The sequence below is a fragment of the Hahella ganghwensis DSM 17046 genome, assembly GCF_000376785.1.
Taxonomy (GTDB): Bacteria; Pseudomonadota; Gammaproteobacteria; order Pseudomonadales; family Oleiphilaceae; genus Hahella; species Hahella ganghwensis.
In genome coordinates this window covers 1-55,903 of sequence record NZ_AQXX01000142.1, presented here as the reverse complement: position 1 = coordinate 55,903, position 55,903 = coordinate 1, and the positions used below count along the sequence as shown (strand labels likewise).

59 protein-coding genes (1 of these 59 cut by a window edge) are annotated in these 55,903 nt (G+C 51.1%); 34 read left to right on the top strand and 25 right to left on the bottom strand.

Going from position 1 to position 55,903, the window contains the following annotated elements; translation table 11 throughout:
- The 16 genes from F566_RS0128365 to F566_RS0128290 all read left to right on the top strand — a co-directional run.
- Positions 1-1,503 carry the 3' portion of a monovalent cation/H+ antiporter subunit D gene (locus F566_RS0128365; RefSeq protein ID WP_033417022.1) on the top strand. It extends 9 nt beyond the left edge of the window, so 1,503 of the gene's 1,512 nt are visible here — the last part of the coding sequence; the start codon falls outside the window, past its left edge; the stop codon is at positions 1,501-1,503.
- A complete protein-coding gene (locus F566_RS0128360) occupies positions 1,500-2,000 on the top strand; it encodes a Na+/H+ antiporter subunit E (protein ID WP_020410435.1) in 501 nt (166 codons plus the stop codon). Before F566_RS0128365 ends, F566_RS0128360 begins: the two co-directional genes overlap by 4 nt.
- Positions 1,994-2,263 carry a K+/H+ antiporter subunit F gene (locus F566_RS0128355; protein WP_020410434.1) on the top strand — a complete coding sequence of 90 codons (270 nt, stop codon included), beginning with the start codon at positions 1,994-1,996 and terminating at the stop codon, positions 2,261-2,263. The genes F566_RS0128360 and F566_RS0128355 overlap by 7 nt, the downstream gene beginning before the upstream one ends.
- 65 nt (positions 2,264-2,328) lie before the next feature.
- Complete coding sequence (locus F566_RS0128350) at positions 2,329-2,697, top strand: Na+/H+ antiporter subunit G (protein ID WP_020410433.1); 369 nt, start codon at positions 2,329-2,331, stop codon at positions 2,695-2,697.
- Between the two features lie 358 nt (positions 2,698-3,055).
- Complete coding sequence (locus F566_RS0128345) at positions 3,056-3,865, top strand: hypothetical protein (protein ID WP_020410432.1); 810 nt, start codon at positions 3,056-3,058, stop codon at positions 3,863-3,865.
- A gap of 135 nt (positions 3,866-4,000) precedes the next feature.
- Positions 4,001-4,591: a nucleoside deaminase gene (locus F566_RS0128340; RefSeq protein WP_020410431.1), complete on the top strand. Its 591-nt coding sequence runs from the start codon at positions 4,001-4,003 to the stop codon at positions 4,589-4,591.
- Positions 4,592-4,645: 54 nt separating this feature from the next.
- The gene (locus tag F566_RS0128335; protein WP_020410430.1) at positions 4,646-5,206 is read left to right on the top strand and encodes an LOG family protein; all 561 of its coding nucleotides are present in this window, start codon (positions 4,646-4,648) and stop codon (positions 5,204-5,206) included.
- 337 nt (positions 5,207-5,543) lie between these two features.
- Positions 5,544-6,641, top strand: coding sequence for a BMP family ABC transporter substrate-binding protein (locus F566_RS0128330; protein WP_020410429.1), 1,098 nt, complete (start codon positions 5,544-5,546; stop codon positions 6,639-6,641).
- 121 nt (positions 6,642-6,762) lie between these two features.
- Positions 6,763-7,770: an adenosine deaminase gene (locus F566_RS0128325; RefSeq protein WP_026180386.1), complete on the top strand. Its 1,008-nt coding sequence runs from the start codon at positions 6,763-6,765 to the stop codon at positions 7,768-7,770.
- 233 nt (positions 7,771-8,003) lie between these two features.
- Positions 8,004-9,719, top strand: a complete 1,716-nt coding sequence (locus F566_RS0128320; RefSeq protein ID WP_033417021.1) for an ABC transporter substrate-binding protein — start codon at positions 8,004-8,006, stop codon at positions 9,717-9,719.
- A 202-nt stretch (positions 9,720-9,921) separates the two neighbouring features.
- Positions 9,922-10,455: a DinB family protein gene (locus F566_RS0128315; protein WP_020410426.1), complete on the top strand. Its 534-nt coding sequence runs from the start codon at positions 9,922-9,924 to the stop codon at positions 10,453-10,455.
- Between the two features lie 153 nt (positions 10,456-10,608).
- Positions 10,609-10,809, top strand: a complete 201-nt coding sequence (locus tag F566_RS0128310; RefSeq protein ID WP_020410425.1) for a DUF6316 family protein — start codon at positions 10,609-10,611, stop codon at positions 10,807-10,809.
- Positions 10,810-10,996: 187 nt separating this feature from the next.
- The gene (locus F566_RS0128305; RefSeq protein ID WP_020410424.1) at positions 10,997-11,848 is read left to right on the top strand and encodes an eIF2B alpha/beta/delta subunit family protein; all 852 of its coding nucleotides are present in this window, start codon (positions 10,997-10,999) and stop codon (positions 11,846-11,848) included.
- A gap of 92 nt (positions 11,849-11,940) precedes the next feature.
- Positions 11,941-13,092 carry a pyridoxal phosphate-dependent aminotransferase gene (locus tag F566_RS0128300; protein WP_020410423.1) on the top strand — a complete coding sequence of 384 codons (1,152 nt, stop codon included), beginning with the start codon at positions 11,941-11,943 and terminating at the stop codon, positions 13,090-13,092.
- 162 nt (positions 13,093-13,254) lie between these two features.
- On the top strand, positions 13,255-13,572 hold the full coding sequence (locus tag F566_RS0128295) for a hypothetical protein (protein ID WP_020410422.1): 318 nt from the start codon (positions 13,255-13,257) through the stop codon (positions 13,570-13,572).
- A 79-nt stretch (positions 13,573-13,651) separates the two neighbouring features.
- Positions 13,652-14,092 (top strand): hypothetical protein, encoded by a 441-nt coding sequence (locus F566_RS0128290; RefSeq protein WP_157497167.1) that lies wholly within the window; start codon positions 13,652-13,654, stop codon positions 14,090-14,092.
- Here the strand turns inward: F566_RS0128290 and F566_RS0128285 are convergent.
- Both F566_RS0128285 and F566_RS0128280 read right to left on the bottom strand, forming a co-directional pair.
- Positions 14,051-16,636 carry a DNA polymerase II gene (locus F566_RS0128285; protein ID WP_020410420.1) on the bottom strand — a complete coding sequence of 862 codons (2,586 nt, stop codon included), beginning with the start codon at positions 16,634-16,636 and terminating at the stop codon, positions 14,051-14,053. The genes F566_RS0128290 and F566_RS0128285 overlap by 42 nt on opposite strands.
- A gap of 69 nt (positions 16,637-16,705) precedes the next feature.
- Positions 16,706-17,020, bottom strand: coding sequence for a DUF4156 domain-containing protein (locus F566_RS0128280; RefSeq protein WP_020410419.1), 315 nt, complete (start codon positions 17,018-17,020; stop codon positions 16,706-16,708).
- 278 nt (positions 17,021-17,298) lie between these two features.
- Here F566_RS0128280 and F566_RS0128275 point away from each other — a divergent pair, with 278 nt between their 5' ends.
- Entirely contained in the window at positions 17,299-18,336 is a 1,038-nt protein-coding gene (locus F566_RS0128275; RefSeq protein ID WP_020410418.1) for a malate dehydrogenase, read from the top strand.
- Positions 18,337-18,508: 172 nt separating this feature from the next.
- Here F566_RS0128275 and F566_RS0128270 read toward each other — a convergent pair whose 3' ends face one another.
- The 7 genes from F566_RS0128270 to F566_RS0128235 all read right to left on the bottom strand — a co-directional run bounded on the left by F566_RS0128270 (position 18,509) and on the right by F566_RS0128235 (position 27,037).
- On the bottom strand, positions 18,509-19,996 hold the full coding sequence (locus F566_RS0128270; RefSeq protein WP_020410417.1) for an aldehyde dehydrogenase: 1,488 nt from the start codon (positions 19,994-19,996) through the stop codon (positions 18,509-18,511).
- Between the two features lie 12 nt (positions 19,997-20,008).
- The gene (dapA, locus tag F566_RS0128265; RefSeq protein ID WP_020410416.1) at positions 20,009-20,884 is read right to left on the bottom strand and encodes a 4-hydroxy-tetrahydrodipicolinate synthase; all 876 of its coding nucleotides are present in this window, start codon (positions 20,882-20,884) and stop codon (positions 20,009-20,011) included.
- Positions 20,885-21,136: 252 nt separating this feature from the next.
- Positions 21,137-21,985: an ABC transporter permease gene (locus F566_RS0128255; protein WP_020410414.1), complete on the bottom strand. Its 849-nt coding sequence runs from the start codon at positions 21,983-21,985 to the stop codon at positions 21,137-21,139.
- 6 nt (positions 21,986-21,991) lie between these two features.
- Positions 21,992-23,290 carry an ABC transporter permease gene (locus tag F566_RS0128250; protein ID WP_020410413.1) on the bottom strand — a complete coding sequence of 433 codons (1,299 nt, stop codon included), beginning with the start codon at positions 23,288-23,290 and terminating at the stop codon, positions 21,992-21,994.
- 16 nt (positions 23,291-23,306) lie between these two features.
- Positions 23,307-24,410 carry an ABC transporter ATP-binding protein gene (locus tag F566_RS0128245; protein ID WP_020410412.1) on the bottom strand — a complete coding sequence of 368 codons (1,104 nt, stop codon included), beginning with the start codon at positions 24,408-24,410 and terminating at the stop codon, positions 23,307-23,309.
- A gap of 156 nt (positions 24,411-24,566) precedes the next feature.
- A complete protein-coding gene (locus F566_RS0128240) occupies positions 24,567-25,637 on the bottom strand; it encodes an ABC transporter substrate-binding protein (protein ID WP_020410411.1) in 1,071 nt (356 codons plus the stop codon).
- A gap of 155 nt (positions 25,638-25,792) precedes the next feature.
- Positions 25,793-27,037, bottom strand: a complete 1,245-nt coding sequence (locus F566_RS0128235; RefSeq protein ID WP_245555323.1) for an NAD(P)/FAD-dependent oxidoreductase — start codon at positions 27,035-27,037, stop codon at positions 25,793-25,795.
- Positions 27,038-27,268: 231 nt separating this feature from the next.
- On the opposite strand from F566_RS0128235, the gene F566_RS0128230 reads away from it, so the two are divergent.
- Together F566_RS0128230 and F566_RS0128225 are read left to right on the top strand one after the other, a co-directional pair.
- Positions 27,269-28,270, top strand: coding sequence for a 4-hydroxyproline epimerase (locus F566_RS0128230; RefSeq protein WP_020410409.1), 1,002 nt, complete (start codon positions 27,269-27,271; stop codon positions 28,268-28,270).
- A 143-nt stretch (positions 28,271-28,413) separates the two neighbouring features.
- Positions 28,414-29,094: a GntR family transcriptional regulator gene (locus F566_RS0128225; protein ID WP_020410408.1), complete on the top strand. Its 681-nt coding sequence runs from the start codon at positions 28,414-28,416 to the stop codon at positions 29,092-29,094.
- Positions 29,095-29,273: 179 nt separating this feature from the next.
- On the opposite strand, the gene F566_RS0128220 is transcribed toward F566_RS0128225, so the two are convergent.
- The 4 genes from F566_RS0128220 to F566_RS0128205 form a co-directional block, all read right to left on the bottom strand.
- Positions 29,274-31,049: an ABC transporter transmembrane domain-containing protein gene (locus F566_RS0128220; protein ID WP_020410407.1), complete on the bottom strand. Its 1,776-nt coding sequence runs from the start codon at positions 31,047-31,049 to the stop codon at positions 29,274-29,276.
- A 142-nt stretch (positions 31,050-31,191) separates the two neighbouring features.
- Positions 31,192-31,473: a peptidylprolyl isomerase gene (locus F566_RS0128215; RefSeq protein WP_020410406.1), complete on the bottom strand. Its 282-nt coding sequence runs from the start codon at positions 31,471-31,473 to the stop codon at positions 31,192-31,194.
- A 137-nt stretch (positions 31,474-31,610) separates the two neighbouring features.
- Positions 31,611-32,243 carry a LysE family translocator gene (locus tag F566_RS0128210; protein WP_020410405.1) on the bottom strand — a complete coding sequence of 211 codons (633 nt, stop codon included), beginning with the start codon at positions 32,241-32,243 and terminating at the stop codon, positions 31,611-31,613.
- Positions 32,244-32,271: 28 nt separating this feature from the next.
- Complete coding sequence (locus tag F566_RS0128205; RefSeq protein WP_020410404.1) at positions 32,272-32,649, bottom strand: MmcQ/YjbR family DNA-binding protein; 378 nt, start codon at positions 32,647-32,649, stop codon at positions 32,272-32,274.
- Positions 32,650-32,981: 332 nt separating this feature from the next.
- On the opposite strand from F566_RS0128205, the gene F566_RS0128200 reads away from it, so the two are divergent.
- Entirely contained in the window at positions 32,982-33,302 is a 321-nt protein-coding gene (locus F566_RS0128200; RefSeq protein WP_020410403.1) for a hypothetical protein, read from the top strand.
- A 74-nt stretch (positions 33,303-33,376) separates the two neighbouring features.
- On the opposite strand, the gene F566_RS0128195 is transcribed toward F566_RS0128200, so the two are convergent.
- The 3 genes from F566_RS0128195 to F566_RS0128185 form a co-directional block, all read right to left on the bottom strand.
- Positions 33,377-33,985 (bottom strand): DUF3501 family protein, encoded by a 609-nt coding sequence (locus F566_RS0128195; RefSeq protein ID WP_020410402.1) that lies wholly within the window; start codon positions 33,983-33,985, stop codon positions 33,377-33,379.
- A 48-nt stretch (positions 33,986-34,033) separates the two neighbouring features.
- Positions 34,034-35,356, bottom strand: coding sequence for a heterodisulfide reductase-related iron-sulfur binding cluster (locus F566_RS0128190; RefSeq protein WP_020410401.1), 1,323 nt, complete (start codon positions 35,354-35,356; stop codon positions 34,034-34,036).
- A 163-nt stretch (positions 35,357-35,519) separates the two neighbouring features.
- Positions 35,520-35,939 (bottom strand): rubrerythrin family protein, encoded by a 420-nt coding sequence (locus F566_RS0128185; RefSeq protein ID WP_020410400.1) that lies wholly within the window; start codon positions 35,937-35,939, stop codon positions 35,520-35,522.
- Between the two features lie 286 nt (positions 35,940-36,225).
- Between F566_RS0128185 and F566_RS34390 the strand changes: the two genes are divergently transcribed.
- Positions 36,226-37,068 carry an endo alpha-1,4 polygalactosaminidase gene (locus F566_RS34390; protein WP_020410399.1) on the top strand — a complete coding sequence of 281 codons (843 nt, stop codon included), beginning with the start codon at positions 36,226-36,228 and terminating at the stop codon, positions 37,066-37,068.
- A 26-nt stretch (positions 37,069-37,094) separates the two neighbouring features.
- Here F566_RS34390 and F566_RS0128175 read toward each other — a convergent pair whose 3' ends face one another.
- Positions 37,095-37,976, bottom strand: coding sequence for a LysR family transcriptional regulator (locus tag F566_RS0128175; protein WP_020410398.1), 882 nt, complete (start codon positions 37,974-37,976; stop codon positions 37,095-37,097).
- 172 nt (positions 37,977-38,148) lie between these two features.
- Here F566_RS0128175 and F566_RS0128170 point away from each other — a divergent pair, with 172 nt between their 5' ends.
- Positions 38,149-38,925: a ferredoxin--NADP reductase gene (locus tag F566_RS0128170; protein WP_020410397.1), complete on the top strand. Its 777-nt coding sequence runs from the start codon at positions 38,149-38,151 to the stop codon at positions 38,923-38,925.
- Positions 38,926-39,075: 150 nt separating this feature from the next.
- On the opposite strand, the gene F566_RS0128165 is transcribed toward F566_RS0128170, so the two are convergent.
- From F566_RS0128165 to fliK, 4 genes are all read right to left on the bottom strand, one after another.
- Positions 39,076-39,294 (bottom strand): hypothetical protein, encoded by a 219-nt coding sequence (locus F566_RS0128165; RefSeq protein ID WP_020410396.1) that lies wholly within the window; start codon positions 39,292-39,294, stop codon positions 39,076-39,078.
- Between the two features lie 17 nt (positions 39,295-39,311).
- Complete coding sequence (locus tag F566_RS0128160; RefSeq protein WP_020410395.1) at positions 39,312-39,605, bottom strand: DUF1244 domain-containing protein; 294 nt, start codon at positions 39,603-39,605, stop codon at positions 39,312-39,314.
- A gap of 178 nt (positions 39,606-39,783) precedes the next feature.
- A complete protein-coding gene (locus F566_RS34385) occupies positions 39,784-40,119 on the bottom strand; it encodes an EscU/YscU/HrcU family type III secretion system export apparatus switch protein (protein WP_020410394.1) in 336 nt (111 codons plus the stop codon).
- On the bottom strand, positions 40,119-41,660 hold the full coding sequence (gene fliK / locus F566_RS0128150; protein WP_020410393.1) for a flagellar hook-length control protein FliK: 1,542 nt from the start codon (positions 41,658-41,660) through the stop codon (positions 40,119-40,121). The genes F566_RS34385 and fliK overlap by 1 nt, the downstream gene beginning before the upstream one ends.
- Positions 41,661-41,965: 305 nt before the next feature.
- Here fliK and ccmA point away from each other — a divergent pair, with 305 nt between their 5' ends.
- From ccmA to ccmI, 9 genes are all read left to right on the top strand, one after another.
- The gene (ccmA, locus tag F566_RS0128145) at positions 41,966-42,670 is read left to right on the top strand and encodes a cytochrome c biogenesis heme-transporting ATPase CcmA (protein ID WP_020410392.1); all 705 of its coding nucleotides are present in this window, start codon (positions 41,966-41,968) and stop codon (positions 42,668-42,670) included.
- Positions 42,667-43,359 (top strand): heme exporter protein CcmB, encoded by a 693-nt coding sequence (ccmB, locus tag F566_RS0128140; protein ID WP_020410391.1) that lies wholly within the window; start codon positions 42,667-42,669, stop codon positions 43,357-43,359. Before ccmA ends, ccmB begins: the two co-directional genes overlap by 4 nt.
- A gap of 55 nt (positions 43,360-43,414) precedes the next feature.
- Positions 43,415-44,173 (top strand): heme ABC transporter permease, encoded by a 759-nt coding sequence (locus F566_RS0128135; protein ID WP_020410390.1) that lies wholly within the window; start codon positions 43,415-43,417, stop codon positions 44,171-44,173.
- Positions 44,170-44,349 carry a heme exporter protein CcmD gene (ccmD, locus tag F566_RS0128130; protein WP_020410389.1) on the top strand — a complete coding sequence of 60 codons (180 nt, stop codon included), beginning with the start codon at positions 44,170-44,172 and terminating at the stop codon, positions 44,347-44,349. Before F566_RS0128135 ends, ccmD begins: the two co-directional genes overlap by 4 nt.
- On the top strand, positions 44,346-44,789 hold the full coding sequence (ccmE, locus tag F566_RS0128125; RefSeq protein ID WP_020410388.1) for a cytochrome c maturation protein CcmE: 444 nt from the start codon (positions 44,346-44,348) through the stop codon (positions 44,787-44,789). Before ccmD ends, ccmE begins: the two co-directional genes overlap by 4 nt.
- 14 nt (positions 44,790-44,803) lie before the next feature.
- Positions 44,804-46,819, top strand: coding sequence for a heme lyase CcmF/NrfE family subunit (locus tag F566_RS0128120; RefSeq protein WP_026180379.1), 2,016 nt, complete (start codon positions 44,804-44,806; stop codon positions 46,817-46,819).
- Positions 46,819-47,415, top strand: a complete 597-nt coding sequence (locus tag F566_RS0128115; RefSeq protein WP_020410386.1) for a DsbE family thiol:disulfide interchange protein — start codon at positions 46,819-46,821, stop codon at positions 47,413-47,415. The genes F566_RS0128120 and F566_RS0128115 overlap by 1 nt, the downstream gene beginning before the upstream one ends.
- A complete protein-coding gene (locus F566_RS0128110) occupies positions 47,412-47,906 on the top strand; it encodes a cytochrome c-type biogenesis protein (protein ID WP_020410385.1) in 495 nt (164 codons plus the stop codon). Before F566_RS0128115 ends, F566_RS0128110 begins: the two co-directional genes overlap by 4 nt.
- Positions 47,907-47,977: 71 nt before the next feature.
- Positions 47,978-49,234 carry a c-type cytochrome biogenesis protein CcmI gene (gene ccmI / locus F566_RS0128105; protein ID WP_020410384.1) on the top strand — a complete coding sequence of 419 codons (1,257 nt, stop codon included), beginning with the start codon at positions 47,978-47,980 and terminating at the stop codon, positions 49,232-49,234.
- Between the two features lie 118 nt (positions 49,235-49,352).
- Here the strand turns inward: ccmI and F566_RS0128100 are convergent, their stop codons facing one another.
- The 4 genes from F566_RS0128100 to F566_RS0128085 all read right to left on the bottom strand — a co-directional run bounded on the left by F566_RS0128100 (position 49,353) and on the right by F566_RS0128085 (position 53,053).
- Entirely contained in the window at positions 49,353-50,108 is a 756-nt protein-coding gene (locus tag F566_RS0128100; protein WP_020410383.1) for a YciK family oxidoreductase, read from the bottom strand.
- Positions 50,109-50,191: 83 nt separating this feature from the next.
- Complete coding sequence (locus tag F566_RS0128095; protein WP_020410382.1) at positions 50,192-50,863, bottom strand: HAD family hydrolase; 672 nt, start codon at positions 50,861-50,863, stop codon at positions 50,192-50,194.
- Positions 50,864-50,886: 23 nt separating this feature from the next.
- Positions 50,887-51,597: a bifunctional 2-polyprenyl-6-hydroxyphenol methylase/3-demethylubiquinol 3-O-methyltransferase UbiG gene (gene ubiG / locus F566_RS0128090; RefSeq protein WP_026180377.1), complete on the bottom strand. Its 711-nt coding sequence runs from the start codon at positions 51,595-51,597 to the stop codon at positions 50,887-50,889.
- A 130-nt stretch (positions 51,598-51,727) separates the two neighbouring features.
- A complete protein-coding gene (locus F566_RS0128085) occupies positions 51,728-53,053 on the bottom strand; it encodes a TRZ/ATZ family hydrolase (protein WP_020410380.1) in 1,326 nt (441 codons plus the stop codon).
- A 312-nt stretch (positions 53,054-53,365) separates the two neighbouring features.
- On the opposite strand from F566_RS0128085, the gene mtnA reads away from it, so the two are divergent.
- The 3 genes from mtnA to F566_RS0128070 all read left to right on the top strand — a co-directional run.
- Positions 53,366-54,400 carry an S-methyl-5-thioribose-1-phosphate isomerase gene (gene mtnA / locus F566_RS0128080; RefSeq protein WP_020410379.1) on the top strand — a complete coding sequence of 345 codons (1,035 nt, stop codon included), beginning with the start codon at positions 53,366-53,368 and terminating at the stop codon, positions 54,398-54,400.
- Between the two features lie 231 nt (positions 54,401-54,631).
- A complete protein-coding gene (locus tag F566_RS0128075; RefSeq protein WP_020410378.1) occupies positions 54,632-55,384 on the top strand; it encodes a substrate-binding periplasmic protein in 753 nt (250 codons plus the stop codon).
- 299 nt (positions 55,385-55,683) lie between these two features.
- Positions 55,684-55,903: IS5/IS1182 family transposase (locus F566_RS0128070; protein ID WP_020409876.1), on the top strand; the 220-nt coding region annotated here is incomplete at its 3' end.

Here is a 55,903-nt window from a genome sequence, read left to right as displayed (position 1 = left end):
CTGCCGATACTGCCTGTTTTCCTGCCGTTGCTGGCCGGGGTTTTCCTGTTGCTGCCGCCGATCCAGAATTCCATTCAGCGGCAGAGGCTGTTTGCTCTGGCATTGTGTGGGGCGATTGTCGTGGTTGCTGTTCTTCTGCTCCTGAAAAGCCAGGTGTCAGGTACAATGGTCTACGTTCTTGGCGACTGGCAGCCTCCGTTCGGCATCGTTCTGGTCGCTGACAGGCTGGCGACGTTGATGGTTCTTCTGACCGCTGTTCTTGCTTTCGGAGCGTTGCTGTATGCCTGTGCCGGAGATGATCTGGGCGGACGTTTTTTTCATCCCCTGTTTATGTTCCAGTTGATGGGAATCAACGGTGCTTTTCTGACGGGTGATATTTTTAACTTGTTTGTGTTCTTTGAGGTTTTGCTAATTGCTTCCTATGGATTGCTTATCCATGGCGGTGGTAAGCATAAAACTCGGGCAGGTCTGCATTATGTAACCCTGAATCTGATTGGTTCCACGCTATTTCTGTTTGCTTTAGGCATGCTTTATGGAACCACGGGAACTCTGAATATTGCTGACATGGCAGTAAAAGTGACGCGGCTTGATGAGGCGGAGCGTGCCCTGGCCAAAGCTGGTGGCATGTTGCTGTTGGTGGTGTTCGGGCTTAAAGCTGCAATGCTGCCGCTTCATTTCTGGTTGCCGAGAACCTATTCCGCTGCGGTGGCCCCGGTGGCAGCTTTGTTTGCGGTGATGACCAAAGTGGGGGTCTACAGCATACTTCGGATACATACGGTAATTTTCGGGGCCGGTGCTGGAGAGCTTGCCAACATTGCTATGCCCTGGTTGTGGCCTCTGGCGTTACTAACGATCGTGATCGGTGCAATAGGGGCGTTGGCCAGTCCGGGGTTGAGAGCGCTGACTGCCAATCTGGTCATCGTTTCAGTGGGGACGTTGTTGATTGCCGTGGCTCTGCAGTCACCAGAGGCGACTGCCGCCGCTATGTACTATATGGTGCATACCACATTGATCTCCGGTGCGCTGTTTCTGTTGGCTGATCTCATCTGGGAGCAGCGCGGCAAGGCTGAGGACCGATTTGTGATGGCTCGCAGGATGAGGCAGCCGGTAGCGGTGGGAATTGCCTTTTTCATTGCCGCAATGGCCGTTGTGGGATTACCGCCTCTATCCGGTTTTGTCGGCAAGCTGATGCTCCTGCAGTCGACGGTCGAGTGGCCCCAGGCCGGGTGGGTCTGGCCCTTGATATTGTTGAGCGGTTTGGCTGCTCTGATAGCCCTGTCACGGGCAGGGACGAGTCTGTTCTGGCGCTGCCATGGCGATCCGTTGCCCGGTGAGCCGATTGCGGGTATCAAGCTGACGGCGGTATACCTGTTATTGGCGGCTTCTCCGCTGTTGGTTGTGTTTGGCGGCCCGGTGGTTGATTATTCCCAGGCGGCGGCAGATCAGTTGCATGATCGTTCCCAATCAGTTTATTCGCTACTACCGGAGGACTATCAGCCATGAAGTCGCTGGCTTCCCGGTTATTGCCCATGCCCATGCACAGTGTGTTGTTACTGGTGTCATGGCTGATTCTGAATAACAGTGTGTCTCCCGGTCACATTGTGTTGGGTGCTTTTCTGGCCTTTACGATACCGTTGCTGGTATCCGGGCTGCATACACCACAACCTGGTATCCGCCGTTACGGATTGGCTGTTCGCTATGCACTGATGGTGATGTATGACATTGTGGTTGCCAATATTGAAGTGGCCCTTAAAATTGTCGGCCCCCTGAAGAATTTGCAGCCAGCCCTGATCGCGGTCCCAATGGATATTACCAACGATCTTCTTTTGACTGTTCTGGCCAGCACCATATCGCTGACACCGGGAACGGTTAGTGCCGAGTTGTCTGAGGACCGAAAGTGGCTGTATGTGCATGTGCTGAATCTTGAGGATGAAGAGGCGCTGATCAGGCAGATCAAGCAACGTTATGAGAAGAAGCTGAGGGAGATGTTCGAATGCTGACCTGGGCAATCACGATCGCGACCGGAATGGTGTGTATCGCATTACTTCTTAATCTCTGGCGATTGTATCTGGGGCCGGATGTGCCAGATCGAATCCTGACGCTTGATACGATGTACATCAACAGCATGGCGATGATTATCCTGTTTGGTATATTCCTCAAGTCGTCCCTGATGTTTGAGGCGGCGTTGTTGATTGCCATGTTGGGATTCGTTGGAACGGCTGCGTTATGCAAGTATCTGCTGCGTGGCGATATCATCGAGTAAACGGGAAGCTTGGTATGAGGCTTGATAGGCAGCCCAATAAGAGCCTTGAGTGAGGTGAGGTAATCATGAATTTTTATGTCGAGCTGTTTGTTTCCATTCTTCTGGTTACCGGGGCTGGTTTTGTGTTGATTGGTTCTGTCGGTTTAATCCGGTTGCCGGATTTCTATACCCGTTTACATGCTCCCACAAAAGCTACAACGCTGGGGATGGGGTGTTTGTTGATTGCATCAATGGTGCTGATCAGCTTCACTAAGGGTGCTCCTAGTGTTCATGAGCTGCTGATTACTCTGTTCTTGTTTATCACCGCACCAGTGACCGCTCATATGCTCGCAAAAACAGCTTTGCACTATGAACTTGGGTTTACTGAAAAGACCAAAGGGAAAGAGCTCGCCGAAAAGGCTCGTGAGAGAGTGTCTCCTGCAGACGACGCCTGAAATATTTTTGATACCTATCCGAACTTACATGATAAAGGAAGATCCATGCCCCCAAATATGTCGATAATTTTTACACCTGAAATCGGCCAGCACCTGCCAACCTTTTGATATCTAAGCCGAAATGTATTCTGGCGTTTATTTTGCCTCCCTGGCAAGTGGGCTAGAAAAAAGCACTAGGCTGATATTGATAACTAAAATAGACCCAATGCATGGGTTAACCCTAAAGCGTAGAATCCGATAAAATGCTGTAACAGCATTTAGTATCCGCCAGTCTGAATGACCACTGTGTCACTGAAATCTGGAATTCATTAGCCAGACTGATTGCGGATCGGACTTAACAGGACTGTCCGAAAAGAGAATGAAACGTACACATCGACATCATTTATTTGTATTGATACTTCTGTCCTTGGGTGGAGTGTCTCATGCCATTGAACTGGCTCCTCGACTGGAAAGCATGACTTCCGGGGCCAGCGCTGCCAGGGTGGGAGCAGGCGCGAGCTACTCGGAACCAGGCTACTCGGATAATGTTGAGTTTGTTGTGCCGGGTGAAGTATTTGAAGAGGCCTCCCTGTCAGAGCTGAATGCTCGCTTTGATGATTTCGAGGACGTTGAGTATCTGGATGATTCCTCATTTATCGATATTCGTACAGAGTCTGGAGTCTATGGTGGGGCAGGGTATGACAGCTATGGTTATATCGCCGGATCCGAGGATCCGGTGGATGTGTTGTCATACTCGGTCTGGGGGGCGTCTGAAAACCTGAGTGTCAGTGATGTCATGGATAGCGAGGCCATCGCTCAGGACTGGGGATTGCTGCAGGGCGGTGTGAGAGAGTTTGGCAAAAACATCAGAAACTCCGTGGGAGCCCAGCTCGATGAAATTCGTGGACTGGTTGGCGCTGATCTTTTTGTGCAGGACTACCAGCGTCGTTCGGTCAGTTTTTCGGATTCAGGAAGGAGTGGCGGCTCCGGGCGAAATGCCAGTCAAATGAATTCCTACGCTAGTGAAGATGCCGTCCCGTTTATATATAAGTGGTTGTACAAAGTGATTCGCTTCAAGAACGAAAATCCGGTTGCTTTCTACAGCATCCTGGTTTTTGTTATTTTTCTTCTGGTTATGCAGTCCATCATTGTCGGGGTGATGGGAAGCGGCAGACGACGCGCAATATGAGCTGAGGACGACTCAGGTCTTTGCTCTCACCTTTATTCGTTGTAATCTTCTCTCCCTGTTGTCGGGCCTGTATCTGCAGGCCCGGATGAATTATCGAAAAACGAAGACAATCACGCGGTTGTGATGGGAGAGATTATGAGCGCAGAGCTTACGGGCAGATTACTTGAAGTAATGGAGGGCGATATTCTTCCCCTGACCAGAGCTGGAACTGAAGCTGGAAATAAAGTTTTCGGCGCTGCCATTCTGAGGAAATCAGATCTTTCTCTGGTGCTGGCCGCTACGAATCAGGAAACCCAAAACCCCTTGTTTCATGGCGAAATCTCCTGTCTGAATCAGTTCTGGGGTCTTCCGGCAGATTCCCGGCCGGATCCGAAGGACTGTCTGTTTCTGTCAACCCATGAACCCTGCTCACTCTGCCTGTCGGCCATCACCTGGAGCGGCTTTGATAATTTCTACTATGTATTCAGCTATTTCGATTCTCGCGATAGTTTCAATATTCCCCATGATTTGAAAATTCTTGAAGAAGTCTTTGCCTGCAAAGACGGTCATTACTGCCGTGAGAACCAATATTGGACCGCACATTATCTGCTGGACATGGTTGATCAAGGCACTGTTGAACAGCAATCTGAATGGCGAGAGCGTCTGGAAAAACTGAAATCACATTACGGAGTGATGTCCGATAACTATCAAAAGCACAAGGATGCACAGGACATACCTCTGAATTGATGTGCAGGTGTGAACAGCTTCCAGGCAATCCATAAAACAACCTAAGGGGTTCTGATGAAAGTAGCGGTATTTTGTGGTTCAGGTCATGGCAGACTGCCAGTCTATGCCGAGCAGGCTGTGCGGCTTGGGACCTTGCTGGCTGAAAGTGGCGCTGAGCTGGTTTTCGGTGGTGGCCATGTGGGATTGATGGGAACTATCGCGGATGCAGTACTTAACGCTGGGGGTAAGGTTACTGGTGTGATTCCGACAGCGTTGCGTGATCGGGAGATCGCTCATCCGGGGCTGACTTCTTTGTTCGTCGTCAAGGATATGCATGAGCGAAAAGCAAAGATGTCTGCCATTGCCGATGCCTTTGTCGCAATGCCTGGTGGTGCCGGTACGATGGAAGAAATTTTTGAAGCCTGGACCTGGGCGATGCTGGGGTATCATCACAAACCCTGTGCTTTTTTGAACGTCAATGGCTACTACGACAAGCTGATAGATTTTATTGACCATATGGTCGGTGAGTCCTTTATGCGTGAACGTTATCGGGATATGTTGATTATTGAAAATGATCCGGAGCAGTTGCTTCAGTCCCTGCGGGCCTATCAGCCTCCAGCCTCAAAATGGGAATAAATGCGCTCCGCAGGTGAATGTTCAAGGTAGATAACGGAGTGTTCAAGATAATAACAGTCTCTCGTTTACTATTGTCCGATTGGTCAAACTTTGGTAAATCTGGCGCTTGTTTGGGGCAGGTTGCTGGAGCTCTGCACCAATTGAATTCAATTCGGATCTATTGAAACCAGTGTTGTAGAGCTCGAAGAGCGCTATGCAGGCAGATTGTCCAATGTGGTGAGAAATTTGCCTTATAGAAAACTTGTTTAAAATTGCGAATACCTGACCGTGTGGTCAAAACTAAGTGGCGAATTCGCCAAACCTCCAACAATCTCCAACTAAAAGGAGTGTATACATCATGTCAAAAGGCAGTGTCCGTCATTGGACCCGTAAATTGGCTATGAGCTTCGGCCTGGCTGTGTCTTTGTTCAGTGCAGGCACCATGGCCGCTGATGAACCTTTCAAAGTAGGGTTCGTTTATGTTGGCCCGATCGGGGACCATGGCTGGTCCTATCAACATGACCAGGGACGTTTGGCTGTCGAAAAACATTTTGGTGACAAGGTGAAAACCACCTATGTGGAAAATGTGCCGGAAGGTGCTGATGCGGAACGGGTGATTCGCAATCTGGCAAAATCCGGCCATGACCTGATATTCACGACTTCTTTTGGGTTTATGAACCCGACGGCAAAAGTGGCCCGACAGTTCCCTAAAGTGGTATTCGAGCATGCCACCGGATATAAGCGCAGCAAGAATATGGGGACCTATATTTCCAAGACCTATGAAGGTCGGTACGTGTCGGGGTATGTGGCTGCCCGTATGACTAAAACCGGGAAAATCGGCTACATCGCTTCCTTCCCGATTCCGGAAGTCATCCGCGATATTAACGCTGTACGTTTGGCAATGAATAAAGTGAATCCGGATTACGAGCTGAAAATTCTGTGGGTCAGCACCTGGTTTGATCCGGCCAAAGAAGCTGATGCTGCGAATGTGATGATTGACCAGGGGGTTGATGTCATCCTGCAGCACACTGATAGCCCGGCAGCCATGAAAATTGCTGAACAGCGTGGTGTTTATGCGGTGGGGCAGGCATCTGACATGTCTCGCTTTGGACCCAAGGCGCATTTGCTGTCGGTTGTGGATTCCTGGGCACCCCACTACATTGAAACCGTGCAACAGGTGATGGACGGTACCTGGAAACCCAAAGATTACTGGGGAGGGATGGCTGAAGAGGAAATTGTTATCGCCAGTATGAATTCTTCCATTCCCAAGGAAATCGCTGACGAGGCCAATGCTTTGATCGAGGGCATCAAGGCCGGCGAGATCCATCCGTTTGCTGGTCCTCTCAAGAACCAACAGGGAGAATTGAAAGTGAAGGAAGGGGAAGTTCTTCCTCATGGCGAAATGGCTGGCATGAATTGGTACGTTGAAGGGATTGAAGGCAATATTCCAAAATAATCTCTGATCACCTTTTCTAAAAAAGGCACCATCTTCTATAAACACCATCGCAGTCTCCAGCAGGGATTGCTATGGTGTTTTTATTCTTTTGACGCCCGAAGAGGAATAAGACATGGCTGATATGACAGCGTTTTTGGAGGGGATGCCCAAGGCAGAATTGCATCTTCATATCGAAGGTTCGCTGGAGCCTGAATTAATGTTCGAGATAGGTCAGCGTAATGGTATCAAGCTGCCGTTTGCCACTGTGGAGGATGTTCGTGCAGCCTACAAATTCCATAACCTGCAGGAGTTTCTGGATATATATTATCAGGGAGCCAATGTTCTGCTGTATGAGCGTGACTTTTATGACATGACCATGGCATATCTGCGCAGGTGCCGGGAACAGAATGTGATTCATGCTGAAATCTTCTTTGATCCCCAGACCCACACGGACCGCGGTATTGATATGGCAGTGGTTATCAATGGTATTTGTGGGGCTTTGAAGGATGCTGAGCAAGAGTGGGGGATGAGTACCCGTTTGATCCTGTGTTTCCTCAGGCATCTGAGTGCAGAAGCAGCAATGGAGACCTTGCAGCAGGCGTTACCCTTTAAGCAGCATATTGTGGCGGTTGGTCTGGATAGCTCTGAGGTTGGACACCCTCCTGAGAAATTCAGGGAAGTATTCGACCGGGCTCGCTCTGAGGGATTCTTGACTGTCGCACATGCTGGCGAAGAAGGGCCCGCCGATTATATCTGGCAGGCGCTTGATCTTTTGCGGGTGAAACGCATTGATCACGGAGTCAGATGTACTGAAGACGAAAGTTTGGTGAAAAGACTGATCGCAGAAAAAATACCGTTAACAGTGTGCCCTCTTTCCAATACCAAGTTGTGTGTCTTTGATGATATGCGGGAGCATAATATTCTGACCTTGCTTGAGCAAGGGGTCAGAGTCACGGTGAATTCGGATGACCCGGCCTATTTTGGTGGTTATATGAATGAGAATTTCCTGGCACTTCACGAGGCTTTTAATCTTAGTCGTGAGCAGGCAGTCGCGCTGGTAAAGAACAGTTTTGAAGCAAGTTTTGTCAGCGAGAAGGAACTCTTTGAAATGAATCGTAAGCTGGAGGCATATTCTCAGGTTGCCGGATAAGGCGAGTCTTCAGACAGGCGACAGTTGTCACCTGTCTGCTCTGTCGGACGTTGTATTTGGAGGCTTTGCCGCATTCTGTGAGGCAAAGATGTCTTTTCCCGAGGGATGTCTATACTTTACTCAGTACCACACACTATGGCTGAGCGTATCGGAATCTAGCGGATCTGTTAATAATGCAGCGCTTCAAAAACATTCTATCGAGCTGCGAAAATAATAACGATCAGACAGTGGCTATGAGCTTCTTGCCACACCAGTCTGTCTGGCTTTTTGTCATCGGCATTTTCGCCATTCTTTATTCGCCGGTGAGTCTATCCCGGGCGACCGATAAACAGATTTATCATCAGATCGACCAATTCTTTACACCATCCACGCTTTCCCGCCAACAGCAATTTAAAGAACTGAAGTGGTTCAGCGAAGCTGCCAGACCGTTCGAGGGTATGACGTTATATGTGGTGTCCGAGCGAATAGATACCCATGAGTATGAGGCCGTAACTCTTTCACGAGCCTTTTTTGAGCTCACCGGCATTAAAGTGATTCATGAGCTGACCGGCGAAGATGACTTGCTCAGAAAGCTGGTTGCTCAGTCTGAAACCGGTGTCAATATATACGATGCCTATATCAATGATTCCGATTTGATCGGTACACATTATCGAAGTGACGAGGTGGTTGTACTCTCGGACTTTATTGAAGGAGAGGGTCGTGAGGTTACCCTACCGACTCTTGATCTGGAGGATTTTATTGGTCTGAGCTTTACGACGGCACCTGACGGAAAGATTTACCAGCTTCCGGATCAACAATTCGCCAATCTGTATTGGTTCAGGTATGACTGGTTCTCCCGTAAAGATCTCCGGGAGCGTTTTAAGGCCATCTATGGGTATGAACTTGGAGTGCCCCTGAACTGGTCGGCCTACGAGGATATTGCTGAGTTTTTTACAGTTCATGTTCGGCAACTTGACGGCAAGCAGGTTTGGGGGCATATGGATTATGGCAAGAAAGACCCTTCCCTGGGGTGGCGTATTTCTGATGCGTGGCTGTCCATGGCGGGAATGGGCGATGCAGGATTACCCAATGGTTTGCCGGTGGATGATTGGGGAATTCGTGTCAATGGGTGCCGACCAGTAGGGGCGTCTGTGGCTCGTGGAGGAGCTCTGGACGGGCCGGCGGCAATCTACGCCATTAACAAGTTTGCGGATTGGTTCAAATTTGCGCCACCAGAAGCTCGTTACCTCAATTTCACTGATGCTGGACGGTGGGTCTCCTCAGGTCAGATCGCTCAACAGATATTCTGGTACACCGCGTTTGTCGCTCAGGCCAGCCAGCCGGGGCTGCCTGTAGTCAATGAGGATGGTACGCCTAAGTGGCGAGTGGCGCCGTCCCCGCTGGGAGTTTACTGGGAAGAGGGGATGAAATCGGGCTATCAGGATGCAGGGAGCTGGACGCTATTGAAGAGTACTCCCCTGGAGCGCCGGAAAGCGGCTTGGTTATACGCCCAGTTCACGGTTTCCAAAACCGTGTCGCTGAAGAAGACGATTGAAGGTCTCACACCTATTCGCAAGTCGGATCTGTTTTCTGAGGAAATGACTCGCCGGGCACCACAGTACGGTGGACTCGTTGAATTCTACCGCTCACGCGGGCGTGATGTCTGGACGCCAACAGGCACGAATGTTCCGGATTATCCGAGGCTTTCACCGCTCTGGTGGCAACATGTGTCAAAGGCGGTTACCGGGGAGTTGAAGGTTGACGTTGTAATGTCGAATCTGGCGGCGGCAATGGACAAGCAGCTGGAGGAAATTGGTTTATCTTCTGACTCCCCTTGTGCGCCAAAATTGAATCTGGAAATAGATCCTGATATCTGGATTAATAGGCCTGGGGCTCCTAAACCGGAGCGTAACGAACGGCCTCCAGGAAAAACGCTCAGCTATGAAGAGGCGATTAAAGCCTGGCACTGAGGAGCCTCTGAAAGCTATCTGCGTTTTAAACTATTAGCGTTGCCGTTGTTGTGTTAAAAACTGGAGACCCTAGTGTTTTACAGAAGCTCTCAGAGGCTTGTGTGCGCAGCTTTCTTCAGGCGAACTTTTATCAGGGCATCTTTGCTATTGCTGGGTAAAGGTATATGCTTTTGAAAAACAAAGAATATCAAGGAGGTTCGTGATGCTGGTGAATAATTTTCGGTTGATGGCCCAATACAATCAGTGGATGAATCGCAAGATTTATGATTGTGCGAGGACGTTGAGTCGGGATGTGCTCTGGATGGATCGAGGGGCATTTTTTAAGTCGATTCTTGGAACTCTGAATCATGTTATGGTCGGAGATATTCTCTGGTTGAATCGGTATCGGGATCACCCCCGCCACTACCCGGCTTTGAATCACCTGGAGAGCTTCCCCAAACCTCAGACCCTTGACCAGATTCTGGAAACTGATATTGCTGACCTCGGCGCACGCCGTAGCCGTCTGGATCAGGTGATTATCGACTGGTGTGGCGACATGCAGGAAGAAGATCTGGAGTTTGCTCTGCCGTATATGGACAGTACAGGCAAGGCGATGACCCGTAATTTCGGGATGTTGATTCAACACTTCTTCAACCATCAGACACATCACCGTGGTCAGATTACGACTCTACTGAGTCAGCATGGTGTGAATCCTGGGGACACTGATCTGGTGTTACTGATTCCTCAGGTCGAATAAAGCGAAGCCAGAACAAGGCAAAGTCGAAAAAGTAATGCCAGACAGTTTTCCGATGCCTTTTGCATTTTTCATTTGTTGACAATTGTACGCTTGGGGGTGGTTAAAAAGTGAACTAACCTCAGATTGTAAGCTGTACTTTCTGTGGAGGGTGTCATGGCTGTTAGATCTGGAGAAGCAGAACGTCCCTGGTTTCGTAGTGATCGTTTTATCCACACTGCTGACGGTTGGTACTTCGTCACCAGGGAAAATACCCAGGAAGGGCCATTTACGACAATGCGGGAAGCAGAAAACGAACTGAACCTTTATATTCGCTACGCCAACGATTCTTTTTACACTAAAGCAGCCACTGGCTGACGCGCTATCTTATCAGGCAGGCTTTAGTCGTTACCTGATAAAGCCTGCTCTGGTTGCTTCTTGTCTGAACTGATCCCGCCAAATGATCTTTTATTTTTCCGATCCGGTTGTTTTGTTGGCAATCCACCTTTAATCCGTGGGTTCATTTTCTATACTTCTAATACCACTCATTCATTAAGTACTGACAATGGACCCTAAAGCCAGGGCAATTATTGATTTTGTCGTTGCAGACCGGGATCACGGAGCCAACCAGCTCGCCCGGGAAATGCTTGGTCGGCTCGAAGAGTGGGTGCAGGAAAATGACTCAATCTTTCTCACCGAGATGGATGAAGTAGCCCAGGCGCTGATGACCTGCCGCCCAAGTATGGCCCCGATTGGTAATTGCGCTGCCCGCTGGCATCATCGTCTGCAATCTCTGTCACCGGCAGTCGATGTAAAGAGTGCGATTCTGCAGGAGCTGCACGGAGTCGTTGAAGATCTGCTTTCTGCCAATCAGAAAATTGCCCAGCATTGCCAGGCGATTCTTCCGGATAACCCCTGTCTTCTGACACATAGCTATAGCTCTGCTGTGGCGGCCTTTATGGAATACATGGTGCTGGAAGGGAGGCCGTTCAATGTCATGCTGACAACCAGCTATCCGGGAATGGAGGGGCTGCGTCTGGCGGAGCAGTTGGACAAACTGGAAGTGGAAACCACGATCATTCCCGACACACAAATAGGAATCTTGATCGATGATTGCGATTTGGTGGTTGTGGGGTGTGACTCGCTGGTTCCCCGGCAAGGGTTTGTCAATAAATGCGGAACTTATCTGTTGGCCTTGTCTGCCAGAGAAAAAGGAAAACCTTTCTGGGTGTTGGCGGATACCTTCAAGCACAGGGATTGCAAATTAAAAGACATTGTTCTTGAGGAGATGGATGCGTCCGACTTGCATGTGCCCATGGGAGATCACCTCCAGGCGCGCAACATATACTTTGAGCGTATACCGGAAAGCCTGATCAGTGGCTGGATTGATGAAAACGGTGTTCATCAATCCAGGTAATTGATCGATCCGGATTCTGCGTCCCGATTTAAAAAGCACGCTGTGGCTGCTAGTCTGTTGGGCAACTTATTCATAGCCAACAGGACGTATCTATGCCGAATCCAAGTCAGCGTATTGCTCAACTGGTACAATCTGATATCCGTGCCATGACTCAGGAATGCCATAAACAGGGCGGTATTAATCTGGGGCAGGGTGTCTGTGATACACCACCTCCCTCGGTGCTTCTGGACAGCCTGATACCGGCAGTCACTTCCGGATATAACAGCTACACAAGATTTGACGGCATACAGCTGTTGCGGGAGTCTCTGGCCGCAAAGGTCAAGCGTGACAGCGGTATGGCGCTCGATCCTGAAAATAATTTCGTGGTGACTGCCGGTACCACCGGCGCATTTACCTGTATTGTCAATGCGTTGTGTGATCCCGGAGATAAAATCCTGATGTTCGAGCCTTACTACGGTTATCACCTGAACGCCTCTATGCTAGCTGGACTTGAGCCGGTGTTTGTGCCGACCAACCCCGGGGACTTCTCTCTGGATTCTGCAAGTCTTGAGTCTCTGGCCAGGGACGCCAAAGCGATTGTTGTTAATACGCCCTCCAATCCGTCCGGACATGTCTTCAATCGGCAGGAACTGGAGACGATTGCCGATATCTGTGAGCGTTATGATCTTTTATGTATTACGGATGAGATCTATGAATACTTTCTCTATGACGGTCACCAGCATATCAGTATCGCGAGTCTGCCCGGGATGTGGGATCGGACCGTGACCCTGGCGGGTTTCTCCAAAACCTACAGTATCACCGGTTGGCGCATCGGATACGCTGCAGGGCCTGAATCATTGATGACAGCAGTTGGCGTTGCCAATGATCTGTATTACGCCTGTGCAGCAGCGCCACTTCAATATGCGGTGGCCAAGGGGTTGGATACTCTGGGGCCGGATTTTTATATCCAACTGGCTGAAGAGCATCAGAAAAAACGAGATTTGTTCTGTTCAGCTCTGGAGCAGGTCGGCCTCATTCCTCATGTTCCCCAGGGGGCGTATTACGTGTTGGCGGATGTCAGCAGGTTTGGTTATGAGTCATCAAAAGAGGCTGCCATGCATATTCTGGAAAAAGCCTCGATTGCCTGCGTGCCTGGCAGTGCCTTCTTTCAGGAAGGCAGGGGAGAGCACCTGGTGCGCTTCTGTTTTGGTAAGGATGATGAAACCCTGGTGCGGGCCTGTGAGTTGCTGGAGCGGCTGAAATAGGTCTGCTGTACGGGTGTTATCGCATAGCCGATATGCCCGGCAACGAGCCTGGTATGGACCGTATCTACTGCCTTAAAATTAATGTGGCCGATATCCTTACCCTTTCTGATTACCTGTCATGGGTGTTTTGCTATAATCCTGCGCCACAATGTAGGATCGATTATGACTGAGAAAGAACTGAAAAGCTGGGAGAAACGTCGCGTCTTAGGTAGAGATCAATACGTGTGGCGATATGGTGTCCTGGGTTTTGGGGTGCCGGCAGGCGGAGTGTATGCTCTTTACCTGTTCTTTGCGGATTCTTCCGTAGTTTGGTCCGCTCTATTGTTCAAGTCATTGCTTTTTTGTCTTGGTGGCGTCCTGTATGGCTACAGCACTTGGAGTAGAATGGAGGCAAAGTACAAAGAGGTGATGGCAGAAGCAATCCCCCAGAATCTGGTGCAGCCAATTCGTTCGGATTCCTCTGCTCAGGGGCGCAGGTAGTCACGTATGGATAAAAACATCAGGTGCCCCGATTGTCATCGGGCAGTAAAGTATCATTGGTTTTCCGGCAATATCAGCTGTGGACACTGTGATTCCTCCTATCGACCAACGTCCTATAGTGTGGTTGGGGGGGCAGATAAAGAAAAGATCCCCCGTATTATTTTTTCTGGCATATTTTGTGACAGATCGTATTACCAAAGAAGTTATCGCCCCTGAAACGCCTTTTGGGGGTGTGTTAATAACCTTCAGCGTGGCCTTGTTGTTTATTTGTCTCGTTATTCCCTTTTATTGCTGGGGCGTTAAGCACTTCGCTAAAGAGTATGTGCTGATGACGGATAACGAGAAAAGAATGAAAAAAAACCGACTGGATTGCGATGGGAGCGGGTGGCCTGTTGTTCTTTCTGGTGATGGCAATTCAGTTGCAGATAATTCTCCAGTATTAGGCCAGTTCCATCCGGAGACTGTCTTGGGCGGCTATTTAGAACAACCCAATCTGCGGACTCGCAATCTTATCAAATGACGTACCCAGAAAGTGGCAGATGCCGTCGACAATGGGGGCGACCTGGCGCTCAATGTAAAGATCGTAATCCAGTGAAGACTGCCGATAGGGCAGTGCTTCCGGACCATTGACGGTCATGACATATTCCACCCAGTCACCGCGGCGATAGAGCGGTGGCTGATGCTGCTCCTGGCGGTGCAGGTTGGCGCGTCTGGCTGCCTGAACGTGCGGAGGGATATTGCGTTGGTATTCGTCAATGCGGCGTCGCAGGCGTTTGCGATAGTAAAGCTGTTCATCCCGCTCGCCTGCGCGAATGGATTGGACGATGTCCTGAATATAGTGTTCGTAGGGTTCCTGGTAAAAAATCCGTCGATAGAGTTCTTTCTGGAACTCTCGGGCCAGGAGTGTCCAGTCGGTACGAACAGTTTCCAGGCCTTTGAATATCAGCTCTTCCTTGCCGTCTGGTTTGACCATCAAGCCGGCATAACGCTTTTTGCTGCCTTTTTCCGATCCGCGAATGGTGGGCATGACAAAGCGGGTGAAATGGGTTTCGAATTCGATTTCGAGGTAACTCTGAATCTGGTATTCGGTTTTCAGTTCCTTTTGCCACCATCGGTTGAGGTATCCCGCCAGTTGCTCCCCAATTGAAAATATCTGCTGGTTATCCAGATCTTTAACCTGTCGCAGATGCACAAAAACCGAATCAGTATCCCCATAAATCACCTCATGTCCCTCGGCTTCGATCAATGCCTTGGTCCGATTCAGGATCTGATGGCCACGGAGGGTAATGGAGCTTGGCAGGCGGTAATCGAAAAAGCGGCAACCCGGAGTCCCCAATACCCCGTAGAAGGAGTTCATCAATATCTTGATTGCCTGCGACATAGCCGCGTTGCCGTGCTTTTTGGCCAGGTCCCGAGCCTGCCAGAGTTCACCGATGAGATCGGGCAGGATAGGAGAGTCCTTGCTGAAAACGGCGCCGTTGAATCCTGGAACGAAGTCTGTTCTTGGTACTTCCGGTGTTTCTCTCTGGTCCCACTGGTCATCCCTGTCCTGGGCAGGCGAGGGTTCATCGAGGATGCCTTTGATCCTGGCCAGAGGATCAATCTTGAAGGTGCGGATAATGCTGGGGTACAGGCTTTTAAAGTCCAACACCAGGACATGCTCGTAAATGCCGGGTCTGGAATCCATCACATAGCCGCCGGGGCTGCCGACACCCACCGGGTCTTTAATCAGGCTGGGAGCCACATACCCCGCACGATGCAGTCTCGGCAGATAACGATGATCAAATGCGGCCACTGAGCCGCCGAAACGGTCCATGGCCAGGCCGGTCAGCTCAGCCCGCTCCACGGCGAAGGCGATCAGTTCCGTGTGTCTGAAGATGTCCCAGACCAACTGGCAGTCCTCCAGGTTGTAGGCGGCCAGTGAGGCTTTGTCTTCCAGGAATAGCCGGGTGATCTCTTCTCCACGGTTGTCCACGTCATGAATGAGTTTGCCGCGTTTAAGTACCACACTGGCCACGTTCTGCAGCGAAAAACTTTCAAAGATATAGGTGGCAGACTTCAGTGTTTCTATACCGTCCAGCACCAGTCGCCCGGGCATGCAAAGGGTAAAGTGTCCTTCGTCATTGCGGGATTGTCGCCAGTCCAATGCACTGTTGGCGCGCCCCAGATTCAGAGGGATGCCGAGAGAGTCGGCCTTTTTCTGCAAAAAACGCAGATCGAAGTTGATCACGCTCCAGCCGATGATAATGTCCGGATCATAAGCTTCAAACCAGGACAGAAAGCGCTGCATGAGGTCGCGTTCATCCCGACAGAACTCCAGATAATCTGGTGCAGCCTGGGTTTGATCTGGCTCTTCATCCAGAGTGGGGTGAGAGACAGGAGACTGAGAGGAATTTGAATCCGGGGAGGATCCAATCATGAAAACTTTGGCGATGACCCGACCATTCTCATCCCTGCGATGATCTTCTTCGGGTTTAATGGGCGCATTGCTGTTGGCAGTAATCAGTCCGATGGAATACAGGTGATCCCCGGTCATGGAGGTTTCAATATCCAGGGAAACGACTTTAAAGTCCGGGCGATAGTGTGTGGGCCTCAGGGTGGCTTCATGAAGCTCCTGATATCGCGGATGTTGTATCGGGTTGCCGCGATACTCGAAAGAGGCGGTGATAAACCTTTCCATTAGAAACCGATCGTGGGGCTGAATGTCGGCCTCAAGTGGTGTCAGGCCTGTGTTGGCCAACTGATCCCGTGCCCTGTATAACCCCCGTTGCTCCCGAAAATAGAACGCATGGACAGGCTGTCCGCTGAAGCTGCATAACTGAACCGGCCTGTCATACCAGACGGGATTGGCGCTCGTGGGTGGTCCATATTCACGTGTTAAGACGCTTCTTGCCTGATCAACGCAGTCTTGTTCAAGGAAACAGATGGCATTTTGCGATTGATAGCGCAGCCGAATCGGGCCATCAGGCCCAATTGCCCAAAGCGTCAGCTGCAGTTTTCGTGTACCACTTCCGTTGGCGGGAACATCATCCCATTGTCGGGTCAGGAGGAAGGCATGAGACATGTTTTGTGGTACGGGGGACCGTTTAATTCGTCAGGAAATGCGGCAGTGAAAACACCGCCGCCATAAGCGCTATTGGCAGTTGTAAACAACAAACTCACGGGTGCCGTCGATAATTTCACCGGCAGTTGCGACAGCGTTGCCGCCCATTTTTACCGCTTCGTTTTTGGCCAGCGCCAGTAGTTCATCCGCCATTGGGCCGGCACCGCGAGGCAGAAAGACGACTTCATCCAGTACCTGTGCAGATGCTGTACCCAGACGCTCGCACTGAGCAGCCTGTCCATCTGTAATCAGCCTGACATTTTCAGAACCGGGAGTTGGCTTGACCGTTGCACAGGATGCTAAGGCCAATGTTGCAAGAATTGAGAGGGATTTGAGCTTGTTCATAGATATCTACTTAATCGTTTGATTTATAAGTATTGTGAAAATTTTATGCATCATACTACAGATGATGTTTATGAGTAACTGTGGTCGGGTGCACTGGAAATAGGCAGTAGCAGCCTCTTTTTAGTGCAGTTTTATGTGCCAATATCGCATCAGAATATCGCGTCTTTTCTAAGCTATAGCCTAATGTCTAAAGCGTTTTCGACCATAGTGGAAACTACAGCAATACCGTGGTCGACGTAAAATGAAACGGTCTTCATCAAACATTCTTGGAGGATGTTATGACTCAGCCTTTGACCGTCGCCGTCACTGGTGCGGCAGGTAGTGTTTGTCAGTCGTTGTTGTTTCGGCTGGCTGCTGGTGAACCATTTGGGCAACGCCCCATTCGTCTGCAATTGATTGAACGACCCGAGGCCATGCAGGTGTTGCGGGGGCTGGCAATGGAACTGGAAGACTGCGCCTTTCCGTTGCTTGAGTCAGTGACTCTCCATGATTCACCTGAAACCGGTTTCGTCGATTGTGATTATGCTTTGCTGGTGGGGGCTAAACCCCGCAGTGCAGGAATGCAGCGCATTGACCTGCTGAAGGACAATGCCGAAATATTTGCCAAGCAGGGCAAGGCACTGGGCCAGTATGCCAAGCCGACAGTGAAAGTCCTGGTGGTGGGTAATCCCGCCAATACCAATGCGTTGATTGCCTGGGCCAATGCGGAAAGACTTTCTCCCAGCCAGCTCACTGTTCTGATGCGTTTGGATCATAACCGAGCGAAAGGATTCCTGTCCCGCAAACTGGGCGTCAGCCCACAAAGTGTCGAAAGGCTGGCTGTGTGGGGGAATCACGCCAGTACTCAGTTTCCCGATGCAAACCATGTGCATATTAATGGGCAGCCGTTGAGACGAGGGCTGGATATCGACTGGTATCGGGAAATCATGATTGGTGAAGTGCAGTTGCGTGGCGAGGCTGTGATTAATGTCAAAGGGCGGACCAGTGCGGCGTCTGCTGCGCAGGCCATTATTGATCATTTACGTGATTGGATGATCGGCACCAGCACTGGGGACTTCGTCAGCATGGGCGTGTTCAGTCATGGTGAATATGGCGTGGCACCTGGGTTGTTTTTTTCCTTTCCAGTGACATGTCGGCATGGTCACGTTGATATTGTCGAAGGTCTGGAGCTTGATGATTTCTGCAAGAAAATGATTCGTGAAACCGAGCAGGAACTGTTGCGGGAGCGCCAGGCGGTATTATCTCTATTACCGGAAAAGTCTCTCGCCCGCAGAGGATTTACCTCATTGTGGGGGAGCCTGGACTGTGCTGAATAAGCCAGGCTTGATGGATTGATTGTCTTAGTGTTAACAGCGGTCTGATTTAGCGTCTTTTGTGTGGTTGACACCGACACTCCTTCATACTTTGGACGAATGGGTGTCGGTGCTTTTTTACTTGCCAGCAAGCTTCAGTTGGTCAGTGACGTGTTGCGGATACTGATTGCTGACACTAATTACTGTACCAGAGAGTTTTCGTCTGCACGTATTGGTCAAAGGCTTCCAGGCCATTATCCCGCCCCCCAAAACCGGAAGTCTTATAGCCACCAAACGGCGTGGAGATATCCCCTTCAGAAAAACAGTTGACTGATACTGTGCCAGCCCGGATGGCTCTGGAAACCCGGTGGGCTCGTCGGACATCAGACGTATAGACCGAGGCTGCAAGACCATAGTCTGTGGCATTGGCCAGATGTATGGCTTCCTCCTCCGTTTCAAAGCTGGTCACGGCGAGAACCGGACCAAAGACCTCTTCCCTGAATAGGCGCATATGCGGTGTCACCCCATCGAAGATGGTAGGTTCAACGATCATTCCCGCGCCCTGGTTAAGGGTGTTTCCACCGCGGATGAGTTTTGCGCCTTCCTCTCGGGCACGGTTGATATGGTCACAGACCTTCTCGAAATGAGCCGGTTCGATCATTGGTCCGATAGAGACCTCCGGGTCTTGGGGGTTGCCTACCTTCCAACCGTTATCCAGGCGTTGTTGCAGAATCGCCAGAAGTTCGCTCTTGATATTTTTATGGACAATCAGGCGGGAACCGCAGCTACAGTTTTCGCCCATGTTCCAAAATGCGGCGGAAAGAATGTCATCGGCGATACTTTCCAGTTCATAAGTGTCATCGAAAACCACTTGCGGGCTCTTGCCGCCACACTCAAGGATGATCTCTTTCAGATTGCTTTCGGCGGCATAGGTGAGAAACAGGCGACCGACTTCGGTTGACCCGGTAGAGGAAACCACGTCGATGTCAGGATGCAGGCCAATGGCTTTACCGACTTCTTCACCGAATCCGGTTACCAGAGTCAGTGCTCCCCGAGGTACACCGGCTTCGTGCGCCAGTTGAATTATTCGATAGGCGCTCAGGGAAGTCAGTTCTGCCGGTTTTACAATGACCGAGTTGCCGGCAGCCAGGGCCGGCGCGACTTTCCAAGCCAGCATCAGTGCGGGGAAATTCCAGGGCAGAACTGCCCCTACCACACCGACTGGTTCTTTGACGATCAGGGCCAGCGTGTCTGTGGCTGTAGGAGAGACCCGGCCGAACACTTTATCTATCGCCTCGGCATACCAGGAAAAGGTATGGAGGGTTTCCGGAAGATCGGTCTCCAGGCATTCGGTGATAGGTTTACCGGCATCAATAGAATCCAGGGCCGCCAATTCTTCCTTGTGCTGCTCCAGCAGGGCTACCCAGCGTTGCATCACCTGCTTGCGTTCACTGGGTGGGCGTCGGGACCAATCTCCGGATTCGAAAGTGGCCCGACATATTTGGGCGGCGGCTTTCACGTGCTGTTCAGTACAGCGTTGCACCTTGCCGATGATACTGTGGTCGAAAGGGTTTAACGTATCGAAGTGGTGAGCATTTTCCTGCTCCAGGCCAGGAATAATCGCGCCGGCGTAAAGTTGGCCATCCCGGGCCAGTTGAAATACAGAATCTTTTGTTAAGGTCATGGCTTCCTCCGGTTATTGGTCTGCCTGGGCCAGCAGGGCCAGGAAGGTGTCTTTTTCTTCGTCGCCTATCGGCAGCATCGGTGGACGGGTTTCTCCGACTGGCAGTCCTCTCTGGATGCATCCCAGCTTGGCTTTCTGGTTGTAGTCAGCAGCTTCCTGGTTTTTGATGACCGGTAAAATTCGTTGCATGATAGAGCGCAATTGATCGTAGTTGCCGGATCTGGCGGCGTCATACATGGCCACATGCTCTTTGGGCAGATAATTGGCGGCACCGCCAATCCAGGAGCGGACGCCCCAGAAGAAATAGTCAGCGGCCTGATCATCGGAACCGCATACCACCTGAAAATCAGAGGTCCGGGCGTTGATCAGACTCAAGGCTCGACTGAAGTCACCACTGCTTTCCTTGATACCGATGATGTTCTTGTCTTTCGCCAGATCCAGGACAGCTTCAATGCTGATTTCCACGCCGGAACGGGCCGGAAAGTTGTACATGATGATCGGCATGTCTACGACTTCGCTGACGGTTTGGTAGTGTTGAATAATTTCCGACTCACGAGGCAGGCAGTATATGGGCGGGGCCAGCATGAGTGCCTGATAACCCATGTCTTTGGCCTCTTTGGCTTTGTTGATGGAGCCAGCGGTATGGGTGTCATTGACGCCAGCGACCAACAACGCCCGTTGACCGACATGACTGGCAATAAAAGCCATCAGGTCACGGCGCTCCTCAGGGCTCAAAGCGTAGTACTCTCCCGTTGTGCCGCAGGCCACGATGCCGTGTACGCCTGATTCGATAAGGTAATCCAGAAGACGACCCAGAGCTGGAAAATCAATCTGATTTTGTGTGTCAAAGGGTGTAACGACAGGAACCAGTACGCCATCAATGTTCATTCTCTTTCCTCTTGCTTGAGACTGTTCTGTTGTGTGAATCAATCTGTTTATGTGAATTAATCAGTGTTCTTGAAATCAACTGCTTACTTGAAATCAACTGCTTGTAGCCAAATACCTCTTGCATACTTCTGTGTATCTCTGTATGCCTATACATACCTCTACTTCACGATGTATTCCGTCGTTCATCGTCCAAGCGAAGGCGGGTGAGGAACCACATCTGCGGATGTGGTTTTTTCTCCGGAGATCCGCCGTTCACTCACGCATGCCACGCATTCGGGCGTTGCGACGCCTTAACAACTCCAGGGTGATCAATAACAACACCGACATCACAATCAGCAGCGTGGCGACTGCCAGAATGGTTGGGCTGATTTGTTCGCGGATGCCTGACCACATCTGTCTTGGGACCGTGCGTTGTTCAACACCACTGACAAACAGCACGACAACGACTTCGTCAAAAGAGGTTCCGAAGGAAAACAGGCCGCCGGAAATTACGCCGGGGCGAATCAACGGCATGGTGATATGAAAGAAGGTATACACTGGCCCGGCACCGAGGTTGGCGGCTGCCCGGGTCAGGCTGTGATCGAATCCTGCCAGAGTCGCGGTGACAGTGATTACCACAAACGGGATTCCCAGTACGGCATGCGCGAGGATCACGCCGGTGAATGTCTGGGCGAGCCCCAGGTCTGTATAGAAAAAGTACATGCCGGCAGCAGCGATAATGACTGGGACTATCATCGGAGAAATTAATAGGGCCATAACGGCATTCCGAAGTGGCATGTTGTGCCGTGAAAGTCCCAGTGCTGCCATAGTGCCGAGGGTGGTTGCCAGCAGAGTGGAAGCGGTGGCGATGATGACACTGTTTTTGAGTGCGTTGATCCATTGCGGATTGGTGACCATGTCTTCATACCAGCGCAGAGAAAAAGCGCTGCTATCCAGGCGGAGCATACCTTCAGTAAAGGAAAAGTAGGGCTCAGCGTTGAATGACAGAGGGATAATGATCAGCACCGGCATGATCAGGAAAAACAATACTGCATAGCAAAACAGCCGGTAGCCATAGAAGCCAAGTCGCTCAATAGGTGTCAGATAAACGGGTAGAGACATGGTGTATTACCCCACTTTGAGACTGTTGATGCCGATCAGGCGGTTGTAGACAAAATAGAGCAGAAGCACCATGCCCAAGAGGATGCCTCCCAATGCAGCGGCCAGTCCCCAGTTCAGAGAAGTCTGCATATGGTAGGCAATGAAATTGGAGATCATCTGGCCGCTACGTCCGCCGACCAGTGCCGGGGTGATATAGAAGCCGATGGACAGGATGAACGTCAGGATTGCGCCAGCGCCAATACCCGGCAGGGTTTGCGGTAAATAGATATGGATAAAAGCATACGCAGGTTTGGCACCCAGTGAGCGGGCTGCGCGCATATAGCTCGGTGATATGTTCTTCATGACACTGTAGAGCGGTAACACCATGAAAGGCAGCAGAATATGAGTCATGGCGATCACCGTGCCGAACAGGTTGTGGACCATCCGTATACGCTCCGAGATCAATCCGATGCTTATCAAAACATCGTTAATGACCCCTTCTGTCTGCAGCAGAACAATCCAGGACGTGGTGCGTACCAGTAGAGATGTCCAGAAGGGCAGCAGCACCATGATCATCAATAGGTTGGAGCGGCTTTCAGGCAAGGTGGCGAGCAGGTGTGCCAGTGGGTAGCCGAGCAGAAGACACAGCACTGTTATCAGGGCTGACATGGCAAATGTCTTGATCAGTAGAGCCTTGTATATCTGGCGTCTTTCAGGCTGCGCGCTGATATCGCCGCTGACATCGTAATGCATGTCCAGCGCTGCCAGGTAATAGCTGAGTGTATATCGGCTGTTCAGGTTCTTGATAGCCGCCCAGGGTTGAATGTCTGACCAGCGGGCATCAATCCTGATCATGGCTTCCCGGGTGTCTGCAGCAGACTCCAGCCCTGCGCCGGCATTTAGCCGGGCCAAGCCGCGTGCACTTTTGCTAAGCAGGCTTCGCATCCCTGAAAACTCGGTGTTCAGGCGGCCGGCGACTTTGGCCAGATCACGTTGCTTGTGAAGGGAGACCAATTCCTGTGCCAGCACTGCATAAGTGGTATCTTCCGGTATCTGTTGGCGATCCCAGGATTCCAGTGCCGCCACAGTTTTTGGCAGGTGGTCCACGATCAATGGATCGTGAATGCTGCGATGCAGCATGTCCATAATCGGCATAATGAAAGTAACACCGACAAACAAAAGTAGTGGAACAACCAGCAGGAAGGCGCGAGTACGATTCCAGCGCTCCGCTCTGCGCAACTGCATTTTGAGTGAATTGTTGGTGCTCGGAGTGCCTATTGTTTGAGACTCGTCGAGTGCACCGGCGGATATTGCTTCGTATTTCATGACAGCATCCCCTTGCTTATGGCCGGCCAGGGATCATTGCATCCAGCGCACGGCAGTCCCGGCGGTGCCAGCCGACCTGCACTTGATCACCTTTGCTGATTGCCAGAGGATGGGCGCCGTTGGGAACTTTGACGATGAACTGGTCATGGTTCATGAGTTCTACCCGTGTTCTCAGATGATCTCCGTGATAGATCAACTCCAGTACCCGGGCGTCAAAACGATTGTCATAACTGGCGTCGGGGTTGATTTGAATGCGCTCGGGTCGGATCGACAACGTCGTGGGTTCGCCGCATTGCCGAATATTCACGGGTAGTGCCTGGACGCTGCATCCCTCCACGGAGACCACACAGGAATCCTGGTTGATTTGCTCCACTTGCCCGGAAAGTTTGTTGTTCTCCCCGATAAACTGAGCAACAAAGGCATTGGAGGGGCGTTCATACAGTTCTGTTGGCGAGGCCAGTTGCTGGACCACACCTTCGTTGAACACGGCGATTCGGTCAGACATCGTCAGCGCTTCTGTCTGATCATGGGTCACGTAGAGTACTGTAATGCCAAGGCGCTCATGCAGGCGTTTGATTTCATATTGCATTTGTTCTCGAAGCTGTTTATCCAGTGCCCCCAGTGGTTCATCCATCAATACCAGTTTGGGTTCGAATACCAGAGCGCGAGCCAGGGCGACTCTCTGCTGCTGGCCGCCGGATAGCTGACCCGGTCGACGCCCGGCAACCTGGGGTAGCTCAATCATGTCTAGAGCCCGTTTCACCCGCTGTTCTATGTCGCTTTTTGGCAGCTTTCTCACTTTGAGTGGAAAGCTCAGATTTTCAGCAATGGTGAGGTGGGGGAAGAGGGCGTAATTCTGGAAGACCATGCCAATATCACGTTTGTGTGGTGCCAGGTTGTTGACTGGTGTGCCATCAATATAAATTTCACCCTGTGTCGCACTTTCGAATCCGGCCAACATCATCAGGCAGGTGGTTTTGCCGGAACCTGATGGGCCGAGCATTGTGACGAACTCTCCCTGAGCAATATCGAGATTAAAGTTTTTGACCACCAGGTTTTCACCATCGTAGGTCTTTTGTACATTTAGAAAACGTACGTAGTGGGTATCTGATTTATTCATGCTGCAGAACCTGATTGTTATTTTTACTCTGTCAGTAGATGTGAGGGGAGTGCCGAAGGGTATGCCGGGCCTCTGTAAACCGAGGCCCGGAAGTCCAGGCAGGGATTTGGAAAGCGACCTGCTTCGACTATTTCTCCAGCGACTTTCAATAGCCTGCTAGCGTGCCAGCCAGGTATTGAACTCTTCGTTTAACTCGTCGGCGTAGTCGATCCACCATTCATCATCAAACAGAAAAACGGTCTGATAGTTCTCCGGTGCAGTGGGAAGTCGAGCCAGCAGTTCCTGATCCAGCATGGCCGCGGAGGATTTTCGGGTGGGGCCATAGGCGATCCAGCGGGCCTGATCAGCCAACGCCTGAGTGCTCGAGGAGAAAACGGCAAACTCCAGAGCTTTCTTCAGATTCTTGGTGCCTTTGGGAATCGCCCAACCATTCATGTAACCAATCTGATGATCCCAGATAATCTCAAAGGGTTTCCCTTCCACATATTGGGCACTGTCAATGCGACCGTTGAAGGCAGATGTCATTACCACTTCGCCGTCAGCCAGCAGTTGGGCCGGCTGAGCGCCGGTTGTCCACCACACGACGTTGGACTTAATAGTGTCCAGTTTGCGGAATGCCCGGTCGCGACCTTCGCGGGTTTCCAGCATCGGGTAAATCCGGTCTGGTGCAACGCCGTCCGCTAACAGGGCCCATTCCAGGTTGCCCTGAGGTTGTTTTTGTAATGCCCGGCGTCCTGGGAATTTTTTCAGGTCAAACAAATCCTTCAGTTTGGAGGGGGTGGATTCACCGGAATAACGGGATTTGTCATAGGCCAGGATATTGGAGACGACGATAGAGGCAACGGCACATTCATGGATAGCGCCGTCAACAAAATCCTGGTTGGCTGGGGTGCCGTCATTCCCGGGTTGAAGTAATTTGGGATCCAGAGGTTCCAGCAAACCCTCGGCACAGCCTCGTACGATATCGGGCTTGTCCAGGGACACCAGATCCCAGGTGACATTGCCGGATTCCACTTGGGCCTTGATCTCTGCCAGGCCACCACTGAAATCCTCGGAGACGATTTCAGTACCCGTCTTTGCTGTAAAAGGTTTGTGATAGGCTTCGACCTGGCTTTTGGTAAAAGCACCTCCCCAGGACACAACAGTCAAACTGTTATCCGCCAATACCTGGCTGCTCAGCAGCAGGGCTACAGATGCAAACGATAGATTTCTTATTTTATTTTTCATCTCGCACTTCTCTCCGCTTTGGTTGGGCTTGAGTGCCGGAACGGACGTCTTTATGGGGTCGTATCCGGTCACTGTTTGGGTGGAGTCATTTCATCCTATTTTAAATGTATATTTTATACAATATACAAAAACAAAAAATTTTATCCAGTAAACGATTAAAATCTGTTCAGTCTGAATGGGGTCAGATCCAGGGAAGGTTTTTCCTTCAGGGCCAATTGACGGACTAGCTCGCCGGTCACAGCGGCTTGCGTGAGGCCCAGGTGCTGATGCCCGAATGCCAGAATGATTTGATTGGATGTGCCGACCTGATCAATGACTGGCAGAGAATCGGGAAGTGAAGGGCGGAATCCCATCCAGGTCGTCCCCGCCGAATCCTCCAGGCCTGGCAAAAGCGCATGGGCATGGGAGGCAAGCATGGTGGCCCTTCGCATATTGGCGGGAAGTTTCAGGCCTCCGAACTCAACTGTTCCGGCAAGCCTGAGTCCTTCGTTCATGGGTGTCATGATGAATCGGCGCTCTGCGGAAGTTACCGGTATTGAAAGAGATGTTGCCGAATTGGGGAGCATCAGGTGGTAGCCTCTTTCCGTATCCAAAGGGACCGAGATACCGGTGAGTTGGTGTACCAATGGTTTTGACCAGGCGCCTGTGGCGATGACCAGTCTTGGGGTTTGGACCTGTTGGCCATTGAGGGTTAGGTTTATTCCATTCTGCACGGCCTTGAGGTTTGAGATCTCCTTTTGGATGATCCGTCCTCCCTGACGTTGGAAAAGCTCTCCCAAGCTTTTTGCCAGTCGGTAAGGGTTGGCGGTATGGCCGGTGTCTGGAAACATAACGGCATGCCGGATGGTCGAGCTCAATCCCGGCTCCAAATCCCGAGCCTGATCACCGCTAAGAATCTCGGACTTCACGTTGTGATGACCGAGTTTTTCCAGTGTCGTATGTCGATACTGTTGGAATGTGGCGTCCTGTTCAAAGGTTAGCAATGAGCCATCGATCTTGATCTGATTCTCTTCGCCGGTCCCATTCAAAAGGCGTTTCCATGCGGGTAGGGAGGCTGTATTTAGTGCTTCCAGGGCCTGAGCGCCGATATTGAATGGTTTGCTTCGTGTATTGAGCATAAACCGTAGCAGCCAGGGGGTGATCTGGGGCAGATAAGGCCAACGAATTGCCACCGGGCCCAATGGGTCCATCAGCATGCCGGGAATCTTCCATAACAGGCCCGGAGTTGCTAGTGGTAGCACCTGCTCCGTTGCGAAGTGACCGGCATTGCCCCGGGAGCAGCCTTCGCCAATGCCCTCGCGGTCAATTAAACAGACCTTGAATCCGGCCTGTTGAAGTGACAGGGCGCAGCATATGCCCACAATGCCCCCGCCAACGACAGAAATGTCAGTATCTGGCATCTGCATGAAAACTCCTCTTCTCTTGTTATTTTAAATATTATATAAAATATACAGTTTTTCGGGTTTGCACAATCCGAGGCTCATCAACGGAATTCAATAGTTCTGCTGATGGAGAGCCGGTAGAGAACTGATAGAGATAAATTCAAGCAAAGCATCTCGAGATGAGAAGGGTGCTCTGGAATGACCAGGGAACCTGGGAAATGAGAATAAGATAAGAAAAGGTACTCGGACATGAGAGAAGGCACGTTTTTCTGTATAGACGCTCACACCTGCGGTAACCCGGTGCGACTGGTCGCGGGAGGGTATCCGGCCCTGGAAGGGAAAAATATGAGCGAGAAGCGCCAGTATTTCCTGAAACACTATGACTGGATTCGTCTGGCACTGATGTTTGAGCCCCGAGGTCACTCGATGATGTCAGGCTCCATTGTGTACCCTCCTTGTTCTGATAATGCAGATGCCTCCATATTGTTTATTGAGACCAGCGGATGTCTCCCGATGTGTGGACATGGCACTATCGGTACTGTCACGGCGGCAATTGAGAATGCCATAATTCGGCCGAAAGTGCCTGGCAAGCTGGTGCTGGATGTCCCGGCGGGACAGATTACCGTGGACTATATGCAGAATGGTGCCAAGGTGGAAAAGGTCCGAATCTACAATGTTCCTGCCTATCTGGCTCACAGTGAGGTGGTGGTGCAGGTGCCTGACCTGGGAGAGTTGGTTGTGGATGTTTCTTATGGGGGGAACTATTACGCCATTGTTGATCCACAAAAGAACTTTGCCGGTCTGGAGCATTTCAGTGTGGACCAGATTCTGCACTTCAGTCCTATTGTCCGACGTATTGTCGATGAAGCGGTTGAATGTGTTCATCCCAACGATTCGACGGTTCGTGGCGTCTCCCATGTGTTATGGGCCGGTACTCCGAGCCGGCCAGGGGTGGATGCCCGTAATGCGGTGTTCTATGGGGATCGGGCTATTGATCGATCTCCCTGCGGTACAGGTACCAGTGCGCGTATGGCGCAATGGTTTGCCAAAGATAAGCTTAAGGTTGGCGATCAGTTTGTTCACGAAAGTATTATTGGCAGCACCTTTGAAGGCCGTATCGAGGCGGAAACAAGCGTAGGAAGCTTTTCGGCTATCAAGCCAAGTGTCCAGGGTTGGGCAAGAGTGTATGGCCATAATACGATATGGGTAGACAGTGAAGATCCCTACGCACATGGCTTTGAGGTGAAATAATCTGTGTTGCGCGCAGCGTTGAAATATCGGCTGGTGCAGAGATCTGTACCAGCCGTGACAGCCGGTTGTTTTCCACTACAGTCACGGGTGGTTTAAATGTTACTATTGCCGCTCTACTCTGAAAGGTACCCTATAATCATTCCATGAATGCCGATCCCGTATACAAAACCCGCACCCAGATGGTGGCTGATATTCTGCGTAAGAAAATTCTTTCCGGGGATATCGTTGCCGGTGAACCATTGCGTCAGGATGCCATCGCCAAGGAATTTAATGTCAGCCGTATCCCGGTGAGGGAAGCGTTGCTTCAGTTGGAAGCACAGGGGCTGGTATGCTTTGAGCCACATAAAGGCGCAACGGCGACGGAGCTGCTGCCGTCAGAAATCCGTGAGCTTTTTGAATTGCGGGCTCTGGTGGAATGCTATGTGTTGGAGCAGGCCATCGACAATATGACGGAGCAGGATCTGGAAGTGGCTGGGAAGATTCTCAAAGCCTTTGAGGAGGCTGTCGAGAGTGGTACCAAAGTACAGACCTGGAGTGATCTCAATTACAAATTGCACGCAGCGCTCTATAAACCTGCCAATCTGCCTCAAGCCATGGAAGTTATTCACAATCTGAATATCAAATCAGACCGGTATATTCGTCTGCAGCTATTGTTTACGACGGGAATCGACAAAGCTGAAACGGAGCACGCGGCACTTCTGGATTACTGTCGGCAGCGTGACAAAAAGGCGGCTGCCAAACTGCTGCGCAAGCATATTCTGGAAGCCGGTCAGGCGATTCATGATCTTTTGGTGCAACAGCAGGCAAGTAAAGACGCGGGCTAGGGGGGGCTCTTAAAAACTACCTGCGTTGCCATTGCTGCGTCAAAGTTAGCTCAAAATGAGTTGGCTCAAAATGCTCATTTATATCGCGCTAGACTGCACTTTTTCGCCAACTTTATCCTTGCTCTGGCGGCCTCGCCAAGTTCTCGGAGCCTTCCTGGTGAAATCGACAGCCGTGCACACTATTCGGCGCAGGCTTCGCTTTCTGTCGATCCGTATCTGAATTGCAGAGACGCCAGACGGGCATAAAGCTCGCTTTTCTCCAGTAGCTCCTCATGTGTTCCCAAGGCGTCCAGTTTGCCGTGATCCAGGACCGCTATGCGATCGGCGTTTTTCACTGTGGCCAGGCGATGGGCGATGACCAGTGTTGTCCGTCCGATCATCAACTGGTCCAGTGCCTGCTGCACCCAGTATTCACTTTGTGCGTCCAGCGCGCTGGTGGCCTCATCCAGCAACAGAATGGGGGCATCTGCAAGGATGGCTCTCGCGATTGCGAGTCGTTGTTTTTGTCCCCCGGATAAACCAGTACCCGCATCTCCCAGGCGAGTTTGATAACCTTCAGGCAAAGCCGTGATGAAATCATGGGCGTGCGCTGCTTTGGCTGCGGCGATCATCGCTTCTTCAGAAATGTCCGGTCGTGCATATTTCAAGTTGTCTTCCACAGTTCCGTAAAACAAAACAGGGTTTTGGGATACCAGTGCAAAGCAGCGGCGTAAATCCTTTAAATCCAACTGGCGAGCATCCTGTCCATCCAGAAGGATAGAGCCTTTGTCGGCATCGAAGAAGCGTAAAAGCAGATCGAATAAGGTTGATTTACCTGCACCTGAAGGGCCTACCAGTGCGAGGGTTTCTCCTTTCCTGACTTGGAGAGACAGGCCATCAATTGCCGGTATTCCATTTCGGGATGGGTATGAGAAGGTCAACTGCTGAATGGCTATGTCACCTTGTACCTGTTCGGGCAATGACGCAGGGTTCTCCGGAGTGAGAATCTCACTCCGTGAGGCCAGAAGCTCTACGATACGCTCAGTTGCTCCGGCGGCTCTCTGTAGTTCTCCGATGACTTCTGAAATAGAGCCAACGGCCGAGCCGACGATAACACTGTAGAACACAAATGCGGCCAGTTCACCACCGGTAATCCTACCCTCAATGACATCAAGTCCACCGATCCATAGCATTAATGCCACAGCACCCAATACCAGTACAATCACAATTGTAATCAGTAATCCACGTTGTACGGTTCTTTGTTTGGCTACCCGGAAGGCGTCTTCCACATGTTGGTGGAATCGTTGTTTATCAATATCCTGATGATTATAGGCCTGAACCGTCTTTAACTGCCCGAGGACTTCTCCCACGTAAGCGCCAACATTCGCCACCTTGTCCTGGCTGACACGGGAAAGTCGACGGACCCGACGCCCATAAATCAAAATGGGAGTCACCACCAGAGGCACCGAGATCATGACGATGGCGGTCAGTTTGGCGTTGGTGATGAACAGCCAGACGATGCCACCCAGCATCATGATTAAGTTGCGAAGCGCCATGGATACCGATGAACCAATGACCGATTGCAGAAGCGTGGTATCGGCTGTGAGGCGGGACTGGATTTCCAGACTGCGGTTTTGTTCAAAGAATCCCGGATATAATTCAATCAGGTGGCGGAATACCTTGTCCCGGATATCCGCCACGACTCTTTCGCCAAGCCAGGTCACCCAGTAATAGCGTGTAAACGTCCCGATGGCCAGGGCGACAATCAGGCCGATGAAAATCAGGACGTAGTGTGCCAGCAGGTCTGCTGACGCTGTGGCAAATCCCTGGTCTATCAGAAGCCTGATGCCTTGTCCGATAGAGAGGGTGATTCCCGCTGTAAACAGCAGCGCCAGGAGAGCATAGGCGATCTGACGGCGGTAAGGTGCCAGAAATTGCGAGGCCATTTTGACGGCTTGCCAGCGATTGGTTTGCATAAGATTCCGGTGATGTCAGATAGTTTCAGAAGAGCCGGATGCGATACTCCGCCATGGTCTGTGATCTGATCCATGGTCGCAGGCCCAAAAAAGGGAGCCGATGGCTCCCTTCAGAAATCTTTGTGATCTTGCTGTTAAGATCTCAGTCTGTACGCTTGGTGACTTCTACCAGGTGATAACCAAACTGGGTTTTCACCGGGCCCTGAACTTCACCAACGGGGGCGCTGAAGACGACTTCGTCAAACTCTTTTACCATCTGGCCAGGGCCGAACTCGCCCAGCTCACCGCCTTGACGGCCGGAAGGGCAGGAAGAATGCTCTTTCGCCAATGCGGCAAAGTCCGCGCCGTTTTGGATCTCGGTTTTCAGTTCATTGCACTGATCTTCAGTGCTGACCAGGATGTGGCGTGCGGATGCTCGTGCCATGTTGCTCTCCTACTAGTTTTGACAATGGGGACCTGACGATACCCGTAATCTCAGTAAATGGGGATCGTGTCCGGGTTTTCAACCCATAAATTATTTTAGTTGCCTGATGTATTGATTCACCAGGCTTTTCCAGCCGATTATGACTGGAGTTTGCTGCTGAGCAGATTCAAGCCCAATCCTACATAGACGATGCCCACGATGCGATTGACTCGTGCTGACATAGTTTCGTTCTCTTTCACCATATGGGTGAATCTGGCGGCAAACATCACGACCAATAGGCACCAGGCGGTGCCCCCAACCACAAACAAACCTCCAAGAAACAGGAAAGCCAAGGCCGGATTATCAATTGTGGGCGAAACAAACTGCGGGAGAAATGCCAGAAAGAAAATGGCAATTTTGGGGTTCAGTAAATTGGTCACAAATCCCTGCCGGAAGATCTTCCAGTGGCTTTGCTGAAGAATGGCGCCGTCAGGCTTTACTTTCCTTCCACTTCGATAGGTCTGGATACCCAGGTAAATCAGATAGGCGGCACCGGCCACTTTGATCAGGGTAAATGCCGTGGCGGAAGCGAGTAGGATGGCCGAAAGCCCGACGGCAGCAAAAAGTGTATGCGCCATGATTCCAGCTCCGATTCCCAGCACTGAAATGACGCCAGCCATGCGTCCCTGGGAGATGGTTCGACCCACAATGTACATGGTGTCCGGGCCTGGCGTGATCCATAGAATTACGCTGGCGCCGAGGAAAAATAACAGACTATCGAAGTCGGGCATCACGATTCCTGGCGGTATGGGGTTAAAGTCATGAGTGAGAGTGTTGTGAGTATGACTGTATCTGTAATTGGTCTTTTTTGGAAAGCGATTTTACCGCTTTATCGTAGGACCACTCTATAAGCTCCTGCAGATAGGTTTCATCAAAGCTTGCAACATCGACAATAGAAATCCAGTGGGACCGGTGCATGTATCTGGCTGGTTTTACGCCGCCCTGGTCCGTTAATTCCAGAAAGCGCTCTGGTGACACCCGCAGACTGAAGCGCCACCTTTCGGGATCGCTGGTTTTAAAATAAGCAAATTGCTTTTCCTTGACTTTGAATACGTGAATATTGGCAGGCTCTCCACTGATTTTCTCATACGATTGGGGGAGGGACAGGCAGAAGGCTTTGACATGGTCCACATTCATTTTGGTTTTGTGATCCTGAGTATCTATCCATATGCGGAAGAGCCATTGTGGCTGAACTTTGCCTTATTCGGAAGCAAACAGGCCAGGATGGCTGTGGGTTAGTCTCAGGTACTCAGATATGGCGGTTTTATCTGCTTCAATGTCGATGATGTCTGCTGAGGTTGTAGATTTTGTATGTCAATCCTGTTTTTAATTCAAACAACCGATTTGTCAATGTGAAAGGTGTTGATGACGTAGATTGTTCAATCTATAAAGACAGACTTACCTGGTTTTCTTGGCTTCCTGCCAATTGAGGTTGATAAAGCCGAAATGTTCAGGGATAAGGTGTAGGTATGAATGAAGATCTTAATTTGCCACTTGAGTGGCATGAAAATGAAAACCCTTCTCAAATAGGCTTGCATTTTATTGCGGTGCGTTACCAGCACGGCTTTGGCTCTTATGATGTTGCAGAATGGAATGGTCAGGATTGGGAGCTAGGCTACTCTGCGAAAGTCGTGGGTTGGGTAACAATGAATGAGTTCTTGAATGTTGTTAAGGCTGGCTGGCCTAAGCATGATGATGAGGTCTTTTATAAGCCGTTAGAAAAAGAGCTGATGAAGCGGCGTAAGTCTCGGCCGTCAAGAGATGATGACGATGATTTTGTAGAAGTGTAGGTTGCGACTTTAAAAAGCTTTTATTTAAATGGCTGTCGATCAGATGATCGCTCAGCCATTGATAAGCTGAGCACCTAAACAACTTCCCCTGCCAAATCGCCAGCCAGAGATTTCCTAACATTTTCGGGAACCGTCATCGTCAATTGTGCCTGCGGATGATCGATGATAAATCCGATGCTTGCTCCCTGCTTAACAGCGGCGACCATTTCCGGCGTGAGCTCGAAGCGGGCAAAGTGAACGGAGGTGGTTTTCTCCGCGTCTTCGCGCTCCAGGTCTTCATCGGCAATAGCGGGTACGGGGCTATGATCGCTCACTTTGAGTGATAATGATCGCTCGATGCCTTTCAGTCGCTTCAGTTCTTCTTTGCGAACATCAGGGTCATCATATTCCAGCATGAAGGTGGCTTTGAAATTGCTGCCGTCTGGGATGAGCGGGTTGTAGGCATCCAGTTCATCCTGGATCTCATCACGCCGGAACAGTTTTTCGATGCGCAGCATTTCCTGTATTTGATACTGCACCGTCATGCGATCCTCAAAATAGAGACGCATATGTTCATTCAGGGCAACCTGTCGATCTTTTTTGTGGTGCATTACCTGGGTGCGGAAGTCCTTGCGGCGGATGTCATATTCCTCCAGGGACCACAGGTCTTTGTGGGTCAGTTTGCTGATGCTGGTAGCGTGCATAGTGATCTCCTCAAGCTTTTCTGGCTCTTTTGCAGGTTTGCAGGCTTTTTACAGGCCATAGGCTTTTCTGAGCAGGGTGATGGGGTGTAAAGCTTCATCGACCGTATCGGCAATGTGGGCAATATGATGCGCCGCCATAGGGCAATCACTGGCAAAGTGCTGAGCTTTCAGCTGATCGACTTTTCGGGCCACTGGACGCCCAATTTTGACGGCTTTTTCGTGGGATTCCACTTTGACGGCATAAGTCCCGTCATGACCTGAACAGCGTTCCTGGGGATGAATCTTGGTGTCGGGGATGAGGTTCAGGACATCGCGGGCTTTCAGTCCAATATTCTGGACCCGCAGGTGGCAGGCAACGTGGTAACTGATGTCGCCGAGTGACTCCTTGAAATCCAGATTCAGTGCACCGTCTTTGTGTTGCATGGCCAGATATTCAAAGGGGTCGACGAAAGCTTCCTGCACTTTTTTCACCTCTTGATCATCTGGAAACATTAATGGCAGTTCCTGTTTGAACATGAGGACGCAGGAGGGGACCAAAGCGGTGATTCTGTAGCCCTGGTCTGCCAGCTTCGCCAGTATGGGAATGTTGTATTCCTTGTGTTGTTTGACAGTTTCCAGATCCCCCAGTTCCAGTTTGGGCATGCCGCAACAGCATTCACTGGGAACCAGCTCCACATCGATATTGTTGTGACGAAATACTTTTACCAGATCCTCGCCGAGGTGAGGGCTGTTAAAGTTGCCGTAGCAAGTGGTGAAAAGGGCCACCTTTGCGGAATTGCTTTCCCCAGTCTTTTCATTCTTCAATCGCTGCCGCATGGTCGGAGAATAGTACTTGGGCACGACCGCATCTTCATGGACGCCCAGCTGGCTTTGCAGGAGCTTTCGAAACCCTGGATTGGTGTTCAGCGAATTTACGACGGTATTGATTACGGGGATGGTCGACATTTTGCCGACAGTGTCAGTGCTGGTGAGGATCTTGTCTCTAAAGATGGCGCCATGCTTTTTGAAATGGGTTGCTTTGGCCCGTAGCATCAGGTGCGGGAAGTCAACATTCCATTCGTGTGGTGGTACATAAGGGCACTTGGTCATGTAACAGAGATCGCAGAGGTAGCATTGATCGACGACCTTTTTGTAATCTGCCTTGTCGACGCCGTCGACCTCCATGGTGTCGGATTCATCGACAAGATCGAAAAGGGTTGGAAAGGACTGGCACAGATTCACGCAGCGCCGACATCCATGGCAGATATCAAAAACCCTCTCCAATTCCTGATTCAGAGATTCTTCGTTGTAAAAGTCAGGGGATTGCCAGTCAAGTGCATGGCGGGTCGGGGCCTCAAGACTTCCTTCTCTCGTCGTCTTTTCCTGGCTCATGGGTAGACTCCTCAAGAGTAAGCACAGTGTCGGTCTGAAGTGATGCCCTTGCTATCACATTGATAGGAGAGGTTGATCCGCAGTCACTTCAGTGCCTGAAATTGTTATTCTCTGCAGAGGGCACCTCTTTTTTTGAGATGCCCGCGGCTAACTGCTCTTGGAGTCAGGCGTCCAAGTTATCCAACGCTTTCTGAAAACGGTTGGCGTGGCTGCGCTCAGCTTTGGCCAGAGTCTCGAACCAGTCGGCAATTTCGTCAAAGCCTTCTTCGCGGGCTTGTTTGCACATGCCGGGGTACATGTCGGTGTATTCGTGGGTTTCGCCGGCAATTGCCGCCTGGAGGTTTAACGAGGTGCCGCCAATGGGCAGGCCTGTTGCGGGATCTCCCACTTCTTCCAGATATTCCAGGTGACCGTGAGCATGACCGGTTTCACCTTCGGCTGTGGAGCGGAAAACGGCCGCCACATCGTTGTAGCCTTCGACGTCGGCTTTTGCAGCAAAATAGAGATAACGACGATTCGCCTGACTTTCACCGGCAAAGGCGTCTTTCAGGTTTTGCTCGGTTTTAGAGCCTTTTAATGACATAGCGTTTCTCCTCAGAGTTTTTTGGCAACAAAGGATTCTGCTGCTCGTTTTTTGTACAGCTTATTTATGGTAGTCAAGGTTTGGGAGGAGTGTTAATGGATAAAATTTATACATCTGATAGGGGGCGTGCATCGTTTATAAAAAGCTGGGGATGAATAGCGCATGGTGATAATTCACGAAGAAGATAAGCGGCTACAGTAAAGCCAGACTAATATGCTAATGTCCTGAACTGCTGCTGGTCAGCTTGGGTACACAAATATTACATTGACGGAGAGGAAGGCAAGGGATGACTGAGGATATATCGATACTTGGTAAGTGGAAGAATTGCTGCGGTGCTTTATTTGTTTTGCTGGCCTTGTCTGTTTCGATCCCTGCGCAGGCTGAATCCGGCTGGAAAGCGCCGGAGCCCGAGTTTACTTGGTTCTGGCAGTTGGATAATGAGAGTTCTCTGGATTTGCCCTTCGATGTCTATGACGTTTCTTTGTATGACGTGTCTGAATCCTATCTAAAAAAACTGAAGAGCCAGGGTGTTTATCTGATCTGCTATTTTTCACTGGGGACGAGTGAAGAGTATAACCCGGACCGGGCGAAGTTTCAGAAAGGCGACCTTGGTGCGGAAATGGATGGTCATCCAACGGAAAGGTGGGTAAACCCGGAATCCGGAAATGTTCGTCAGATCATGCTCGGTAGACTGGATTATGCCCGTAAGATGGGGTGTGATGCTGTTGAGCCGGATAATCTCAATTATCAAGATAAAGACACAGGATTTGATATCAGTCCCTCTCAGCAGCTTGCCTTTTTGGTGTGGTTTAGTCAGGAGGCTCACAAGCGGGGACTGGCTGTCGGATTAAAGAATAATCTTGATCAGGCGGAGGTTCTTCAACCCTATTTTGACTTTGCCATCAACGAACAATGTTTCGAGTATGACGAATGCGATGTTCTGGAAGTTTTCAGTAAAGCTGGCAAGGCAATTTTTAACGCAGAGTATCTTCTTGAGTTTCGTGAGAACAATGCTGAGCGGGATAAGCTCTGCAAACAGGCTCTGGATATGAATATGCGGACACTGGTGTTGAATGAAGAATTGGACGGCAGTTACTTCTACAGTTGTGATCTGATGTATGTGGAGTAGCGCTGGAGTTTGGCGACGGAGGGGCGTCAGGTGAGTTCCCGGCACAGGTCCAGCCAGTTTTGAATTCCGGCGCTACGGTACTTTTCTTTGTGCAGGATGAAATAGAAATGTCGTCCGAACTGTCGCTGTGGGACTGGGAGCGGCACCAGGCTGCCCCGCTTGAAAGCGTCTTCGAGAGTGATGCGTGAAAGGCAGCCGATGCCCAGGCCGGCCTCGACAGCTCTCTTGATGGCCTCGGTGTGCTGTAGTTCAATCAGGACTTTTAATTGTGGAATAATGCCATGCATTGCCCATTCGAATGCCTGTCGGGTTCCGGAGCCGCGTTCCCGTAGTATCCAGTCAGCATTCAGAATGTCCTCATCTGTTAGCGCAGGTAAGCGGGCGTAAGGGTGTTCCGGTGCGCAGAACACCGCAAGCTCGTCTTCACGCCAGGGTATGACATCCAGTTCTTCGTTATTCAGTTCACCTTCGATTAATCCGATATCCAGTTCGAAATTAAGAACCTTGCGGGCAATGGTTGTGGTATTGGCAACTTCAAGGGATACGCTGGCGGCCGGATGCTCGCGCATAAAACGGGCCATAATGCTGACAGCCAGATAGTTACCGATAGAAAGTGTCGCGCCGACTTTGAGGGCGCCGATGTCAGTATGTTGGCGAAAGTCCAGTTCCAGGTCTTCGGCCCGCTCGATCAATGCCTCTGCACGTGGGCGCAATAATTTGCCGAGTTCATTGAGCTGTAGTGTTTTCCCGACACGGTCGAACAACTGGATGTCAAACTGAGATTCCAGGGTTTTCAAAGCTTCACTGGCTGCCGATTGGGACATGGACAGGTGCTTGGCTGCCTGAGTGATGTTTTCATAGTGGGCAGCGGCAAGAAAAATCTGGAGTTGGCGTAGGGTAAAGTGCATTATCGGCTAATTCGATTATGGTAATTTAATAATCCTGTTTTACAGGTAGGTTACACTTTGGCTAAATGGCGGGCAATGCATTATTGCTCATGCGGTGTGTAAATACTTTGAACGTTTTATAGATTCGTTGTCTATAAAGAGAGATCAGCAAAGAACGAAAGGAGAGGTTACCGTGTCAGGATTCCGTAAAGAAGTGGTTACCGATGTGCATCATTGGAACGAATCACTCTTTAGTTTCAAAACCAGTCGTGATCCGTCATTCCGGTTTAAAAACGGTCACTTCATTATGATCGGGTTGCCACAGGAAGATGGCCGTCCGCTGATGCGTGCATACAGTATCGCCAGTGCAAATTATGAAGAAGAGCTGGAATTTTTCAGTATCAAGGTGCCTGATGGGCCCTTGACCTCCAAGCTGCAGAAAATCAAGCCGGGCGATGAAATCATCATGAGTCGTAAGCCTACAGGTACGCTGGTTCTGGATCATCTTCTGCCAGGTCGGCATTTGTATTTGATCAGCACCGGTACTGGACTTGCGCCTTTTATGAGTATCATTAAAGATCCGGAAACCTATGAGCAGTATGACAAAGTGATCCTGACCCACGGTGTTCGTCAGGTGTCAGAGTTGGCGTATCAGCAAATGATTTCCGAAGAGCTGCCGAACAATGAGTTTTTCGGTGAGTTCGTCAAGGATAAGCTGATCTACTATCCGACGGTCACTCGTGAGCCTTATGTTAATCGCGGGCGGATTACCGATTTGATGACCAGTGGTAAGCTGTTTTCTGATGTCGGTCTGCCGAATATGGATCCGGAAGTGGACCGCTTCATGGTGTGTGGGTCTCCCAGTATGCTGAAAGATACCTGCGCAATCCTCGATGAGCGCGGCTTTAAAGAAGCTCGTCACGGCGATCTTGGGCATTACGTCATCGAAAGGGCTTTTGTGGAGAGCTAATAACTCTTTAGGTGGGATCAACACCGGAAACCGGAAAAGGCAGGCTCAATGAGTCTGCCTTTTTTTCTTGTAGGGACTGAGAATATTAAAAGGGCCAAGTCAGTTTCAGGCGCTGCGTAAAAAAGCGCATTGGCGATATGCCAGTTTTTATCAGCAGTTCTTGTCCTGTGCGGCAACAGCTTCCTTCACATTTTCGCAGGCTTTGGTCAGTGCTTCACCGGTGGCTTGTCCTGCATCCTTGATTGCCTCTCCGGTACTTGTCAGGGCTTCATCGACTGACTTGCCTGCTTTTTCAAAGGAGTCGGAAGCGCAGCCCCCCATAATGCCCAGGGATAACAAAAGTAACGTGATAGAAACAGCTTTATTCATGGGTGATGGTTGTCCGTTCAGGAAGGTTTCTTATTTTCAAAAGCCTGCTGTTGTTCTGGGGTGGCAGGTTTCTGGTGTTTTTCTTTCCATTCGGTGTAGGGCATTCCATAGACGATTTCACGTGCAGCAGCGTCTTCGAGACAGATCCCTTTCTCCTCAGCTTCGGCTCGGTACCATTTGCTCAGGCAGTTACGGCAAAATCCGGCAAGATTCATCAGATCGATGTTCTGGACCTCGGTATTGTCCTGAAAATGTTTGACCAGGCGGCGAAATACAGCAGCTTCAATTTCGGTTTGGGTTTTCTGATCCATGGAATTAACTCAAGTCTTTTGGTTCTGGTGATGGCAGATACTCAGAGTGTGTTCAAATTTTACTTAAACAGATTCTGTGGAAATGCCGGGTAGTGAAAAAGGTAACCTGATGTTGAGTTGAAATCCAGAGGTCAGATGTCAGCAATGAGCAGTCATTGGTGATGATTTGTGATTGGGGTTAGTCACTTTTAAACCCGTCCGGCACTTTGCCTTGAATATGGTAGGCAAACGCAATGATTTCAGCGATTACGCGGTAAAGTAGTTCCGGGATCTCATCCCCTAGATCCAGCTGTGACAGGGAGCGCACCAGTTCCGGGTTTTCGTATAGCGGAACGCCATGTTCCCGGGCGATAGCAATAATTTCCTCTGCCAGATCCCCTTCGCCTTTGGCAGATACCGTCGGAGCCTTCACGCCATCATATAGTAGAGCTATGGCCTGGGAGTCCGGTTTGGGGTCCCGTGGACCTCTCTGCGAATTCTGAGGAGGTTTTTTTTGATCGTGATATTCAGGCATCAGGCACGCTCGTCAATCAGTTGTTTTGAGATTGGAGTGCTCGGTGGGGGAGGTGCTCCTTTGCGGACGGCCAGATCACCGACCTGTAGGCCCCAGTCCTGTAGCCCTTTGCGTAACCTTGGTAGCTCAGTGTTGACCAGTTTCAGGGTGTGTTGTTTTTCTGCCCAGAAGGTGGCTGACACGGTGCCGTCCGTATAAAGAACATGGCTCTGGAAAGGGCCGACGGTTTCCAGATCAAATGCCAGTATCAGTTTCCATTTGGCCTGGGGTTTCTTCTTTTCCTTATCGGTCTGCTCATCTTTTTCCAGGCGAAGCTGGACTGAATCCAGCCGCTGTCCCTGTATCGGAAGTTCCAGAAACCAGACTTGAGTGTTGGTGCCGTCCGGCCCGGGAGTCAGTGTCTGTTGAAGTGCATTGAGCTGATTGACCTGAATTCTGGACAAGGCTTGAGCCAGTGCGCGCAGCATTTCGCCGGCATCCAGCGGCGTCGAGGCCTGTCTCTGTGAAGTGGTTGTATGGCTCGAGGGGAAGGCAAGAGGGTGTCCTCCCTGGGTATAGTTGGCGACTTGTTGTGTCAGCCAGTTTACCGTTGCTTCCCAGCTCTGCGGCAGCGCCTGAGTTGGCGATTGCTGGATGTGGTTGATCAATGATGAAAGTGTCACTATCAGCAGAGCTTTCAGATCTCTGGGAGCCAGCTGGGACAGAGTGGTTTCTGGCGGCGTTGTCGAGGTTCTTGGGTTGATGTTGGTGTCTGCGCTTCTGGCGGCACTTTTTAATAAATTGGCCTCCAGATTGATTCCGGAGTCCCTGAGGGCGGATTTTAAAGTCTGGGGCTGCGTTATATCGCTTTGCTTGAGAATGGCGTTGCTGAGTTGTCTGGCCAGTTGTCTTGCCGGCTCAGGAATTGCCGGTTGCGACTTTGTCGTTTCGCGACCAGCTGATAACAACTGGTCAAGGCTGCTGCGTAAATCGCTTTGCAGGGGGAGCGACTTTGATAAAGCCTGCATGATGGGGCGGAGTGCTGATTCAAGTGTCGCTTCAGGGGCGGTATTTCCTATCACCCGCAGGCCTTGCTGGGGTAAGACTTTCAGGGTGAGAAGTTTTCCAACGGTAAGGTCGGCTGGAAGCTGTTTGGCCAGAATTTCAGTCAGCAGAGTTTTTCCGCCACCGGTTGTTTTTTCGTTGCCTGTTAATTGTCCGGCGCCAAGCACCTGTAAAGTCAGTTGCCAGAGCCGCAGGGATTGGTCTGAGGAAGTTTGCAGGCCGGGCTGACTGGTGGTCAGTTGTTGATTGGTGCTGAAAACCTGTGCTGCCCTGGCTTCAGGTGGTAAACCCGGCTGACTGCTGGCTGGGGTGCTCTGCAGCAGGTTGCCCGTAGCTTGCGAGGTCTGGTGTTCTGCTTTCAGGCTGGCGCTGAGTACTCTGGCGGTGATGATTTCCCCGACGGTTCTTTTTAAATCAACCAGCTCTGAAGAGGCCGTTGACTTGCTGGCAACGTTTGATTGAGATGGAGGAGGGGTGGGAGGTAGCTCAGTTTTCATTGGTTTTCATCTGTATTCACAACTGACTCGGGTCTTGAAATGTGTTCTGTTTGATTTTTGCGCAGTCTGGAGTCGGTATAGTGTCGAATTGCGCAAAATTTGCCGTACGTCAGGTGAAAATTATTAAATTTCAGTTTTAAACCGATGACTTACCCTGACGATCCGCCGCTGCCTGGGCTATAATGCGCGGCATTTGGCTCCTATAACAAGCATAGCAGTCATGGATTATAAAGAACTATAACCCGGTTCCGTTCCGGCTTTTTATCTCCGGCGGATCTGTCACCTGAATATACTGAAGCGAGCTGATGACTTCATCCACCCCACTACTGCAGGCCCGTGGACTTTTCTGCGAGCGCGATGACCGGATATTGTTCGACGGTCTGTCATTTAGCGCGGACTATGGAGAGATTCTACAAATTGAAGGGCCAAATGGGGCAGGAAAGACCACCTTGCTGAGGCTGATCAGTGGATTGATGCCTCTTCATGAGGGGGAGTTGCTCTGGAAGGGCAAGCCAGTCTCTGAAGTGCGCTTTGATTTTATTTCCTCCCTGCTTTTTCTGGGGCATAAGACGGGTATTAAAAGCCTGTTGTCGCCGTTGGAAAATCTACGCATCTGGTGTGGTGCCCGTTTCTCTGTTGATGAGAACAGCATGATTGCTGCCTTGGAGGCAGTGGGGCTTGGCGGTTATGAAGAAGTGCCCTGCCACAGTCTTTCGGCCGGGCAGCAGCGTCGCGCTGCGCTGGCGAGACTGCATTTGTCCCCGGTTCCTGTCTGGATTCTGGATGAAGCTTTTACGGCCATTGATAAACAGGGTGTCACTGAGCTTGAGGGCTGGATTGTTGATAAGGCCGCTCAGGGAGGGATGGTAATTCTAACCACTCATCACCGCATTGCAACTAATAGCAGGTTGCGCAAATTGCAGCTTGGTAAAGGGCAGGAAATAGAAATCGTGCACGAGGTGTTGGGAGAAGAAGAGATGGCATCTGCCAAGCATGAGGGGGAGTCATGAGTGTGGCGTCTCCCAGTCTTTGGCAAGTTTTTTTTGCCGTGGTAAAGCGGGATTTGTTGCTGGCATTCAGGCGTCGACAGGATCTGGCCAATCCACTGATATTCTTTGTGATTGTGATTAGCCTGTTTCCACTGGGGGTGTCTCCCGAGTCGTCGTTTCTGGCCACTGCGGCTGCAGGTGTGGTTTGGGTGGCGGCTTTGCTGGCGACATTGCTTTCTCTGGACGGAATGTTTCGTGCCGATTATGAAGATGGAGCGCTCGAACAGATGCTCCTGACTCCACAGCCCTTGTTCCTGCTTGTGTTGGGGAAGGTGTTGGCTCACTGGCTGGTCACCGGATTGCCACTGATTTTGCTGAGCCCAATATTAGCCATTATGTTGCATCTGGATGAGTCCCTTCTGACCATTTTGGCGTTGACTCTCCTGGTCGGGACACCGGTTTTGAGTCTGGTTGGTGCAATCGGGGCGGCTTTGACAGTAGGATTGAGAGTTGGGGGAGTGTTGATTTCGCTGCTGATTCTGCCTCTTTATATCCCGGTTCTCATTTTCGGCACCGGTGCAGTGCAGGCCGCTGCTGCAGGATCTGAATATACCGGGTTCCTCGCGATACAGGGGGCAATTCTGATGTTGGCATTGGCGTTGGCGCCCTTTGCCGCGGCAGCAGGGTTAAAGATCAGTGTTTCGAACTAAATCAGGCTTCAATTGTAAGTCGGATTTCAACAGATAGAGGTGAAATAGAAAATCCATGTGGAGCAGTTTCAAAAGGTGGTTTCACCAGTGGGGATCGCCCAAATGGTTTTACGAACGTAGCCTGGTCTGGTCCCGTTGGCTGGGGCTGATTGCTTTGCTATGTATACCAACCAGCATTATCTGGGGATTGTTTTTTGCGCCGGCGGATTATCAGCAAGGCAATAGCTTTCGAATTATTTACCTGCATGTTCCGGCGGCCGTTCTGGCTCAGTCCTGTTACGTCCTGATGGCTATTGCCGGATTGGTGGGGCTGGTCTGGAAAATGAAAGTGGCGGATGTGGTGTTGAAATCCGCTGCACCCATTGGCGCATCCTTCTGTTTTCTTGCGCTGTTTACGGGTGCCGTCTGGGGGAAACCAACCTGGGGAACCTGGTGGGTGTGGGATGCCCGGCTGACGTCCATGCTGATTTTGTTGTTTTTATACTTTGGGGTGATCGCTCTGGAGTCTGCAATTCAGGACACCATTACCGCCGCCAAAGCGGCCGCCATTCTTTGTCTGGTGAGTGTAGTGAATATTCCCATTATCAAATATTCGGTGGATGTCTGGAATACGCTTCACCAGCCCGCCACTTTCAAATTAACCGAAAAACCTGCCATGCCAATGGAAATGTGGTTGCCGTTATTGATCATGACGATCGGTATTTATGCCTTCTTTGGTTACGTACTTTTCTTACGAAGTCGTAATGAGATAATCGAACGTGAACGTCGTACCCTATGGGTCCGCGAGCTGGTGGAACGGGAGTCTGTCGCATGAGTTTTGCCAGTTTCAGTGACATCATTCATATGGGAGGGCATGGTTTCTATGTCTGGTTGGCCTACGGCGTGGGCTTTGCCATTCTCGGTTATAACCTGGTGGCACCAAAGATGAAGAGAAATGCTCTGAAGAAGCGTTTATCCCAGCAGTTAAAAAGGGAGAAACTTGCCAAATGAACCCCAAGCGCAAACAAAGGTTGCTGGCGGTAACATTTATCGTTTTCGGGGTGGGAGCAGCCGTGGGGCTGGCCCTGTTTGCCCTGAGTCAAAACATTAATCTGTTCTTTAATCCCACTCAGGTGGAAGCCGGTGAAGCACCTGTCGACCAGCGTATACGGGTTGGTGGTATGGTTGTGGAAGGAAGCGTGAACCGTGATCCCAATTCTTTGGCTGTCACTTTCGATTTGACGGATTACCAGGGGGTTGTGACGGTTGCCTATACGGGCATTCTTCCTGATCTATTCCGTGAAGGGCAGGGGATCGTGACCCAGGGAAGGCTGGATGCCGAAGGTATCTTCCAGGCCGATGAGGTTCTCGCCAAGCACGATGAGAATTACATGCCACCGGAAATTCAGCGGGCGGTGGATAAAGCCAACCGGGCTGAGACAAGCTACTGACATATAGGTCTTAGATGATTGCTGAACTAGGTCATTATGCACTGATTCTCGGGTTTTGCTTTGCGATTCTACTATCGACGATTCCTTTGGTGGGAGCATGGATGGGGGATCGTGTCTGGATGCGACTGTCGCGTCCACTGGCGGGAGGTCAGTTTATTCTGGTGTTGGGCTCATTCTGTGCTCTGAGTCTGAACTTTCTGCTGGATGATTTCAGTGTTCAGTACGTTGCCGGAAACTCTAACAGTCTGCTGCCCTGGTACTACAAGATCAGTGCTGTCTGGGGTGGGCACGAAGGCTCGCTGTTGCTTTGGGCTCTGATTCTCACTGGCTGGACTGCTGCCGTTGCCAAGTTCAGTAAATCGTTGCCTCTGGATATGGTGGCTCGCGTTCTGGGTGTCATGGGGCTGGTCAACATCGGCTTCATGCTGTTTATCCTGATGACTTCCAATCCGTTTTTGCGTTATCTGCCATCTTCGCCACAGGATGGCGCAGACTTGAATCCTCTGCTGCAGGACTTTGGCCTCATTGTGCATCCACCGATGCTTTACATGGGCTATGTTGGATTCTCGGTTGCTTTTGCCTTTGCAGTGGCCGCTTTGCTTGGTGGGCGTCTCGATGCCGCCTGGGCCAGATGGTCGCGTCCCTGGACAACGGTTGCCTGGTCTTTCCAGACATTGGGCATTGCATTGGGTAGCTGGTGGGCGTACTACGAGCTTGGTTGGGGCGGATGGTGGTTCTGGGATCCTGTGGAAAATGCCTCTCTGATGCCATGGTTGGCCGGGACTGCTCTGATGCATTCTTTGGCTGTTACCGAAAAGCGTGGCGTGTTCAAGAGCTGGACTGTTCTGCTGGCTATCTTTACCTTTTCACTGAGTCTGCTGGGAACCTTCCTGGTTCGCTCAGGAATCCTGACCTCGGTGCATGCATTTGCCTCTGACCCAGAGAGAGGAAGCTTTGTTCTGGCCTTATTGATTGTCACGATTGGAGGCTCTCTTTTGCTCTACGCTCTCAGAGCCCCTGTGGTGAAAAGTCATATCGGATTCAGTGAGCGGTCCCGAGAAATCTTTCTGTTGCTGAACAATATTCTGCTAATGGTAGCTACACTCACTGTTCTGGGTGGCACCATGTTTCCTCTGATTGCCGAGTATGCCGGCTACGAAGTGTCGGTAGGTGCCCCTTACTTTAACCTGATGTTTGGATTCCTTGCGCCGGTGCTGGTGTTGATTATGGGGGTCGGCATTTACAGTCATTGGAAAGACACGCCTGCAGGCACCTTGCTCCGCAAGGTTCCGCCTCTGGCAGTGATCAGTTTGCCGCTTGCGCTGGTTGTTCCCTGGCTGATGGGCAGTTTCGAGTGGATGGTAGTTGTGGGGATGTTTATTGCCGTCTGGTTGACTGTGGCAACAGCGCTGGATGTATGGGCAAAAAGTGCATCCCGTAAAGGCCGCTTGCAGGGTTGGTTGAAGACTTCACGCAGTTATAAGGGGATGGTGCTCGGGCACCTGGGGTTAGCGGTGACCATTGTTGGTGCAACGTTGGTATCACACTATACCGTCGAAAAAGATGTTCGTATGGCGCCGGGCACTGTCGCAGAAGTGGCAGGTTACCAGTTCAAATTTCTCTCTGTTGGTCGCAAACAGGGCCCCAACTATGTGGGAGATAAAGCGGATATTCAGATCCTTGATGGTGATGGCGATGTGGTGACGACTCTGCATCCGGAAAAACGTCGGTACGTGGTTTCCGATAATGTGATGACAGAGGCCGGGATTTCACCTGGTCTGCTGCGTGATCTTTATGTGTCTCTGGGAGAACCTGTCGGCGAACAGGCCTGGGCAGTTCGGTTGCAGTACAAGCCCTTCGTCCGCTGGCTCTGGTTAGGGGCTATACTGATGACCTGGGGCGGCCTTCTGGCGGTTGCTGATCGTCGTTACCGGATGTTGCGCAAAGCCTCTTCGGAAAAACACTCAGTTGACATCCAGGCTCAGGAAAATCGTTCGGCGACAGGCGTGACAGCAGGAGGCGCCGAATAATGAGACGTCTGATTCTCTTCGTTCCGTTGTTGGTGATCATGGCCATGTTTTTTCTGTTTCAGCAGATGATTGATCACGATCCGACGGAAATGGAGCTGGCCAGAAAAGATAAGCCTGTTCCGGCTTTTGCCTTGCCTGGTCTGCGCAATCCCGAGCGCTTTTTTACCCAGGAAGACCTTAAGGGCAAGCCTATGTTGGTCAATGTGTGGGCTACCTGGTGTCCGTCATGCCGGGTGGAGCATCCTTACCTCCTGAAGCTGGCAAAAGAAAAAGGCGTGCAGTTGGTCGGGCTCAATTACAAGGACGACCGAACCGCTGCGCTGGAATGGCTGGATAAACTTGGCGATCCTTATGTCTTTACCGTCTTTGATGAAGAGGGGCGTCTGGGATTGGATCTGGGGGTTTATGGCGCACCAGAAACCTATGTCGTCGATGCTGAAGGGATTATCCGCTACCGCCATGTGGGGGTGGTAAACGAAAAAGTCTGGAATGAAGTGTTGGCCCCCCTGATGGAAGATTCGGGGACGAGGGAGTCTGAGGTAAAGGACACCAGGGTTAATGAATCTACAGGCTCAGAACAGGGAGCGTCTTCATGAAATCCTGGTTTGGAATTTTGATTCTGTTCTCTGTGGTGGTGTCTGGCCCGGCTTTCGCTATTGATGTTTACGAGTTTCCCGACGAGCAGACCCGTGAGCGCTATCAGGATCTGACCTGGGAGCTTCGCTGCCCTAAATGTCAGAATCAGAATATTGCCGATTCCAACGCGCCGATTGCACAGGATCTGCGTCGCGAGGTTCATCGACTGTTGATGGACGGTCGCTCGGATAAGGAAATTGTGGACTTTATGGTTGAGCGCTATGGTGACTTTGTATTTTATCGGCCGCGAATGAGCGGACACACAGTCGTTCTCTGGATCGCTCCATTGGTCCTGGTTTTGATCGGTGTTTCAGTGGTCATGATACTTGGGCGCCGTAACCGCAATGCAGGTCGGGATGGGGATGCTCTGAGCGCTGGTGACAGGGAGCGATTAAAGCAGTTGCTTGAAGAAGCCGATCACTTGTCTGACAAAAAAAACGATAAATCCTAAAAAATCATGTAGCCCGGCCTGGCTTTTGGGGCGTGCTGCTTTCCCAAACATCAACGAGAATACTCTTAACTATGCTTTTTTTCTGGCTGGCACTTGGAATACTGACGCTGATGGCGATTGCCATGATTGCATTGCCCTTGCGCAATATGCTGAATCAGGAAACGGCTGCGTCGAAGGATACGAGTCAGAAGCAGACGAACCTGGCCATCTTCAAGGATCGTTTGGCTGAGCTGGAGAATGATCATAAGCAAGGTCTGATCGATGAGAAAGAATTTGGCGAGCTTAAGGCGGAGCTGGAAACCAGTCTGCTGAATGATTTGCCATCAAACGATACCGGAAAACCCGTCAGAAAGAACGCTGGGGCTGGGGTATTGATGGTTCTGGGGTTTATCGGTCTGCCGGCATTGGCGTTAGGATTATATCAATACCTGGGTGACTACAAAGGCCTCAACCAGGCTCATTGGATGGATGAAACCAGACTCCTTCTGGCCAGGGAAGGGAATAATATGCAGGCGATTCTGGATCGTCTGGAGCAGCGCTTGCAGGAAGATCCCGAACATATCGAAGGCTGGGTGCTACTGGGACGCTCCTATATGACTCTGGAGCGATACAAAGAGGCAGCCGGTGCCTTTGCTGAGGTGGCCAGATTGCTCGAAGAGGATAATCAGAATCCTGGTGTTGGATATGGTCTGCTGGCTCAGGCGCGTTTCTTTGGTGAAAAGGGAATGACGGCAGGAGTGCAGGAGGCTGTGCGTAAAGCCCTGGCAGCCGATCCTGGGGAATCCAATGCTTTGAGTATTCTGGGGGTCTCTGCATTCCAGCAGGGTCGATACGCAGATGCGGTACGCTACTGGCAGGCGATACTGGATAGTAATCCCAATGATCCGAATGCGGACGCGATCAGGAATGGCATCAACCGTGCCCAGGCTTTGGCAGCTGTCAGGCAGTCAGAATCCGGTGAAAACACCGAGGTAGGTGAGCCGGTGAAGCTTGCGGTTAAGGTGTCATTGGCAGAAGCTGTCAGTGCTCAGGCCGATGGGAGTGATGTGGTTTATATTCTCGCACGCCCGGTCGGTGGCCGTATGCCAGTCGCAGTGACTCGGGTCAGGGTTCAAGATCTTCCAATAACCCTTGCGCTTGATGACTCTATGTCCATGGGGCCGATGGCAAAACTGTCGTCAGTGGAGCAAGTGGAAATTGTGGCGAGAGTATCCAAAGCTGGTACGCCGCAGCCACAAAGCGGCGATATTGAAGGGTTGATCGGCCCGGTTTCGGTAAAAGGCCAGGAAGCGCCTGCTGAAGTGATGATTGATCGGGTGATACAGTAAACTGGATTGAGTTTTGTCTCATTGCTGAGAACGTACAAAGGGGGTAGACACTGCTGGTGCCTACCCCCTTTGATTATGTATCTGGCGCAGAGAATGATTATTTGCTTTGGACTTTGCGCTAGTCTTTGATCTGGGCGTCAAATGCCTGGCCGGTTACCCCGATACTGTCTTTCCCCATCAGGTACAGGTATACGTTCATAATGTCTTCCGGTACGGGGTTCTTCTTCGGATCTTCAGCCGGATAAGCCATGGCGCGCATGTGAGTTCGAGTGGCTCCGGGGTTGATGGAATTCACTCGTATCAGGTGTTCTTCGTCATCCAACTCATCAGCCAGCACCTGCATCAGGCCTTCGGTGGCGAACTTTGAAACAGAGTAGGCTCCCCAATAGGCGCGTCCTTTTCGGCCAACACTGGACGATGTGAACACGATGGAGGCGTCTTCTGATTTACGGATAACCGGGAGTAGAGAGCGGGTCAACAGAAATGGGGCATGGGCATTTACTTGCATGACCTGCGCCCAGGAATCCGGATCGTAATGCTCAATGGGAGTTCTGTGTCCCAGAATCGATGCGTTGTGAAGTAGTCCGTCAAGGCGCCCGAATTCGTCATCAATGGCCTGGGCCAGGTCGTCATAATCTTTGGCAACAGCGCCTTCGAAATTGACCGGAAAAATTGCAGGCTGCGGGCCGCCAGCTGCTTCAATGCTATCGTAGACGTCTTCCAGTTTTTTTGTGGTTCTGCCGGTGAGAATAATGGTTGCGCCGTAGCGGGCAAAAGTGGTGGCGGCCGCGCGGCCAATACCGGCGCCGGAACCTGTGACCAGGATAACCCGCCCTTTGAGCAGTTGTTCAGGGGCTTCGTAGGGATACATCATGTTTAATGGTTCTTTATTGACTGTTTGGGTTCGGTAACCTGGTCGTCTCAGTGATGGCCAGGTTACGCAGAGTTCTGTTGCGCCTATGATGCCATAAGCAGAGAGGACAAGTCTTGGGGTTGCCGGATAATGTAGTCCGCTGACCAGTTTTCAATATTGTCATGTCCGGGAATGTAGCCATAGGCGGCCGCCACGGTTTTCATGCCGGCATTGCGGCCGGCTTCGATATCTCTGACATGGTCACCTACATACCAGAGCGAAGATGGTGGTAGGTCCAGTGTAGTGGCAGCTTTCAGTAACGGCTCAGGGTCTGGTTTGGTGCGGGTGACATCGTCCGGGCATACCAGGACTGCAATAGAAGCCAGGCCTAAAGCTTCGAGTAGGGCTTCACTGTAAAGGCGGGGCTTGTTAGTGACGATTCCCCAAGATATCCCTCGCTTGTCCAGGTCTTCCAGTAAAGGGGCAAATCCGGGGAAAAGGCCGCTGTCGATGCAGATGTTATCCAGATATAAATCCAGAAACTCTTGTCGCAAGGCGGCAAAGTCCGGGTGGTCCTCTGAAACATCGAATCCCAGCTTGACCATGGCTCGCGCACCTTCCGATACCGCCTGTCTGACGACCGGGAAAGCAAGTGCTTCAAGGCCATGGCGGTTGCGATGGATATTCAGTACACGGTGAAAATCCGGGGCCGTGTCTATCAGGGTGCCATCCAGGTCAAAGAGGATTCCGCGGGGGAGGGAGTGGGTCTGTGTCATTGTCCAGAAATCCTATACAGCCGTTACAGTACCGGTTTTACCGCGTGCATCAGGTAATTGACGTCAACATCCTGATTCAGCTTGTATTCCCGCGTGATCGGGTTGTAGGTCATGCCTTTGGTTTCTTGAAGTTCCAGGCCGGCTTCCCGAAGCATTCTGGCCAGCTCGGCAGGCTTGATGAACTTTTTCCAGTCATGGGTGCCTTTGGGGAGCATCTTGAGCACATATTCTGCACCGACAATGGCGAACAGATAAGATTTCGGGTTTCGGTTGAGTGTGGAGAAGAACAGATTGGCGCCGGGTTTTGCGGCTTCTGCGCAGGCTTTGATTACCGAGGCTGGGTCTGGTACGTGCTCCAGCATTTCCAGGCAGGTCACCACGTCATAGTGCGCTGATTGTTCAGCGGCGAGATCTTCAATCGTGGTTTTTCGATAATCGACTTTGATCCCGGACTCCAAGCCGTGCAGACGCGCCACGGACAGGGGCTCTTCTCCCATATCGATGCCGGTTACATGGGCGCCGCGCCGGGCCATTCCTTCACTCAGCAATCCGCCGCCGCAACCAACATCCAATGCCAGTTTTCCCGGTAGAGCGGCTTTCTGATCAATAAAATTCAGACGCAGGGGGTTGATATCATGCAGGGGTTTAAATTCACTCTCCGGGTCCCACCAGCGGTGTGCCAGGTCTTCAAACTTTTTGATCTCTGCCAGATCAACGTTGTCTACAGCGGTCATAGGTTCTCTCGCAGCGGTCATAGGTGCTGTCGTTTGTCCGGTTGTTGTCCGGGGTTCTCTTTTTTGGGTGCCCGTCATTTGATTTGAAAGCCTGAAGTCAGGACGGGCACTTTGCCGGGATCTTAATATCCTAGTTGTTACCGACTAGTTTACGTTGCCAGCCCGCAACAAGTTTAGCGATTTTACCTGTATCCATGCCAACCAGATGTCGATCTGTCATGCGAGGCTTACCTCCAATCCAGGAATGGGTGACATGATGGGATTTTACCGCATAAGCCAGGTGCGAGGTGATATGGAAAACGGGCTGCAGCTCCAGCGCACTGAGATCGATAGCGATCATGTCAGCCCATTTACCCGCCTCCAGGGAGCCCAGGTCGGCCTCTTTGCCCAGTGCCTTGGCGCCATTGATAGTCGCCATCTCAAGTGCTTCAAATGCGCTGATGGCCGCTGCATCTTCTGCCACTGCTTTGGCTGTTTGGGCGGCTGTCTGCATTTCGCCCAGCATGTCCAGGTCATTGTTGCTGGCAGCGCCGTCGGTTCCCAGCGCCACGTTGATACCGGCGGCTGATAATTTGGCAATCGGGCAGAATCCGCTGGCCAGTTTGAGGTTGGATTCCGGGCAGTGGACGATATGAGCCCCCGTCTCCTGGAGGATTTCAATATCCCGGTTATTAATCTGGGTCATGTGAACACACTGGGTATTGGGGCCCAGTACTCCCAGCTCGTACATTCTTTCAGTCGGACGCTTGCCGGTCTTCTCCAGAGCGTCGTTGACCTCAAATGCGGTTTCATGGAGGTGGATCTGAATCTGGGCATCGAGTTGATTGGCCAGCGTCACAATCTGCTTTAACGGCTCATCCGAGACGGTGTAGGGGGCATGAGGGCCGAACGCAATCTGTACCAGATCGCTGTGCTTATACTCGTCAAACAGTTTGACTCCCTTGTGAATGTAGTCCTCTGCATGGCTGGCCCAGGAGGAGGGGAAATCCAGGATCGGGAAGGCAAGCTGGCAGCGCATACCGGCATCAACGGCTGCAGCGGCGGCGCTGGCAGGAAAAAAGTACTGGTCGCTGAACGTCGTGGTCCCGCTGCGAATCATTTCTACGATGGCGAGAGAGACGCCGTCGTGTACAAAATCGGCGTCGACATATTTGCCCTCGGCCGGCCAGATATGATTGTTCAGCCATTCCATTAATGGCAGATCGTCAGCCATTCCCCTGAACAGTGTCATGGCGGCGTGACCGTGAGCGTTTATCATTCCCGGCATCAGGGCATGCTCGGGGAGCTGTACATGCTCTTTGGCGCTGTAGCGTTGCATCAGATCATTGCTGTCCCCAATGTCAAGAATGCGGCCTCCGTCTATAACGACGGAGCTGTTTTCCAAAATCAGGTTGGCTGGGCGGATTGGAACAATCCAGCGGGCGGTAATAATCAGATCAACGTTTTGTTGCGACACGATGTGTATTCCTGTGACAAGTCCTTGAAAGGGCAAAGTATACTCAGATTATGAGGTGAGAAGTAGGTTGACCTTTGCAAACAGATGTCATTCTGTTGTCAGCAATGTGGAGACGTTCTATCGATAATATGATCCTCCAGGCAGCTTAAGGGGTGAACCCAGGGTGCGAATTGACCTTTCAGCGTAGATCGCTGCTGATGATAAATCGTATAATTCTGACTTTGTTTAGTCATTCCATGCTTATTCACCCAGGAAGGAAGCCTGCCCCGTTTGTGCCGACAGCCTGATCAGCTAATTTAACCAGGAAATTTCATGACCAATTCATCTGTTACGCCGATACGCTGGAATCATCAAGAACTTATTTTGCTGGATCAGAGAATTTTGCCGGCTACAGAGTCCTATGTGACCTGTCGTGATGCTGAGTCCGTTGCTGGTGCCATCAGAGATATGGTGGTTCGTGGGGCACCAGCGATTGGTATTTCAGCGGCTTATGGTGTTGTGTTGGCAGCACGAGCGCATTCTGGTAGTCACCCCGGCGCTCTGGAGCCACATTTTAAAGTGTTGGCTGAATCAAGGCCCACAGCGGTGAATTTATTCTGGGCGCTGGATCGAATGAAGAAGCGTCTTGAAGAACTCGGTTCGGTCGATGTGCAGGCTCTTGAGCAGGAAGCCATCGCCATTCATCAGGAAGATCTTCAGGCCAATCTGCATATGGGAGAACTCGGAGCAGACCTGATTGCGGAATCCGGCAAGGGTAATATCCTGACTCACTGCAACACCGGTAGTCTGGCTACAGGCGGGTATGGAACTGCGTTGGGAGTGATTCGCTCAGCCAATAAACGCGGGCTGGTGGAGAAGGTGTTTGCGGACGAGACACGTCCCTGGCTGCAAGGGGCCAGGCTGACTGCCTGGGAACTGTGCCAGGATGAGATCCCTGTTCACCTGATTGCCGACAGTGCTGCGGCACACGTGATGAAAACCTGTGGTGTCACCTGGGTCGTGGTCGGGGCGGATCGGATCACGGCAAATGGCGACGTTGCCAACAAAATCGGTACCTACAGTCTGGCGGTTCTGGCAAGACAACATGGTGTCAAGTTCATGGTTGCCGCGCCTTCCAGTACAATCGATTTCAATCTGAGCAGCGGTAAAGATATTCCGATCGAGGAGCGCACGGAGCAGGAATTGAAAAGCCTCCAGGGGGTGACGATTGCTCCCGAAGGTGCACGAGCCTTTAATCCTGTATTCGATGTAACTCCGGCACACCTGATCGATGCGATTGTTACAGAAAGAGGGGTTGTCCAGGCACCAGACCTTGATGGAATGGCCGTGTTGCGATCAAGTTCCTGATCATTTTCTGAATACTGCTAAACTTAAGGTTGATTCCCGGAGTAAAGTGTCAGGTACAGTCGGCTTTAGCATCGTTAAGGAAAATCGGGCATCTGCAAGTGGGTATAGTGGGTATAGTGGGTCGTTGGAACAGGCTGTCTATCAATCTGGCAGTCTGCTGATCAATGTGGTGGCGCTCGGCGCCAGTGACCCCGGCACGGTTATCCGATGTGGAGGTATTAGCGGTGATTTTTGTGGGCATTGCTTGTCGCAGGATTCCTGCTGGTGATTCAGGGAGGCGCTCAGGCTGACACGTTGCGTATCGGGACTGGGGAGTATGCCCCCTGGACAACCAAGGATTCCCAACATTCAGGCTTGATCAACCGAATCGTGAAAGAAGCGTTTCGGCGTCAGGGATACCATGTGGATTTTGTCTTTGTTCCCTGGGTTCGGGCTCGAACGGAAACCGAACTTGGGCGGTTTGATGCCTCCTCGTTCTGGTTCAGAAACCCTGAGTACGAAACACAGTACCTCTTGTCCAATACCATATTCGTGCAGAGAGAGGTGTTTTTTTATCTGAAACAAAAGCCTCTACCGTCCTGGCGTACGCTTGGTGACCTTAAAGATCTGGTATTCGGCGCCACCATCGGCTACAGCTATACTCCGCAGTTTTGGGAGATGGCGAAAGAGAAAGAGCTGCAAGTGGAGGAAACCTCCTCGGATATCGTGAACTTTCGCAAACTGGTGAGGGGGCGCATCGATATTTTTCCCTGCGAGGAAGTGACAGGGTGGCGGATTCTGAATCGCGAGTTTAATCATGGAATCGCCAATCTGGTTGCGACCCATGATAAGCCGCTAAGATCGGCTGAGGTCACTCTGCTGATGAGTCGTCAGCGACCAGAATCCCAGCAACTCATGAATCTGTTTAACCTGTCTCTCGAAAAAATGATGGATGATGGAACGCTCGATAGTTTCTATGATGACATGCTGGCGGGTGTTTATTAGATCAGCCCCTTAATAATTCCAATAGGATGCGTTTTGATCTGGAAAATATGTGCATTCATGTTGAATTTCATGCAGGATCACACTTGCTAAAGCAAATCACCATCATGCTTCCAGGGGGTGCGCCATAATGCCGTGCAACAAGCCACAGCACATTGTTGCTCTTGTCAGGGCGTGGGTATGCGAAGCGTTAGGCGGTATCTTTTTTATTAGGAATATTTGTGAATAAATCTAAGGAGGCTCTGAATAACTCCCCAAATCAGTCATAATACGGCCAACTTCACTCATCAGGAATACTATCCATGGATCAGATGACTTTCTCCGAAGCTGAATACCAGAATAAGAAGCGTAAGACCCGCCGGGAAATCTTTCTGGAGCGAATGGATAAGCTGATCCCATGGAAACGCATGGAAAAGAAGATCGCCCGCTATTACCCCAAGGGCGAGAACGGCCGCCCTCCGTATCCGTTATCCACCATGCTTCGTGTCCACTGCATGCAGCTATTTTATAACCTCAGCGATC

Excerpts from the sequence above, each read along its gene's own strand:
- F566_RS0128360 (WP_020410435.1), top strand. The coding sequence starts at position 1,500 with ATGAAGTCGCTGGCTTCCCGGTTATTGCCCATGCCCATGCACAGTGTG.
- F566_RS0128355 (WP_020410434.1), top strand. The coding sequence starts at position 1,994 with ATGCTGACCTGGGCAATCACGATCGCGACCGGAATGGTGTGTATCGCA.
- F566_RS0128350 (WP_020410433.1), top strand. The coding sequence starts at position 2,329 with ATGAATTTTTATGTCGAGCTGTTTGTTTCCATTCTTCTGGTTACCGGG.
- F566_RS0128345 (WP_020410432.1), top strand. The coding sequence starts at position 3,056 with ATGAAACGTACACATCGACATCATTTATTTGTATTGATACTTCTGTCC.
- F566_RS0128340 (WP_020410431.1), top strand. The coding sequence starts at position 4,001 with ATGAGCGCAGAGCTTACGGGCAGATTACTTGAAGTAATGGAGGGCGAT.
- F566_RS0128335 (WP_020410430.1), top strand. The coding sequence starts at position 4,646 with ATGAAAGTAGCGGTATTTTGTGGTTCAGGTCATGGCAGACTGCCAGTC.
- F566_RS0128330 (WP_020410429.1), top strand. The coding sequence starts at position 5,544 with ATGTCAAAAGGCAGTGTCCGTCATTGGACCCGTAAATTGGCTATGAGC.
- F566_RS0128325 (WP_026180386.1), top strand. The coding sequence starts at position 6,763 with ATGACAGCGTTTTTGGAGGGGATGCCCAAGGCAGAATTGCATCTTCAT.
- F566_RS0128320 (WP_033417021.1), top strand. The coding sequence starts at position 8,004 with ATGAGCTTCTTGCCACACCAGTCTGTCTGGCTTTTTGTCATCGGCATT.
- F566_RS0128315 (WP_020410426.1), top strand. The coding sequence starts at position 9,922 with ATGCTGGTGAATAATTTTCGGTTGATGGCCCAATACAATCAGTGGATG.
- F566_RS0128310 (WP_020410425.1), top strand. The coding sequence starts at position 10,609 with ATGGCTGTTAGATCTGGAGAAGCAGAACGTCCCTGGTTTCGTAGTGAT.
- F566_RS0128305 (WP_020410424.1), top strand. The coding sequence starts at position 10,997 with ATGGACCCTAAAGCCAGGGCAATTATTGATTTTGTCGTTGCAGACCGG.
- F566_RS0128300 (WP_020410423.1), top strand. The coding sequence starts at position 11,941 with ATGCCGAATCCAAGTCAGCGTATTGCTCAACTGGTACAATCTGATATC.
- F566_RS0128295 (WP_020410422.1), top strand. The coding sequence starts at position 13,255 with ATGACTGAGAAAGAACTGAAAAGCTGGGAGAAACGTCGCGTCTTAGGT.
- F566_RS0128285 (WP_020410420.1), bottom strand. The coding sequence starts at position 16,636 with ATGTCTCATGCCTTCCTCCTGACCCGACAATGGGATGATGTTCCCGCC.
- F566_RS0128280 (WP_020410419.1), bottom strand. The coding sequence starts at position 17,020 with ATGAACAAGCTCAAATCCCTCTCAATTCTTGCAACATTGGCCTTAGCA.
- F566_RS0128275 (WP_020410418.1), top strand. The coding sequence starts at position 17,299 with ATGACTCAGCCTTTGACCGTCGCCGTCACTGGTGCGGCAGGTAGTGTT.
- F566_RS0128270 (WP_020410417.1), bottom strand. The coding sequence starts at position 19,996 with ATGACCTTAACAAAAGATTCTGTATTTCAACTGGCCCGGGATGGCCAA.
- dapA (WP_020410416.1), bottom strand. The coding sequence starts at position 20,884 with ATGAACATTGATGGCGTACTGGTTCCTGTCGTTACACCCTTTGACACA.
- F566_RS0128255 (WP_020410414.1), bottom strand. The coding sequence starts at position 21,985 with ATGTCTCTACCCGTTTATCTGACACCTATTGAGCGACTTGGCTTCTAT.
- F566_RS0128250 (WP_020410413.1), bottom strand. The coding sequence starts at position 23,290 with ATGAAATACGAAGCAATATCCGCCGGTGCACTCGACGAGTCTCAAACA.
- F566_RS0128245 (WP_020410412.1), bottom strand. The coding sequence starts at position 24,410 with ATGAATAAATCAGATACCCACTACGTACGTTTTCTAAATGTACAAAAG.
- F566_RS0128240 (WP_020410411.1), bottom strand. The coding sequence starts at position 25,637 with ATGAAAAATAAAATAAGAAATCTATCGTTTGCATCTGTAGCCCTGCTG.
- F566_RS0128235 (WP_245555323.1), bottom strand. The coding sequence starts at position 27,037 with ATGCCAGATACTGACATTTCTGTCGTTGGCGGGGGCATTGTGGGCATA.
- F566_RS0128230 (WP_020410409.1), top strand. The coding sequence starts at position 27,269 with ATGAGAGAAGGCACGTTTTTCTGTATAGACGCTCACACCTGCGGTAAC.
- F566_RS0128225 (WP_020410408.1), top strand. The coding sequence starts at position 28,414 with ATGAATGCCGATCCCGTATACAAAACCCGCACCCAGATGGTGGCTGAT.
- F566_RS0128220 (WP_020410407.1), bottom strand. The coding sequence starts at position 31,049 with ATGCAAACCAATCGCTGGCAAGCCGTCAAAATGGCCTCGCAATTTCTG.
- F566_RS0128215 (WP_020410406.1), bottom strand. The coding sequence starts at position 31,473 with ATGGCACGAGCATCCGCACGCCACATCCTGGTCAGCACTGAAGATCAG.
- F566_RS0128210 (WP_020410405.1), bottom strand. The coding sequence starts at position 32,243 with ATGCCCGACTTCGATAGTCTGTTATTTTTCCTCGGCGCCAGCGTAATT.
- F566_RS0128205 (WP_020410404.1), bottom strand. The coding sequence starts at position 32,649 with ATGAATGTGGACCATGTCAAAGCCTTCTGCCTGTCCCTCCCCCAATCG.
- F566_RS0128200 (WP_020410403.1), top strand. The coding sequence starts at position 32,982 with ATGAATGAAGATCTTAATTTGCCACTTGAGTGGCATGAAAATGAAAAC.
- F566_RS0128195 (WP_020410402.1), bottom strand. The coding sequence starts at position 33,985 with ATGCACGCTACCAGCATCAGCAAACTGACCCACAAAGACCTGTGGTCC.
- F566_RS0128190 (WP_020410401.1), bottom strand. The coding sequence starts at position 35,356 with ATGAGCCAGGAAAAGACGACGAGAGAAGGAAGTCTTGAGGCCCCGACC.
- F566_RS0128185 (WP_020410400.1), bottom strand. The coding sequence starts at position 35,939 with ATGTCATTAAAAGGCTCTAAAACCGAGCAAAACCTGAAAGACGCCTTT.
- F566_RS34390 (WP_020410399.1), top strand. The coding sequence starts at position 36,226 with ATGACTGAGGATATATCGATACTTGGTAAGTGGAAGAATTGCTGCGGT.
- F566_RS0128175 (WP_020410398.1), bottom strand. The coding sequence starts at position 37,976 with ATGCACTTTACCCTACGCCAACTCCAGATTTTTCTTGCCGCTGCCCAC.
- F566_RS0128165 (WP_020410396.1), bottom strand. The coding sequence starts at position 39,294 with ATGAATAAAGCTGTTTCTATCACGTTACTTTTGTTATCCCTGGGCATT.
- F566_RS0128160 (WP_020410395.1), bottom strand. The coding sequence starts at position 39,605 with ATGGATCAGAAAACCCAAACCGAAATTGAAGCTGCTGTATTTCGCCGC.
- F566_RS34385 (WP_020410394.1), bottom strand. The coding sequence starts at position 40,119 with ATGCCTGAATATCACGATCAAAAAAAACCTCCTCAGAATTCGCAGAGA.
- fliK (WP_020410393.1), bottom strand. The coding sequence starts at position 41,660 with ATGAAAACTGAGCTACCTCCCACCCCTCCTCCATCTCAATCAAACGTT.
- ccmA (WP_020410392.1), top strand. The coding sequence starts at position 41,966 with ATGACTTCATCCACCCCACTACTGCAGGCCCGTGGACTTTTCTGCGAG.
- ccmB (WP_020410391.1), top strand. The coding sequence starts at position 42,667 with ATGAGTGTGGCGTCTCCCAGTCTTTGGCAAGTTTTTTTTGCCGTGGTA.
- F566_RS0128135 (WP_020410390.1), top strand. The coding sequence starts at position 43,415 with ATGTGGAGCAGTTTCAAAAGGTGGTTTCACCAGTGGGGATCGCCCAAA.
- ccmD (WP_020410389.1), top strand. The coding sequence starts at position 44,170 with ATGAGTTTTGCCAGTTTCAGTGACATCATTCATATGGGAGGGCATGGT.
- ccmE (WP_020410388.1), top strand. The coding sequence starts at position 44,346 with ATGAACCCCAAGCGCAAACAAAGGTTGCTGGCGGTAACATTTATCGTT.
- F566_RS0128120 (WP_026180379.1), top strand. The coding sequence starts at position 44,804 with ATGATTGCTGAACTAGGTCATTATGCACTGATTCTCGGGTTTTGCTTT.
- F566_RS0128115 (WP_020410386.1), top strand. The coding sequence starts at position 46,819 with ATGAGACGTCTGATTCTCTTCGTTCCGTTGTTGGTGATCATGGCCATG.
- F566_RS0128110 (WP_020410385.1), top strand. The coding sequence starts at position 47,412 with ATGAAATCCTGGTTTGGAATTTTGATTCTGTTCTCTGTGGTGGTGTCT.
- ccmI (WP_020410384.1), top strand. The coding sequence starts at position 47,978 with ATGCTTTTTTTCTGGCTGGCACTTGGAATACTGACGCTGATGGCGATT.
- F566_RS0128100 (WP_020410383.1), bottom strand. The coding sequence starts at position 50,108 with ATGATGTATCCCTACGAAGCCCCTGAACAACTGCTCAAAGGGCGGGTT.
- F566_RS0128095 (WP_020410382.1), bottom strand. The coding sequence starts at position 50,863 with ATGACACAGACCCACTCCCTCCCCCGCGGAATCCTCTTTGACCTGGAT.
- ubiG (WP_026180377.1), bottom strand. The coding sequence starts at position 51,597 with ATGACCGCTGTAGACAACGTTGATCTGGCAGAGATCAAAAAGTTTGAA.
- mtnA (WP_020410379.1), top strand. The coding sequence starts at position 53,366 with ATGACCAATTCATCTGTTACGCCGATACGCTGGAATCATCAAGAACTT.